Origin of the sequence: Nostoc sp., assembly GCF_036917575.1 — a bacterium.
Classification (GTDB): Bacteria; Cyanobacteriota; Cyanobacteriia; order Cyanobacteriales; family Nostocaceae; genus Nostoc.
Window position 1 is genome coordinate 1 of sequence record NZ_JBALDC010000037.1, and the last position, 57,671, is coordinate 57,671.

Annotated in this window: 49 protein-coding genes and 2 pseudogenes (1 of these 51 running past the window's edge); 25 read left to right on the forward strand and 26 right to left on the reverse strand. The window is 41.1% G+C overall.

Translation table 11 applies throughout. From position 1 onward, the window contains the following. Positions 1-172: 172 nt before the first annotated feature. From V7K79_RS08070 to V7K79_RS08090, 5 genes are all read right to left on the reverse strand, one after another. A complete protein-coding gene (locus V7K79_RS08070; protein WP_335046387.1) occupies positions 173-1,480 on the reverse strand; it encodes a CO2 hydration protein in 1,308 nt (435 codons plus the stop codon). A 102-nt stretch (positions 1,481-1,582) separates the two neighbouring features. Next, positions 1,583-3,079, reverse strand: coding sequence for an NADH-quinone oxidoreductase subunit M (locus V7K79_RS08075; protein ID WP_335046389.1), 1,497 nt, complete (start codon positions 3,077-3,079; stop codon positions 1,583-1,585). Positions 3,080-3,454: 375 nt separating this feature from the next. Next, complete coding sequence (locus V7K79_RS08080; protein WP_335046391.1) at positions 3,455-4,165, reverse strand: carbonic anhydrase; 711 nt, start codon at positions 4,163-4,165, stop codon at positions 3,455-3,457. Positions 4,166-4,216: 51 nt separating this feature from the next. Then, positions 4,217-6,094, reverse strand: coding sequence for an NAD(P)H-quinone oxidoreductase subunit F (locus tag V7K79_RS08085; RefSeq protein WP_335046393.1), 1,878 nt, complete (start codon positions 6,092-6,094; stop codon positions 4,217-4,219). A 371-nt stretch (positions 6,095-6,465) separates the two neighbouring features. After that, entirely contained in the window at positions 6,466-6,651 is a 186-nt protein-coding gene (locus tag V7K79_RS08090) for a hypothetical protein (protein ID WP_335046395.1), read from the reverse strand. Between the two features lie 451 nt (positions 6,652-7,102). Between V7K79_RS08090 and V7K79_RS08095 the strand changes: the two genes are divergently transcribed. The 3 genes from V7K79_RS08095 (at position 7,103) to V7K79_RS08105 (ending at position 10,283) form a co-directional block, all read left to right on the forward strand. After that, positions 7,103-7,285 (forward strand): hypothetical protein, encoded by a 183-nt coding sequence (locus V7K79_RS08095; protein ID WP_335046396.1) that lies wholly within the window; start codon positions 7,103-7,105, stop codon positions 7,283-7,285. 75 nt (positions 7,286-7,360) lie between these two features. Beyond that, positions 7,361-9,403: a pentapeptide repeat-containing protein gene (locus V7K79_RS08100; RefSeq protein ID WP_335046398.1), complete on the forward strand. Its 2,043-nt coding sequence runs from the start codon at positions 7,361-7,363 to the stop codon at positions 9,401-9,403. Positions 9,404-9,905: 502 nt separating this feature from the next. Then, positions 9,906-10,283 carry a hypothetical protein gene (locus V7K79_RS08105; protein WP_335046400.1) on the forward strand — a complete coding sequence of 126 codons (378 nt, stop codon included), beginning with the start codon at positions 9,906-9,908 and terminating at the stop codon, positions 10,281-10,283. 196 nt (positions 10,284-10,479) lie between these two features. Here V7K79_RS08105 and V7K79_RS08110 read toward each other — a convergent pair whose 3' ends face one another. The 4 genes and pseudogenes from V7K79_RS08110 to V7K79_RS08125 all read right to left on the reverse strand — a co-directional run bounded on the left by V7K79_RS08110 (position 10,480) and on the right by V7K79_RS08125 (position 11,728). Continuing rightward, a complete protein-coding gene (locus V7K79_RS08110) occupies positions 10,480-10,722 on the reverse strand; it encodes a hypothetical protein (RefSeq protein WP_335046403.1) in 243 nt (80 codons plus the stop codon). Beyond that, positions 10,719-11,123: pseudogene (gene vapC / locus V7K79_RS08115) on the reverse strand (type II toxin-antitoxin system tRNA(fMet)-specific endonuclease VapC). Before vapC ends, V7K79_RS08110 begins: the two are co-directional and overlap by 4 nt. Beyond that, entirely contained in the window at positions 11,120-11,353 is a 234-nt protein-coding gene (locus V7K79_RS08120) for a hypothetical protein (RefSeq protein ID WP_322691308.1), read from the reverse strand. Before V7K79_RS08120 ends, vapC begins: the two are co-directional and overlap by 4 nt. Before the next feature lie 60 nt (positions 11,354-11,413). Then, the gene (locus V7K79_RS08125) at positions 11,414-11,728 is read right to left on the reverse strand and encodes a hypothetical protein (protein ID WP_335046406.1); all 315 of its coding nucleotides are present in this window, start codon (positions 11,726-11,728) and stop codon (positions 11,414-11,416) included. A gap of 83 nt (positions 11,729-11,811) precedes the next feature. Between V7K79_RS08125 and V7K79_RS08130 the strand changes: the two genes are divergently transcribed. Beyond that, entirely contained in the window at positions 11,812-13,359 is a 1,548-nt protein-coding gene (locus V7K79_RS08130; protein WP_335046409.1) for an FAD-binding oxidoreductase, read from the forward strand. A gap of 23 nt (positions 13,360-13,382) precedes the next feature. Then, positions 13,383-14,087 (forward strand): actin-binding WH2 domain-containing protein, encoded by a 705-nt coding sequence (locus V7K79_RS08135; protein ID WP_335046412.1) that lies wholly within the window; start codon positions 13,383-13,385, stop codon positions 14,085-14,087. 553 nt (positions 14,088-14,640) lie between these two features. On the opposite strand, the gene V7K79_RS08140 is transcribed toward V7K79_RS08135, so the two are convergent. Next, positions 14,641-15,063 (reverse strand): lysozyme inhibitor LprI family protein, encoded by a 423-nt coding sequence (locus tag V7K79_RS08140; protein WP_335046415.1) that lies wholly within the window; start codon positions 15,061-15,063, stop codon positions 14,641-14,643. 861 nt (positions 15,064-15,924) lie between these two features. On the opposite strand from V7K79_RS08140, the gene crtR reads away from it, so the two are divergent. Beyond that, positions 15,925-16,986, forward strand: coding sequence for a beta-carotene hydroxylase (gene crtR, locus V7K79_RS08145; RefSeq protein WP_335046417.1), 1,062 nt, complete (start codon positions 15,925-15,927; stop codon positions 16,984-16,986). A gap of 148 nt (positions 16,987-17,134) precedes the next feature. Here the strand turns inward: crtR and V7K79_RS08150 are convergent, their stop codons facing one another. Both V7K79_RS08150 and V7K79_RS08155 read right to left on the reverse strand, forming a co-directional pair. Beyond that, positions 17,135-18,061 carry a phosphodiester glycosidase family protein gene (locus tag V7K79_RS08150; RefSeq protein WP_335046419.1) on the reverse strand — a complete coding sequence of 309 codons (927 nt, stop codon included), beginning with the start codon at positions 18,059-18,061 and terminating at the stop codon, positions 17,135-17,137. Positions 18,062-18,146: 85 nt separating this feature from the next. Continuing rightward, entirely contained in the window at positions 18,147-19,406 is a 1,260-nt protein-coding gene (locus tag V7K79_RS08155; protein ID WP_335046421.1) for a DUF4912 domain-containing protein, read from the reverse strand. A 633-nt stretch (positions 19,407-20,039) separates the two neighbouring features. Between V7K79_RS08155 and V7K79_RS08160 the strand changes: the two genes are divergently transcribed. Next, positions 20,040-20,237, forward strand: a complete 198-nt coding sequence (locus V7K79_RS08160) for a hypothetical protein (protein ID WP_335046423.1) — start codon at positions 20,040-20,042, stop codon at positions 20,235-20,237. A 282-nt stretch (positions 20,238-20,519) separates the two neighbouring features. Continuing rightward, complete coding sequence (locus tag V7K79_RS08165; RefSeq protein WP_442938895.1) at positions 20,520-26,141, forward strand: translocation/assembly module TamB domain-containing protein; 5,622 nt, start codon at positions 20,520-20,522, stop codon at positions 26,139-26,141. Between the two features lie 479 nt (positions 26,142-26,620). Here the strand turns inward: V7K79_RS08165 and V7K79_RS08170 are convergent, their stop codons facing one another. From V7K79_RS08170 to V7K79_RS08200, 7 genes are all read right to left on the reverse strand, one after another. After that, positions 26,621-27,553: a polysaccharide deacetylase family protein gene (locus V7K79_RS08170; RefSeq protein ID WP_335046427.1), complete on the reverse strand. Its 933-nt coding sequence runs from the start codon at positions 27,551-27,553 to the stop codon at positions 26,621-26,623. 585 nt (positions 27,554-28,138) lie between these two features. Further along, positions 28,139-28,477 (reverse strand): hypothetical protein, encoded by a 339-nt coding sequence (locus tag V7K79_RS08175; protein ID WP_335046429.1) that lies wholly within the window; start codon positions 28,475-28,477, stop codon positions 28,139-28,141. 171 nt (positions 28,478-28,648) lie between these two features. Then, positions 28,649-30,007, reverse strand: coding sequence for an aromatic ring-hydroxylating dioxygenase subunit alpha (locus V7K79_RS08180; RefSeq protein ID WP_335046431.1), 1,359 nt, complete (start codon positions 30,005-30,007; stop codon positions 28,649-28,651). A gap of 120 nt (positions 30,008-30,127) precedes the next feature. Further along, complete coding sequence (locus V7K79_RS08185; protein ID WP_335046501.1) at positions 30,128-30,388, reverse strand: hypothetical protein; 261 nt, start codon at positions 30,386-30,388, stop codon at positions 30,128-30,130. Between the two features lie 3 nt (positions 30,389-30,391). Next, on the reverse strand, positions 30,392-30,922 hold the full coding sequence (locus V7K79_RS08190) for a DUF3598 family protein (protein ID WP_335046433.1): 531 nt from the start codon (positions 30,920-30,922) through the stop codon (positions 30,392-30,394). Between the two features lie 33 nt (positions 30,923-30,955). Continuing rightward, on the reverse strand, positions 30,956-31,321 hold the full coding sequence (locus V7K79_RS08195) for a Lin0512 family protein (RefSeq protein WP_335046435.1): 366 nt from the start codon (positions 31,319-31,321) through the stop codon (positions 30,956-30,958). A gap of 230 nt (positions 31,322-31,551) precedes the next feature. Continuing rightward, on the reverse strand, positions 31,552-33,246 hold the full coding sequence (locus tag V7K79_RS08200) for a multicopper oxidase family protein (RefSeq protein ID WP_335046438.1): 1,695 nt from the start codon (positions 33,244-33,246) through the stop codon (positions 31,552-31,554). A 459-nt stretch (positions 33,247-33,705) separates the two neighbouring features. Here V7K79_RS08200 and V7K79_RS08205 point away from each other — a divergent pair, with 459 nt between their 5' ends. From V7K79_RS08205 to V7K79_RS08235, 7 genes are all read left to right on the forward strand, one after another. Continuing rightward, positions 33,706-34,200, forward strand: a complete 495-nt coding sequence (locus V7K79_RS08205; RefSeq protein ID WP_335046440.1) for a hypothetical protein — start codon at positions 33,706-33,708, stop codon at positions 34,198-34,200. A 348-nt stretch (positions 34,201-34,548) separates the two neighbouring features. Then, positions 34,549-34,872 (forward strand): DUF6464 family protein, encoded by a 324-nt coding sequence (locus V7K79_RS08210; protein WP_335046442.1) that lies wholly within the window; start codon positions 34,549-34,551, stop codon positions 34,870-34,872. Positions 34,873-35,163: 291 nt separating this feature from the next. After that, on the forward strand, positions 35,164-36,423 hold the full coding sequence (locus V7K79_RS08215) for an ABC transporter substrate-binding protein (protein WP_335046444.1): 1,260 nt from the start codon (positions 35,164-35,166) through the stop codon (positions 36,421-36,423). A gap of 7 nt (positions 36,424-36,430) precedes the next feature. After that, positions 36,431-37,381: a branched-chain amino acid ABC transporter permease gene (locus tag V7K79_RS08220; protein WP_335046446.1), complete on the forward strand. Its 951-nt coding sequence runs from the start codon at positions 36,431-36,433 to the stop codon at positions 37,379-37,381. A gap of 14 nt (positions 37,382-37,395) precedes the next feature. Next, on the forward strand, positions 37,396-37,998 hold the full coding sequence (locus V7K79_RS08225) for a Uma2 family endonuclease (protein WP_335046447.1): 603 nt from the start codon (positions 37,396-37,398) through the stop codon (positions 37,996-37,998). Between the two features lie 54 nt (positions 37,999-38,052). Continuing rightward, complete coding sequence (locus V7K79_RS08230) at positions 38,053-39,000, forward strand: branched-chain amino acid ABC transporter permease (protein ID WP_335046449.1); 948 nt, start codon at positions 38,053-38,055, stop codon at positions 38,998-39,000. Positions 39,001-39,051: 51 nt separating this feature from the next. Continuing rightward, complete coding sequence (locus tag V7K79_RS08235) at positions 39,052-39,843, forward strand: ABC transporter ATP-binding protein (RefSeq protein WP_335046451.1); 792 nt, start codon at positions 39,052-39,054, stop codon at positions 39,841-39,843. 66 nt (positions 39,844-39,909) lie between these two features. Here the strand turns inward: V7K79_RS08235 and V7K79_RS08240 are convergent, their stop codons facing one another. Then, positions 39,910-40,086, reverse strand: a complete 177-nt coding sequence (locus V7K79_RS08240) for a hypothetical protein (protein ID WP_335046453.1) — start codon at positions 40,084-40,086, stop codon at positions 39,910-39,912. A 43-nt stretch (positions 40,087-40,129) separates the two neighbouring features. On the opposite strand from V7K79_RS08240, the gene V7K79_RS08245 reads away from it, so the two are divergent. Then, positions 40,130-41,119, forward strand: coding sequence for an AraC family transcriptional regulator (locus V7K79_RS08245; RefSeq protein ID WP_335046455.1), 990 nt, complete (start codon positions 40,130-40,132; stop codon positions 41,117-41,119). A 116-nt stretch (positions 41,120-41,235) separates the two neighbouring features. Then, positions 41,236-43,878, forward strand: a complete 2,643-nt coding sequence (locus V7K79_RS08250) for a TonB-dependent siderophore receptor (RefSeq protein ID WP_335046458.1) — start codon at positions 41,236-41,238, stop codon at positions 43,876-43,878. A gap of 278 nt (positions 43,879-44,156) precedes the next feature. Here the strand turns inward: V7K79_RS08250 and V7K79_RS08255 are convergent, their stop codons facing one another. Then, a complete protein-coding gene (locus V7K79_RS08255; RefSeq protein ID WP_335046459.1) occupies positions 44,157-44,996 on the reverse strand; it encodes an Rpn family recombination-promoting nuclease/putative transposase in 840 nt (279 codons plus the stop codon). A gap of 176 nt (positions 44,997-45,172) precedes the next feature. Here V7K79_RS08255 and V7K79_RS08260 point away from each other — a divergent pair, with 176 nt between their 5' ends. Both V7K79_RS08260 and V7K79_RS08265 read left to right on the forward strand, forming a co-directional pair. Continuing rightward, the gene (locus V7K79_RS08260; protein WP_335046461.1) at positions 45,173-45,904 is read left to right on the forward strand and encodes an ABC transporter ATP-binding protein; all 732 of its coding nucleotides are present in this window, start codon (positions 45,173-45,175) and stop codon (positions 45,902-45,904) included. 33 nt (positions 45,905-45,937) lie between these two features. Next, positions 45,938-46,033 (forward strand): annotated as a pseudogene (locus tag V7K79_RS08265) (Uma2 family endonuclease); the annotation flags it as partial. 75 nt (positions 46,034-46,108) lie between these two features. Here V7K79_RS08265 and V7K79_RS08270 read toward each other — a convergent pair. Both V7K79_RS08270 and V7K79_RS08275 read right to left on the reverse strand, forming a co-directional pair. Further along, positions 46,109-47,320, reverse strand: a complete 1,212-nt coding sequence (locus tag V7K79_RS08270) for a DUF790 family protein (RefSeq protein WP_335046463.1) — start codon at positions 47,318-47,320, stop codon at positions 46,109-46,111. Beyond that, the gene (locus V7K79_RS08275; protein WP_335046465.1) at positions 47,250-48,827 is read right to left on the reverse strand and encodes a DEAD/DEAH box helicase; all 1,578 of its coding nucleotides are present in this window, start codon (positions 48,825-48,827) and stop codon (positions 47,250-47,252) included. The genes V7K79_RS08270 and V7K79_RS08275 overlap by 71 nt, the downstream gene beginning before the upstream one ends. 175 nt (positions 48,828-49,002) lie before the next feature. Between V7K79_RS08275 and V7K79_RS08280 the strand changes: the two genes are divergently transcribed. Next, positions 49,003-50,304, forward strand: a complete 1,302-nt coding sequence (locus tag V7K79_RS08280) for an adenylate/guanylate cyclase domain-containing protein (RefSeq protein WP_335046468.1) — start codon at positions 49,003-49,005, stop codon at positions 50,302-50,304. 344 nt (positions 50,305-50,648) lie between these two features. Here V7K79_RS08280 and V7K79_RS08285 read toward each other — a convergent pair whose 3' ends face one another. Together V7K79_RS08285 and V7K79_RS08290 are read right to left on the reverse strand one after the other, a co-directional pair. After that, positions 50,649-51,323, reverse strand: coding sequence for an O-methyltransferase (locus V7K79_RS08285; protein ID WP_335046469.1), 675 nt, complete (start codon positions 51,321-51,323; stop codon positions 50,649-50,651). Further along, positions 51,320-51,718 carry an NAD(P)-binding domain-containing protein gene (locus tag V7K79_RS08290; protein ID WP_335046471.1) on the reverse strand — a complete coding sequence of 133 codons (399 nt, stop codon included), beginning with the start codon at positions 51,716-51,718 and terminating at the stop codon, positions 51,320-51,322. Before V7K79_RS08290 ends, V7K79_RS08285 begins: the two co-directional genes overlap by 4 nt. A 376-nt stretch (positions 51,719-52,094) precedes the next feature. On the opposite strand from V7K79_RS08290, the gene cbiM reads away from it, so the two are divergent. The 4 genes from cbiM to V7K79_RS08310 are packed head-to-tail and all read left to right on the forward strand — an operon-like array spanning position 52,095 to position 54,860. Then, a complete protein-coding gene (cbiM, locus tag V7K79_RS08295) occupies positions 52,095-52,847 on the forward strand; it encodes a cobalt transporter CbiM (RefSeq protein ID WP_335046473.1) in 753 nt (250 codons plus the stop codon). 30 nt (positions 52,848-52,877) lie between these two features. After that, complete coding sequence (locus tag V7K79_RS08300; RefSeq protein WP_335046475.1) at positions 52,878-53,252, forward strand: PDGLE domain-containing protein; 375 nt, start codon at positions 52,878-52,880, stop codon at positions 53,250-53,252. A 22-nt stretch (positions 53,253-53,274) separates the two neighbouring features. Continuing rightward, positions 53,275-54,054 (forward strand): cobalt ECF transporter T component CbiQ, encoded by a 780-nt coding sequence (gene cbiQ / locus V7K79_RS08305; protein WP_335046477.1) that lies wholly within the window; start codon positions 53,275-53,277, stop codon positions 54,052-54,054. Positions 54,055-54,074: 20 nt separating this feature from the next. After that, the gene (locus tag V7K79_RS08310) at positions 54,075-54,860 is read left to right on the forward strand and encodes an energy-coupling factor ABC transporter ATP-binding protein (protein WP_335046479.1); all 786 of its coding nucleotides are present in this window, start codon (positions 54,075-54,077) and stop codon (positions 54,858-54,860) included. A gap of 190 nt (positions 54,861-55,050) precedes the next feature. Here V7K79_RS08310 and dnaG read toward each other — a convergent pair whose 3' ends face one another. Continuing rightward, positions 55,051-57,009, reverse strand: a complete 1,959-nt coding sequence (gene dnaG / locus V7K79_RS08315) for a DNA primase (RefSeq protein WP_335046503.1) — start codon at positions 57,007-57,009, stop codon at positions 55,051-55,053. A 172-nt stretch (positions 57,010-57,181) separates the two neighbouring features. Here dnaG and tftA point away from each other — a divergent pair, with 172 nt between their 5' ends. Continuing rightward, positions 57,182-57,671, forward strand: the start of a protein-coding gene (gene tftA / locus V7K79_RS08320) for a hormogonium tapered terminus morphoprotein TftA (RefSeq protein ID WP_335046480.1). Its footprint extends 863 nt past the window's final position; 490 of the gene's 1,353 nt are visible here — the first part of the coding sequence; the start codon lies at positions 57,182-57,184; the stop codon falls past the right edge of the window.

The following is a 57,671-nucleotide window of genomic DNA, read 5'->3' on the forward strand; positions in this document are numbered from 1 at the left end:
GCAGGAGGCAGGAGGCAGGAGGCAGGAGGCAGGAGGCAGGAGGCAGGAGGCAGGAGGCAGGAGGCAGGAGGCAGGAGGCAGGAGGCAGGAGGCAGAAGGCAGGAGGTAAAACTATTACTATTCCTAGCTTTCACTCTTTTAAAATGTCCTAACCTATGTGACTACGGCTATGTTATCGATAATCTTGACTTTGAATGCTTCCTAAACGAGCAGCATCACGAATATTGTAGTCAGCACGGGTAAAGCGATTTAGCTGCATTTCAAAGAAATCACGGTTGGCTTGTAAATGTTTGGGATTTTGGTCATCTAATGGATATAAAAGTGCAGCTCGCAAGGCTTGAATTACCGCAGAAGTGACACAGTACATTGAGCGTTGAAAACTAACTCCTAATTGAATCAACATATCTTCTTCACCCCGGCAATGTTGGCTGTAATAATCAACAAGATAGGGTGGTAAAAAATGCAGCATATCTTGCATTAACAATGTCGGTGGAATGCCAGCAGTACCTACTGGAAATACATCAGCGTAAAGAATCCCATAGTGAAAGTCTTTCTGGTCTTCCGGTACTTGACGCGCTTGAGCATTATAAGATTTTGTCCCTCGGAAGGGTACAGTGCGGTAGAAAACTGCTTCTACATAAGGTAATGCAGCTTCGTATAGCCACATGAAACCCTTAGATTTGGGGACAATTTCGTAGCATTCACCACGAATATAAACGTGATGGTAGATGGGACGACCTGCGATCGCAAATATACCATTAACTAAGAAGCTCATCGCCTCTGGGACACTGCTAATCGTACCTTCGTCATAGCGGTCGGACATTTCAAAGAATACTGGGGCCATAACTTCCCAGAATAAGCCCAGATTAGCGTAGTATGACATCTGGCGGCACTGTTCTAAAAACATATCAGGGAACAGCTTGTAAAGTCCCAGCATTACGGGATTGCCTTGGAAGTAAGCTTTAATTGCCCGGTCAGCGTTGGCTTTGTATTCTGCTGAATCTAGGTAAGGGTCAAATTGTCCACCCATTCCTCTGTGCCACAACATCGCCCGCATACAAGCTTCCGCGAATTCCATATTAATGCGATCGTGGAACAAATGATGCAACAACTTTGGCATTTTAAAAGTTTCACCATTTTCAATAAATGCCAAAAGTTCTGGATGTGCAGAAGCTTCGCCGCGCCAAATTCTTAAATCGGCATCATCGCCAGCGTAATGATTATGCAGTTCTAAATACTCTTTGGGTAGGAAGTATTTAAAGAAAGAAAGCGGGTTTAAAAATTCGCGTTCAGCAATATAAAGTAGGTCACGCCAGTAAAAATCCATCGGCACAGCATAAGCTTTGTACAAACCGATGATTTGCATCAAATTTTCTGGAGTATCGGGTAACATTGCACCGCCCGCTTCTAGACGGTGAATTACGTCAGCAAATTCGTGATTAGAAGGAGGTAATTTAATTGCTGTTTTAATTGCTGTCATGGTAATGATATTTACTCAATTGCGTAAACTTCTAGCGAATCGAATTCAAAAACTCTGCGCTACTTTGCGTTAAACTTTGCGTTCCTTTGCGTTTAAAAACTCTTAATTCTTTACCACTTCAGAGATAACAGTTTTTTCCAAAGAGGGAATTGCAGCCACCATTGTTGTAGTTGTGGATTCACTCCAACGTACTAACCAAGTGGGTTGTACTCCCAAAAAGATGATAAAAGCTGCCAAAATTAAAGCTGGTATTTTCTCAGACCAAAGAACTTTGGGATAATAGGCCAAGTTTTCCAGTCTGCCAAAACAAGTGCGATTGAGGAGGATAACAAAATAAACTGCGGTTAATCCACTAGCGACTACACACAAAATTGTCGGCAGGGGAAAGGTAGAGAAACTGCCTTGAAAGACGATAAATTCCGCGATGAATCCTGTTAAACCGGGAATACCTGCACTAGCCATACCGCTTAAAACTAGTAAGGCGCTAATTAGAGGTAAACCACGTATGGGACTCATTAAACCATTGAGTTTATCTAACTCACGTGTACCGACTTTGGCTTCTACAACTCCCACTAAGTGAAAAAGAATAGCTAAAATAATGCCGTGGCTGAACATTTGGGCGACTGCACCCACGAGTGCTAAGGGAGTACTAGCAGCACCAGCCAGCAAGATATAGCCCATGTGGCCAACAGAACTGTATGCTACCATGCGCTTGATATCTTTTTGAGCGATCGCAATTACTGCCCCATAGATGGCGCTGAGTGCTCCCCAAATTGCCAAAGTCGGTGCAATAATACTCCAAGCATGGGGAAACATACCCAACCCAAATCGCAGCAATCCATAAGTTCCTAGCTTTGCTAACACGCCACCGAGAAGAATGGCAATTGGTGCTGAAGCCTCAACGTAAGCATCAGGTAGCCAAGTATGGAAGGGAACTAAAGGAATTTTAATCCCAAAACCTAAGACTATTCCTGCTAGTAAAAGGATTTGCTTTGTTGTTGACAGATTTTCTGTAGAGACTGCATCAAAAGCAAAATTGGTAGAACCACTCAGCCACACCATACCCAAGAATGTCGCCAGAATTAATGCTCCCGAAACAGCAGTATAAATCAGGAATTTAATCCCAGCATAACCCCGTTTTGCCCCTCCCCAAATGGAAATTAGTAAGTAGAAGGGGATTAATTCTAGTTCGTAGAATAAGAAGAATAGCAGCAAGTTCTCTGCTAAGAAAGCACCTGCAACTCCTCCACTCACTAATAAAATCATCGAGTAAAATAGACGCGGGCGTTCAGTTTCTTGACTACTGCTGTAAATAGCAATCCAGGTGAGCAGACTATTTAACACCAACATCAAGATAGAAAGCCCATCAACACCTAGTTGATAGCTCAAACCAAGGGTTTCATTCCAAGGTAAATACTCTTGAAATTGCATTCTCGGATTGCTGATATCAAATTTTAGCAGAATAAACAGGTTCCATAAAAAAACTATCCCTGAGAAAATTAATGCTATTAAACGAATGCGATATTTAGGAATACTTACAGGTAATACTGCTATGAAAATAGCAGTTAAGATTGGCAGCCAAATCAAAACACTTAACATGGGAGTTTTGTCCTTTGTCCTTTATGACTCAATACGCTTGAGTTAAGAGTATAGTAGGTTGGATTAAGCTATAGCGGAACCCAACAAAGTCTCGATAATATTGGGTTTTATTCCTCAACCAAATTTACGTCTTCGTCCTTTGTCTTTTGTCCCTTATGACTTACTATTAGAGGATGTTTTAAAAGTCATGTATTGATGTATCAAATATTTTTACCCCTCCCTAACCCTCCCTTTTACAAGGGGAGAGAACCAGATTTTTCTTGTTTCCCCCCTTTACAAGGGGGGACTAAGGGGGGTAACAACGCAATTAAAATTACAGCCAATCGCTTTTCAAACAACCTCTTAGCCAATGACTAATGACAAAGAACAAAAAAGCTAACTGACTATACTAATTGCTCCAGTATCTAAATCGTAATAACCACCGACTATTTTCAGCTTTTCTGCTTTGATTAACTCAGATAAAACTGATGATGATTGCAATCTTTTAATTTGCGCCAAAATATTTGCTTTACAAACATTTTCTACCATATCTCCTGATTGACCTTTTGAACTTTCTACACTTGGTTTAATTGCTTCCAGCAAACTTCCAATATTTCCAGGTACTGGAGCACCTTTAATCGCCGCTTGTACTGCACCACATCTTTTATGTCCCATTACCATGATGACTTTGGTGCCTAATATTAAGCTGCCAAATTCTAAGCTACCAACTTGCTGTGTTGTGGCAATATTACCAGCTATCCGGCAAACAAATAAATCTCCAAGTCCTTGGTCAAAAACAATTTCTGAAGGGACTCGTGAATCTGCACAACCGAGAATAGAAGCGAAAGGCTTTTGACCTTTAGCAACTTCGACTAAACGTGAATAGCTTTGGTCAGGATTACGACGTTTTCTTTTGGTAAACCTTTCATTTCCATCTAATAACTCTTGCAGTGCCTTGTCAGGCGTAATATCTTCTACTGGTTTTTTTTCGGCTGCAAGTAAGTTGGAACTAAGTCCGGCTGTCAATACACCTGTACCGATCGCACCTGCACCAAACTTAAGTAAACCTCTTCTAGAAAGATTTATCTGCGGATATTGTCTGCTCATGGAATTCTCCTCACAATATTAAACTGTTAACTTTTAGTCGGATCGCTGCTGCTACCTAAGTGTCGAGATTTGAAAAACAAAATTTAAAAACTGTACTCCCCAAAATGGCCAAGTTACCCACATTCCTAAAAGACTCACTCCTAGAAGAACAGTGAATGCATAAGACTGGGTTTGTCCAGAGGTGCTGTATTTAAGACCTTCGCCACCTAATAGCGAAAATAAACCAACGAAATTAACAATGCCATCAACCACAAAGCGGTCAATCATATCGGCAAGTTTAGAAATTTTGGCAACTCCAAAAATTATCGTCATCCGATAAAGTGTGGGGGTGTAAAAATCGTATGCTATTAAGTCTTGCAAACCTTTCCAAGGCAAACGAATCGGTTTCTGAATATTGCTCAAATAAATCACACCAGTGATACTGCACCCGAAAATACTCGACCAAATTAAAAGTAGTGCGACATCTTTATTGAGGTTTGTCCAATCTGGTAAAAGTGATAAGCTTTGCAACACTAAAGAAAGATGTAGACTGACACCAAGTAAAATCATTGTTGGCAGAATCATCGGCCAGTGGGCTTCAGGCGATCGCTGACTCATTTGTGTCGGTTTACCACCAAAAATTAAAGCGAATTCTCTGGTTAAACTGACGGCTGTCAAAGCATTTACCGCTATCAATACTCCCACTAACCAAGGTTGGGTTTTCTGTAACGCATCTGCTAATTCCAGCATCGCCGAAAAGCTACCCAGGGGTGGAAAACCAATTAACCCCAGACTTCCAACGATAAAGGCAATTCCAGAAATTGGGCGGCGTTTCCACAGTCCACCAAGTTGGGTTACGTCTTGGGTGATGCTATTCCAGATAATTCCGCCAGTACTCATTACCAATAGTGCTGCGGATATGGCATGGGTAAGGACTAACAACAGTGCTACTTCGTCTTGCTGGACTCCCACAGCGATGAATACTAAACCCATATATGCGCTGACAGAATAGGATTGGCAGCGTTTAAGATCGATTTGAGCGATCGCAATTAAAGAAGCACCCACGGCTGTCACCGCACCAATCGTCACCATCGCCGAGGAAGCTATGGGTGACAGGCTTAACACAGGTTGCAATTTAATCAGCACCCATGCACCACTAGCTACTACTACCGAGTTCCGCAAAATCGTACTGGGAACAGGCCCTTCCATCGCTTCATCTAGCCAGAGATGCAGGGGAAATTGGGCACATTTACCCATCGGCCCAGCAATTAAAGCTAAACTTACCAGTGCCATAGTTGTCGGGTTAACGTTAGCAGTAGCCGCCCATTCAGCTAATTCTGTATAATTCCAAGTTCCAGCTAAAGGCCATAATGCCAACACGCCCATCAGCAAGAATAAGTCTCCCACCCGCTTGGTTAAGAAAGCGTCTCTTGCACCCGAAACTACTAACGGCTGACTAAACCATAAGCCAACTAGTAAGTAAGTTCCCAGCGTCAGGACTTCCAAAATTACATAGCTGAAAAACAAGTTATTACACAAAGCAAGGGCACATAATCCCGCTTCAAATAACCCCAATAAAGAATAGAAGCGTCCCCAACCCCAGTCCATTTCCATGTAGCCGATCGCATAAATTTGCGCCAGCAAATTCAAGCCAGTAATCACAACTAAAGCGCCGACACTCACCGAGGATATATCCAAAGCAATTGTCAGGTCTAAACCAGCCGTAGATAACCACGGAATAAATACTTCTTGGGCTGGATAATTCCAAGTAGCTTGTAAGGCGATCGCACTATGTACAAATGCCAAAAATGTCATTACCAAGTTTACATAACCCGCCGGTCTTGGCCCTGTTTTCCGAATGATCCCTGGCGACCAAGGCACGGCTAACAAGCCACCTATTAAGGCATAGCACGGAACTAGCCAAACAGTCTCAAGTAGAAACTGAGCCATCAACTTACCTCAATAATTGTCATTAAAAATTTGTGGTTTGGAGTTAACTGGCGTTGATCCCTGTTAACCTAGCGATGATCTACGACGGGTTATTTAGCGTCGCAGTTCAGCAAATTTATCTTTATTTAATTTTCTTAGAAATAGCTTACCGTTATATTTGTCAAAATGGAATTAATTTATCTAAAGAAATTTGAGATAAGAACTCTAATTATTTCTTATATAATCAACTATTTAAGCAAATAATAATAAGTATTTATTCTTATCTATACATTGATTCAGAGATTAATCAATAGTTATCATTAGTTTTATCAATCGATATAAATAACAAGAGACGCCATTGATTGCGTCTCTACAAATCGACTAAATATAATTTATATTTGGGTGATTTTGTCAACCTGCCAGTGAGAGATAGTAATGGCAGATGGCGAGACAACTTGACTCATGGGTGCGGGTTTCATGTCTCGGTAGTCGAGGAGTTGGACTACGATCAGGTAGGCGATCGCTAAAATGATCGAAATTGCACCTGTAAGAATAGCAATTAATTTTGAACGTTCCATCAGTATTTCCTGTAATGCAAGTTGTTGTGCAGTGTCTATATCCAGATTAATACTTGAGAAACACATCACACACTTGACGATGCGATCGCTAAAATAGCAGAAATCGCACCTGTAAACCGTTATAAAATTTTGAGTAGGAATTAAATTGCAAAACCGCAGATGCCTACTTCACCCATGTGGGTATGCAATACGGTTCGGATAAGATCCCCCCGCCTGCGGCGATCCCCTTAAAAAGGGGGTAAATATCAAAAAAAGCCCCCCTTTTTAAGGGGGGTTGGGGGGATCTTCGAGAGACAAACATGTTAACCGAACCGTATTGTGTAGGTATGAGCTTTCAGCTAGTTACCTAGTTTTGACTCTTGACAAACCGCAAAAATCCTGAACTTGTCACGCATCGAACAGCGGTAAATCATTTAAGTCGCTTTTAATAAAAACGTGTAAAAATGAGCCTTTGAACCTCAAAGTTGACCTTCTGAAGCTCAAAGTTGACCTTCTGAAGCTCAAAGTTGACCTTCTGAGGCTCAACGTTGACCTTTTGAGGCTCGACGATGACCTTCTGAGCCTCGAAGTTGCACCTTTTATCCTCAACATTGACCTTTTGAGGCTCGACGTTGCACCTTTGAAGCTCAACTAACAAATATATCTAACCATTCCTGAATTTACAGGGGTGAGCATGTAGTAAAATTTGCTCACCTCCGTAAAGTGGAACATGGCTTTAGACTTCTCCGGTCAAAATCTCCGAGGACGCAACTTCAAAGGTAGACAAGACCTTGCGGGTGCAAACTTTAGCTATGCCGACATCCGAGGGGCAAACTTCACTAATGCTAATCTGAGAGGGACAAATTTTAGTCATACCAAAGCAGGACTGCAACGCCGATGGGCAATTTTCTTAGTCTTTGTCTCATTATTGTTGTGGGGACTGTCAGGATGTTTATGGTCTGTCAATGGTTATTTGGTGTCACTAATCTTTGATACTTCCAGCTTAGAGAATCAGATTCGCGGCTGGACAGCCCTAGTCGTATTAATTGCCTTTTTCTTCGTCACAATTTGCCAAGGAGCCGTAGCTGGAGCCGGAGCGGTAGCTGTAGCTGGAGCCTTAGCCGTAGCCGTAGCTGTAGCTGGAGCCTTAGCTGGAGCCTTAGCATCAGGCGGAACCAGAGTTGGAACTGGAGCTTTAGCCGGAGCCGGAGCCGGAGCTTTAGCTGTTGCTGTCGCCGCAGCCTTAGCCTTGGCCGGAGCCGAATCTGGAGCCAGAACTTTAGCTGTAGCCGGAGCTTTAGTCTTAACCGTAGTCTTAGCCATAGCGTTAGCCAAAATCGGAACCGTAGCCGGAGCTTTAGCCGTAGCTGGAACGTTAATTAGCATTTATATTAGTTGGCGAGCTATAAAAGGAGATCAAAAGCACTCCTTAATTCGCAATATCGCGATCGCCTTTGCTGCAACAGGAGGTACAAGTTTTTATGGCGCTGACTTAACCAATGCTGATTTCACCCAAGCTACGCTCAAAAGTACAGATTTGCGAAACACTATCCTTATCTGTAGCTGTTGGCATCAAACCAAAATGCTTGACCGTGTTCGTCCTGGTTTGACTTATCTGCAAAACTCACAAGTACGTCAACTGCTGGTTACAGGACAGGGACAGGACAAAAACTTTGACCGTCAAAACCTCCGAGGTATCAACTTAAAAAAAGCTAACCTAGCAGATGCCAGCTTTCTTGGTGCTGATCTCAGTGAAGCCAACTTGCAAGATGCCGATTTGTCAAGAGCAAAGCTGAAGCAAACGCAACTAGACGGCACAGATTTAACAGGTGCAACACTCACCGGCGCGTACATTGAAGATTGGGGAATTACAAATACAACTAAATTGCATGGGGTGAGGTGTGAATATGTCTTCATGCGCTTACCCACTAAAGAAGACCCCGACCCCCTCCGCAAACCTGATAATAATCAAGAGGTATTTGCAGACGGTGACTTTGCCGACTTTATCAAACCAATTTTTGATACCCTCGACCTTTACCATAATCAAGGCGTTGACCCCCGCGCTGTTGCCATAGCCTTCAAAAACCTTGCCAAAAACCATCCCGAAGCCGAGTTAGAAATCGTGGCAATGGAGAAACGCGGTGATGATAAAATCTTGCTCAGAGCCAAAACCGCCCCAGGTAGCGATAAATCTAAGCTGAGTGCAGAATATTTTGATGACTATAATCAACTTAAAGCTTTATCGCAGAGTCAGCAATTATTGCTCATAGAAAAAGATAGTTATATTAGTGATTTAAAAAATATGATTACAACTGCACTTGGACAGCCTAAATCTTATACACAAGGAAATACCATTATGTCAGATATCAGCGGCATCAATATTCAAAATAGCAGTAATGTTAGCGGTATCGCTGGCAATAATTCTATTGCTAATTTAGGAACCATTAGCGGTAACGTGAGTATTGCCCTCAATCAGTTACCTGATGCGCCAGATGGCGAGAAACCAGGAATCAAAGAATTATTGTCGCAGTTGCAAGATGCAATCATACAATCCACATATTTGCCAGAAGAAGACAAAGCCGAAGCGCTAGAACAGGTGAAAGCTTTGGCAGAAGCGGGTAAAAATCCTCAAGAATCCACTAAGCAAAAAACGGCAAAAACTGCAATCACCATGTTGAAAGGGATATTTACAGGCTTACCTGCTGTTGCTTCGTTAGTTGAAGCGGGTAATAAATTATTGCCTGCGATTTCTAAACTATTCGGTTTGGGATAATTTTGCGTGAGTTAGACAAACCTCTCCCTGTCTTGAATTAAAGTTCAACTCTGTCCCTCTCCGACAAGCAAGAGGGACAGATTTTATCTAGTAAAATTTCTTAGAGGTCTTTTTCTTCAACTAATTCAGGACTTACGCAAAAACTCTTTGAATTTTATTTTTACTTTCTCGCAGTATTTACAAGTTAAGTCATTTAGTAGTAATCTTCTAGTGTCATAGGACTTATGCATTGACAGAAATACCAAATATAGATAGTTTGAAAAATCATATCTGTCGTAGAGTTTATCAATGCTAAACCTCTACAACGCGCGTTTATTTACTATCCAAGAATAATTAATCAAAGCTTGAAACAACCTATTTTGGTAAATTCATACCATGATTAGTTTGTACAGTGCATAAGTCCTATGTCAATATTTATCCAAAGTATCTTGATTTGATGAATATGATGAACTTTAAAATCCAAGGCTTTTTCACAACGTTAATAATTGGTACTGTGTCAGCATTGACCATTTCAGATGCTATCTCTCAAAAGGTGAACGCCCAAGCTACGCCTTCTTGTAATAATGCAACCATAAAAGGTAGCTATGGATTTAAAACTACTGGGACGATCATAGGAGCGCCTATAGCTAGCGTTGGTTTAGTTAAGGTTGATGGAAGGGGAAATTTTCAATCAATAGGTGGTGCTAGCGTTGACGGTACTGTACGTACAAACGAAACAGGCTCAGGAACCTATAGTGTTAAACAAGATTGTACGGTGCAGACAGTAATCTCAGATGGTAGTACTTATAGCGGTGTCATTGTTGATGGTGGCAAGGAAATCGTTTTTATCGCAACCGTTCCAGGTACAGTAGTTGTTGAGACTTGGAAAAAAGTGAACTGATTTACTCCATCTGTCCCAACGCTTGGAAATGAATAGACATCTCCAGAAATTAAATATGTGTTATCTAGAACCATTGTAGAGACGTAGCAATGCTACGTCTCTACATTCTTTTTCACTCCTATGTCTAATAAATTATTGCCTGCGATTTTTAAGTTATCGTGAGTTCGACGAACCTCTCCTTGCCTTGAACTAAAGTTCAAGTCTGTCCCTCTCCGACTGCAAACAATAAATCTCCTGCATCACAATATTTCTCATCAGGTAGAACTAAATCTGAATAAAACCAATTATTGCCTCCATTGAGGTTTTGAATTCTAGTAATGGGTGTGCCAGCAGTCAATAGTTCATGTCTTAGGTAAGCTCTATCATTGATTAGCCTTACGCAGTGGCCTAGAGTTGTTTTTATCCATGCCTTTGGTAAATTTCTTACAATGCTAGTCAACTCTTTTCCTCCCAATCTTCAATCTGCAACCCATTCACCCGACCAAATTCTTTTGTATTATGCGTAACCACTATCAAATTATTCGCCATTGCAATAGCTGCAATCTGCACATCATAAGGGCCAATCGGCGTACCACTAGCCGCTAACTCAGCCCGAATTCTCCCTGCTATCCTTGCGGCTTCTGGGTCTAAAGGTATAATAAACTGACTAAAAAAACGTTGCAATATTTCTAAATTTCTCTCCTATTGGGTACTACGATAAGCACCATAGTACAGTTCTAATTGGGTTATTGTAGAAACTAAAATATCTTCTGGTTGTTGGGATGCCAGTCGAATTGTTACCGCAGGACTACTATTATTTATTAAGCGGATACAGACATTAGAATCGAGCAGATAAATCAAAATAGCGGCTCCCTAGTTTCGTATTCTCCCTGTTCTGCCCGTTCTAGCGGTTTTCCTACCCAACCACCAATTACCTCTTCAAAAAACCCAGGCATCCAGCCCCGTTGTTGTGGTGTAACTCTTTGAATTGTTACCGTAACTTCAATTTCTGTATCTGGCATTTCTACTGGGATATCTAAATGTAAAATACCATCTTTACCCACATGCGACCGGATTTTTATACTATCCATCGTATTTTTATCCTAATAAAAGCTTAGTAGCAATAAGTTGGTATCGACAAGATAAGTCACTTAAATATCTTCCGACTCCTCATCATCGTATATTCCTGCCCGCCTTAAAGCATACTCTGATAGTAAGGGCGGATCTCGCCTATGGCTCTCTGTCCATTCCCGAAAAGCTGTTATCCACTCAAGAGCCGTTGCAGTTTTGTAAAATGGTTGCTCCTGTTTTAATTTCATCAACTGCTCAAGCAATGCATATAAATGTGGCTTAACCACTTCAGCAGGAAGCTTAGTTACATTTGCTAACACCTGCACAACGCCTTCTAACTCTTCTCTATGAACCTCTGAGGGTAATGGTAGTATTTGATTATTATTGTTGACCACGCTCGTAGCTCTCCATAAATAATATCGTATCTACTTTCTTCATTCTCAGGTAGTTTTGGAATGTAGAGTTGAATTTTTCCAAAATGTCTTTAACTGAAGAAATTCTTTCCCAATTACCCGGCGACGTTTTAGGAGGATTGCGCCAAGGCGATCGCATCTTAACATCTGTGCGCGAAAACTCCGCACCTGTGCCAACGTTAGTTAAAGAAAGTCAACAGCCTTTAGGCGTTGTAGATTTCGATGTGCTAATCTGCGGTGGCACTTTGGGCATTTTAATTGGTTGCGCCTTGGCGGTGAAGGGGTTGCGCGTGGCGTTGCTGGAACGGGGTATTTTGCGGGGAAGAGAACAAGAGTGGAATATTTCTCGCAAAGAATTAGATGTGTTTGTGGAATTAAAGTTGCTGAGTGAGGAAGAATTAGCAACTGCGATCGCCACTCAATATAACCCAGCGCGAGTTAGTTTTGCTGGCGGTACAGAAGTTTGGGTAGAGGATGTCTTAAATATCGGCGTAGATCCAGTTTATCTGCTAGCTACTTTGAAAACCCGATTTCTCGCCGCCGGGGGAAAGTTGTTAGAAAACACACCCTTTAGCGAAGCGGTGGTTCATCCCGACGGGGTGATGGTAAATAACCAATTCAAAACTCGCTTATTAATCGACGCGATGGGACATTTTTCACCGATCACCCAACAAGCACGCCAAGGCAAAAAACCAGACGCTTTATGCTTGGTTGTGGGAAGTTGCGCCCAAGGTTTTCCAGAAAATAACTCAGGCGATTTATTATTATCATTTACATCTTTGCAAAATCAATGCCAGTACTTCTGGGAAGCCTTTCCAGCCAGGGATGGCAGAACCACTTACTTATTTACCTACATGGATGCACATCCTCAACGCTTGAGTTTAGAAGCTCTATTTGAGGAATATCTGCGTCTTTTACCAGAATATCAGGGAGTGGAATTGAACAAGCTGAAATTTCAACGAGCGCTATTTGGTTTCTTTCCCACCTATCGCCAAAGTCCCCTAAAAACCCCTTGGAATCGCATTCTACCAGCCGGAGATAGCAGTGGTAGTCAATCTCCCTTGAGTTTTGGTGGTTTTGGGGCGATGGTGCGTCACTTAAAGCGTTTAACTTATGGCATTGACGAAGCGCTAGAAACAGAACAATTATCTGCAAAAGCGTTAACACTGCTGCAACCTTATCAGCCAAGTTTAACTGTTACCTGGTTGTTTCAAAGGGCGATGAGTGTTGGTGTAAACCAGAAAATTGCTCCAGAGCAAATTAACCAATTACTCTCAGCAGTATTTCAAGAAATGCAACAGTTGGGTACGCCAGTGTTAAAACCATTTTTACAAGATATAGTGCAATTTTCGGCACTAACGCAAACATTGTTAAAAACTGGTTTAGATCATCCTTTATTAGTTGTCAAGATAATTCCGCAAGTAGGTTTGGCAAGTTTGTTAGATTGGATGCTACATTACAGTAACTTAGGTGTATACACTACCTTACTTGCGTTAAGTCCAATGCTAGAAACATGGATTAAGAATCAACCGAACGAACAACAATATTACTGGCATCGTTTGATTGATGCTTGGAAGTATGGTTCTGGCGGTGATTACTCAGATGAAACTTAGAATAATATCGGTGTGAGGATAACATGATTGAACGGAAATCTTCAGGAATAAAATACTTTGCAGTGCTGATTGGATTCCTGCGCGATCGCCAAGGTTTTCTAGAGGAAGTTCGCCAAGGTACGAGATTACCAAATAAAATAATTTCTTTGCTAGTTTGCAGTTCTTTATTTATCGCTGCTTATGGTGGAATCATTGGTGCATATCATAGCTGGATGCAAGCTATATCTTCCGCCATTAAACTCCCAGCCCTTTATCTAATCACACTTTTGATTTGTATCCCAACGTTATTTTTTGCTAATATTATTTTTGGTTCCAAGCGGACTTTTGCACAGCATTTAGCATTAGTTTTAACTGCGGTTTCAGTCACGAGTGTACTTTTATTTAGCTTTGCTCCAATCACACTCTTTTTCTTAATTACTACCAATAATTACCAATTTCTAATTTTGTTAAATGTCTTTATCTTTGCCATAACTGGATTTATTGGTGTTTCGTCTTTATATCAAGCCACCAGTTTAGTTTTAGAACAAGATAATGAAGGTAGCAAAACTCGCCAGAGAATTTTACAATTTTGGCTATTTCTTTATGCTTTCGTAGGCAGTCAGTTAGGATGGACTCTTAGGCCGTTTTTTGGTACACCTGGTTCTGCCTTTGAACTATTTCGTGAAAGAGAAGGTAATTTCTATTTAAGCGTCATTAAATCTATTGGCTATCTCTTGGGAGTTCATTAATTAGTAATTAGTAATTTTAGATAAAAGATAACAGAAAAAACTATGCTGGGTATCACACAAGTTGCATTTACCTCCTCTTTATCAGATATCCGTAAGAGGTTTTTTGAAAACTGATTGGCTGTGATTTTAATTGTGTTGTTACTCCCCTTAGTCCCCCCTTTACAAGGCTACGGTGTACACACAAGTCAAATTACCCCCCTTAATCCCCCCTTATAAAGGGGGGAAACCGGAAAATCTTGTTCCCTCCCCTTTCCAAGGGGAGGGTTAGGGAGGGGTAAACTGATACTAAAACCTTATTTAGTCTGCTATTTCAGACTTATGTGTACACCATAGCAACCTTGAAAGAGGGCTTTAGATTTATGCAATTCTAATCTCTAAAAGCTTCTTCTAAACTGGCTTTCAACTTACAGCAGTTTACAAGTAAATGAGGTAAAAAATGCAGGACTCATAGATCAGATTGCGTCCTGCCTCCAAATTCGTAGCTTTGTACTTTATGTAAAAGAAAACTGCTGTAAGTTTACACCAATGACATCTGTATGCTTTTACTTCAGGCTTAAGAGTCGGGTTTGAGATATTTTTGTAATTGTTGGGTACGCAGTTTTGTAGTATTTTCCAAACAACCAAAATAAATGCTAGGGGCAATACTTCCGCCCTCATATTTGCTTCTCTCAAACTCACAATTGGTATCTCGAAATTTTATCCATACTAGCTGTGCAGCAATCAATTTCTGTTTTCTAGACCTTTCTAAGGTAGATACCAATTGTTGATAAACTTGATTCAGTTTTTTATCTGCATTCTGATAAGATAACTTCGTACATTCATTAATTGCTGCTTGAGTTTGAGGATTATTGCAGTTGAGCTTTTGAACTAAGCGCATCTCAAAGAAATCAGGCGTTGTGCCTGCTATTGTCATGGCGGAGGTATTTAAACTGCTGAGAGTTAGTATACTGGACAAAACTAGTAATAATTGACGCATAGCAAAACCTTTATTGTTAAGTATATAAATCTAATATTTTAGGTAGTGTGGAACTCACAATCAGATTAGGAAGTGGTATGCTCCTCAAATACAGCAGATTTCAACGAAAGTAAAGTACACAACGATTCATCTGTTACCCAGATATAAAAAGTATTTTACTTCTGAATGCTAAATTCTGAATTCTAATGTAAGTGTTATGGTTGGCGCTGAGTTTTCCTGATTCTGGCTACCAGTACGCTCCCGGTATGGAATTTTGGTTAAAAGAAGAAGACAGCAACTGCACGTAATCAAAAGTGGAGTAAGCGATCGCAAGTATATATACTTATTGCATCGGTTAGGAAAAAGATGATTTTTTTATTTATTTAAGCAAATAAAATATGCATTTTTGTTAAAAGTATGATATCTGTGTCTAAAATATTTTGATTATACGTCAAATTCCGACAAAACTCTTGCGTCGATCGTTCAAATAACTGTATTCTTTATATTGTTGAAAATTATTTTTTACAAAAGCAATAACAAAGCACAATTTCAGCACATTGAGGAAAACATTGCCTGGGCAAATCGATAAATGTCGATATCAAACCAAAATCTATGTATGTCGTTGTCACTGGCATTATGAGTAACAGGACTCACACTCGAAAAGAAAAATAAAATATTTTGTTTCTGTATGTAGTTTAGTAAGGAATTATAAATTTTTTATATTCCCTATCTCTTACAGTCCATACCTAATTTGAATAGAGAAGAGTATTGGCTAAATTTTCAATCTTTTCATCTCTCTAATCGACGCAAGAAATCTATTCTGTGCTGGCTGAGTTTGGGATTTCAAGCTCATTTTATTAACGAATTACGACCAGGAAAATTATGACCTCTTTAGATCCTAATTTTTTTGACATCCCGGACAAAAGCCTAATCATCATCGACCCAGCCGTTGATGACTATAAAAAGCTAAATGGCAACAACTTGGAAGTCATCTTTAAAGACGTAGTAGATACAGAAGTAAGAGCAGTAACTTCAAAAACATATAAACTGCTGAAAGTTCCACCGAAGGAATTGTTAGCGCCTCCTGGTGATTTCAATCCTACACTACTACTGTTTTTTGCATCCGTGACAGTACTGGTGTCATCTCATTGCGGTTACTGGCTTTGGCAATGGCCAGACTGGCTGTGTTTTAGTTTGAACACTATTGCCTTGCATTGTGCTGGAACGGTAATTCATGATGCTTGTCACCAATCTGCTCACCGCAATCGAGTAATTAATGCCATGCTAGGGCATGGTAGCGCCTTGATGCTAGGGTTCGTTTTTCCAGTGTTTACACGAGTACATTTACAGCATCATGCTCATGTCAACCATCCCAAAGACGATCCAGATCATTTTGTTTCTACGGGTGGCCCGTTGTGGCTGATTGCATTTCGATTTTTGTCTCACGAGGTATTTTTCTTTCGACGGCGACTGTGGCGCAAATATGAGCTATTAGAATGGTTCATTAGCCGCTTAATTGTTGTTGCAATTTTTTATATTTCAGTTCAATATCATTTTTTAATGTACGTTCTCAATTTTTGGGTTGTACCTTCTGGTATCGTGGGATTAATACTGGGTTTGTTTTTTGATTATTTGCCCCATCGTCCCTTTGTTGAACGCGATCGCTGGAAAAATGCTCGTGTATACCCTAGCCCAATTCTTAACATCCTGATTTTAGGTCAGAACTACCATTTAATTCATCATTTATGGACTTGTATTCCCTGGTACAAATATCAGTCTACATACTATCTAATGAAGCCTTTATTAGATGAAAAAGGCTGTTATCAAACTTCAGGCTTACTGCAAAAGAAAGACTTTTTAGAGTTTATTTACGACATCTTTATAGGAATTCGCTTTTCTCATCAAAAAACTAAAAATAAAGATGAATCACAAAGTCGTAAATAAGCATTAGTTCTTGGTTATTTGTCAATAATCAATAATATCAAGTCGAAGTAATTATATCAGATCCGCTTAATGATTTATTAAACCCAAATCGCCCCAACTCGCCAAAGCATCTGGGCGGGGTGCAAAAACTGTGGAAATTATAACTATTTTATTTTTTGTAGATCAAAAAAACTGAACCAATCGGCCCAAGGTTTTCTACATAAGTTTTCTGGTTGTAATACAATCCTGGAGACATACCTCCATCAAATAAAATTCCTTCTTGAATCTTACCTAAACAGTTATTGCTAGCAATACCTTCTAAGACATTATCAAACATATCTGGCAATAACTCTCGATTAAGTTGAGATAATTCAATATCTGAATTGGCTTTCAAGTCATTAACCAATAAGATTACATAACCTTGATTAGTGATAGCTGCTAGAGAGCGATTAGTTGCATTTTTACAAGCAAATTCTCCCAAATCTTCACAAATATCTTTAAATTTACCCTGACGATAGAATCTGCCATTACCGCCCACTAAATTGTAATTGAGAATATCGTTTGTTCTTCTACCAGCTTGGATAGTAGCCTGTCGCTGCTGGGGTGTACCTCCTGATATCCCAAAGGAAGAACGTTTATTTTTAAATGCTCCTGAATACTCTACGCCACGAGAAATATTTAAGCCTTGTGGTTTATCATCAGTATCTATATAGTCGGCATTAATTGCGGCAATGGGTAGCTGTCCGTTTAACTTGGCATTTTCATCAGCGATGAGTTCATGAAACTGTTTTGCTACATATTCTTTACGTAGTTTACCTCTACTATCTTTGGCATAAAGTTTATGAGATAGACCAACATTAACTTTAAAATCTAATTCTGCTGATTTGGGATTAAAAATAATCACATTATTAATACCTTTGGGATTTTTTTTACCTTGATTATTAGTTTTAAAAAAATCAATACTGAAGTTAGCATCTTTGCCAGGACAACTTTTAGATACTTTTGGGACTAAATTTGCTTGAATCTTTTGACACCCTGATAATAAGCTTGCACTAATTATCAAGAGAAATAATAAAAATAATTTTCTTGTAAACATAATAATACAAAAAAAACCGCTACAGAATTACTATAGCGGGGAATAATTTAAAATTTCAGTCTGGAGTCAATCTCAGAGCCAAAACTTAAGAGAACCATTCTAAGACAGCTTCTTCTTTGGTGTTAGTATTCCGAGATGGTGTCTCACGATTAAATTTCATTTGAACTGACCGGGTTTGCTCACCATCAGCAGCTACAGCCAAAATTGGGTAGTCAATTAAACCATCCTGGAAGGACATCTGGAAGCGGAATGTTCCATCTGGGTTTAGCTGAATCTGACGGCCACCAATGGTTACGGTAGCATCGGGTTCGGTTGCACCGTAGATTATCAACTCAGCATCGGCAATTAACCAGAACTGGCGCGGACGCACTGGTACGGCAGAAGCCGAGAAACCAACACCTGACATTCCTGCACCGGAAGCGGTTAAGCCAGACACGCTAGGAGTTGCCCACAGACCGACACCAGATGGGAAAATGTAAGAGCTAATGGCTTGTTCGGGACGTACTGCACCTTGTTGAGAGCCGAAGACAGAACCATCAACCCGTAGTGCTTCGGCAGATTCTGCTAAACCAAAGATTTCATCGTAGATGAAGTTGCTGTTGCCATTTACAGCATTACCAACATTACCATTGGTGGTAGGTGCAACTTTCTTGGCAGGAGGAACTAGTTCGTACTGTGTCTCACCACGTAAATCTTCTTCAAAATTTACAGTTATCAGGACATCCTCAATCCAGTCAGAAGGATAGACGGGAGGAATGTGTACTCTACTAGAACGAGCTAGTACTAACCAGCGACCATCAGCAGCACGATAGCCAATATCGATTACATAATCGCGATCGCTAACTGGAACTGGTATATACCATTCTCTAGCTAGTTCATCAGCAGGATATTCTTGAATGCTATGTGGGCTTTGGTATTCGATATCGATGTCGGTGACATCATAAATCCGTAGTGCCAGTTGTTGTCCGCCTTGCCGACGCAGTTCCTTTTTGTGTTCATCGGGAATATCCCAGTAAGTGTAAGCCCATTGAGGATCGCGCGGTAAAAGTACAATCCGGCTTTCACCATAGCCAGAGGGCAAATCTGCCAGTCCTTCATCAACATCAGCCAAAGATCCACCAGTACGATCTTCCTGACCTAATTCAAACTTTGCAGCTTCCACGGTTTCTTGTGCCTCCAATGAACGAGATGGACTGAGTAAGTTTTTGCTACGCTGAACCTCTTGTATTGATGACAGCAGTTGCGATTTACGCATTCTGCTATAGCGAGAGATGCTATATTCGCTAGCAACTTTGCGTAGTTGGCGTAAGGTCATCTCCTCTAGTGGCGGGCGTTCTTTTGCCATTAATTTGGCCTCCAGTAGTTTAAGCGGTAAATGATTTCCCCTGGTTAAAGAATGCTATGTAAAATGTCATCCATTCCAGATGAATTTCTTATTCCTGACTCCTGGTTTTGCCCAGTTTTTAAGTTTTTTAATCTGTTTTTAAATTGAGTCAACATCCTTTCAATTCCTGACAATGCCGAAATCAGCATTTTTTTGGGATTGGAAGATTTCTGTTTGTTAAGTCTATATTAACCACTAAGTATATCTAGGGATCAAGGGGTATGAGGTGGGTTTTTGGCTGTTTCACGAATTTATCAGCCCTTCTGGGATCTGATTGTCATGTTTTTATGACAATTATGGTGATTAACGTGTTTATCAATGGTGACAGTGTCAGTTTTTCATGACATTAGTTTTTGGATTAGCCAAAAACCCCGATTCTTGAAGAATAATTCAGAAGTTAGAATTCAGGAGCAAAGCCAAAGACACTGCGCTATCCACCTCTTTGGTTCAAAATTCATTCTCAATTCTTCAGTTTCGTTAAAGCTGACGCCTTTTTTACCCACCATTATGTGAAATTAAGTCCCAAGATAGTGTGTACCGCACCATAGAAGAACTTAAGCTTGGCATATAAGTTTAGGGTTTAGGGAAATAGTTATGAATAAGGAAACAGTTCCTAATCAAGCTGAAAAGTCTAATCCAGAAGGCGATGCACCACAATTAAGTCCAGAGGTACTGGACAAAATCAAACACCCTGCGAGAATAGACGATGTTATTCGAGAGCAATCACCACAAGAACGTAGAAGTAACCCAGCTTTAGTACCAGAAATGATTGACGATCTAACTGATGATTGATTAGGTTTGTAAAACAGTAATCGAAAAGATCAGATTCGCTACTTCTCTACAAAGTAGCGAATTTTGTTAATAATTCCGGAATTACACAAAATCATGAAATAACATAGACGCACTGCAAATGCGTCTTATTGGCGCAGCCTATCCTAGAAAATATAAGCAGCTTGCCCCAAAGTCTTGCATAAGTCGTAATATTGTGAAACCATATTTTGTAACTTGCTCATACAACTAACTAATTAGTTTCTAGCCTCACTCCAGAAAAAATTACTGGTACTAGTAACAATGATGACGCGATCGCCAAATCCAAAAAAAAATCAAGAACCATCTAATCGTCGTCTGTGGCTCCTGCTTTTAGCACGTACCAGTTTGGCTCTAGGTGGGGTTTTGCTAGTTGGAATCATAGTTGGTGCTTGGTGGGCTAGAAACTATATATACAAAGATTTAGCACCGTTAGTACAGCAAAATCTTGAGCAATTACTGGGGCGTCCAGTAAAAGTTGGTAACGTTGAACGTTTTTCGCTTTCTAGTTTGAGATTTAGCTCTCTATCGATACCAGCAACTACTAGCGACCAAGATCGAGTGGTTGCAAAAGCTTTGGAGGTGCAGTTCTCGCCCTTGCAACTTCTCCTGAGCCGAAAGTTAGCATTAAATGTCACCTTAGTTCAACCCAATGTCTACGTTCAACAGGATAAAGATGGTGGTTGGGTAACAGCCCAAGTTAAGGCTGGGGAAGGAAAAGGTTTTATTCAAACTGAGTTGCAGTCACTTCAAATTCAAGATGGCAAAGTAGAGTTGATGCCATTTGCTGCGCCAACTAAACCGAAAGGCTCAGTAATATTAGATCAAGTTGGTGGTATTGCTCGATTTTCAGATGGAAATCAAAGGATCGGTTATGACTTCAATACTCAATTCACTAAGGGAGGCGCTGCTAAAATTGTTGGCGAAACCCAACTAAAAGCTCAACAAACTAACCTGCAACTTTCAGCCCAAAATTTCCAAGCATCTGATATCACTAGATTAATTCAGTTACCGATCGCTTTACAAGCAGGGTCTTTAAATGCTGACTTAGGAGTTCAGATTCCACCCAAACTTTCAGACATCGCAATTACCGGAACAGCTACAGCTAATCAAATCACCGCGAAAATTCAAAATATTCCTCAGCCGATTTCTAATTTTAATGGGAAATTTCTATTTCAAGGTCAGACAGTTACTTTAGATAATCTGAGCACGAACTTTGGCAAAGTTCCCATTCTGGCTAATGGAACAATTAATACTAAAACAGGTTTTAATGTCTCTGCTCAGATCAAACCAGTTACTACGAAAAATATCTTAGATACCCTGAAAGTAAATTCGTCAGTTCCAGCTAGTGGCGAAATTCAAGCAAATGTTAAAATACTAGGCGCACTTGAGCAACCAGTTGTTAGCGGTACGGTAAGTAACACCAAACCTATTCAAGTTGACCGCATTCAATTTAATACCGTAAACACTGATTTTCGCTTGAATGCATCTAAAACTGCATCTCAACTTACTGTCTCCAACTTGAAAATAATCCCCGCAGCTGGTGGTCAAATTACAGGCGGCGGTCAAGCTAATCTGGGAACTAAAGATGGAGTAATATTTAATGCTCAAGCTGATGGAATATCAGGAGATATACTAGCGCGTAGCTACGGCGTTACTCTACCGATCGCAGTTGGGAATGTTTCAGCAAAAGCCCAAATTTCTGGCTCACTTCGCAAACAGCCGTTGAAGCTTGATATTTCCAATGTTCAGATAACGCCACCAGCCGGAGGGAAAATCACAGCCAATGGTCAAATTCAACTCGCTCCCCAAGGTGAGGTAGGCGTAGATATTCAAGCTCAGGGTATCCCAGGAAATGCGATCGCTCAAGGTTACGGTATTTCCACTCCCATTAATGTTGGTGGTATCTCTGCAAACGCTAAGATTACTGGTTCTCTGGGTACACCATTAAACGTGAATGTTTCTCGCGTTCAAGCCAATCCAGATGTGGGAGGGCAAATTAAAGCTAGCGGACAAATTCAGCTGGCATCTCAAGGTAGGGTGGCGTTGAATGTACAAGCACAAAATATACCAGGAGATACGATCGCCAAAGCCTATAATTCCTCACCCTCCATCACTATTGGAAATGTATTGGCAAATGCGAATATTTCCGGCACTCTGAACAACTTGCAAGCAGTAGCACGGGTACAAGCGCCTAGTGCCACCTATCCCACCAGTGGACGAGTTTTTGTTATCAAACAAGGAGAGAATATCGTCTTTCCCGATGCGGTTGTGAACGTGGCTGGCGAGACAATTAGGGCTAGAGGTCAAGTTGCACAACAACGCTGGCAGGCTTTTGTAAATGCCCAACAACTGCAATTGAGCCGTTTTGGAGAGATACCACCCCAGTTCCAGGGAGTTTTAAACAATGTCGCCTTGAATTTGTCAGGAAGCACTGCTTCTTTCCAACCCTCAAGCATTCAAGCCAAAGGACAAGCAAGGCTGAATATAGCAGGAGGTACAGTTAATCTCAAAAATGTTAGCTTTGATGCTGGTCGCTGGCAAGTGCTTGCCAACGTTTCCCAAATTCAAGTTAACCGTTTCTCACCACAATTGGGAGGACGGCTCAATAGTAATATCCAATTAGCAGGCACAGCAAAATCTTTCCAGCTTGCAGATATTCGCGCCGCCGGACAAATCCGCGTTTCCCAAGGGTTAGCGCTGCTAGCACAACCGCTCACCGCGCAATTTCAGTGGAATGGACAGCAGATTATAGTTGAAAACGCAAGTACCCCAGGATTGAGGGCTAATGGTGCGATCGCTATTCAAACTCCCCCAACTGGCGCACCCCAAATTACCGGATTTGATTTAAATGTACTGGCAGAGAATTTTAACTTACAAAATACTGGTTTTAAAGTTCCTGGGGACGTAGCAATAGCAGGACGACTGGATTTTAAGGGAAAAGTTACAGGAACTCCAGATGTACCTCAAGCTAATGGGAATATTCGGCTGCGGAATTTCAATGTGAGCAACTTGGCATTTGACCCACTTTTAACTGGAAACGTGAATTTTCAAGGGGGACAAGGGGCAAGTCTGCGACTAGCTGGGAAACAAGACCAGATTGCCCTTAATTTAGGTGCAGATTATCGTCCCACTTCATTTTTAGTTCAACGTGATGGCGCAGTTACCACAGGTAGAACTGAGGGAGATAACTTATTCATCAACGCTCAACAGTTTCCCATCGCTTTGGTTGGCGGCTTTTTACCTAACAATCAATTGAAACCTCTGGCGGGGCAATTATCGGGTAATTTAGTTGTAAATTTGAATAATTATGCCATTGCGGGGGATGTGGCGATCGCAAAGCCTCGTGTTGCCAGAGTAGCGGCCGATGAATTTCGCGGCAACATCAATTATGCTGATGGTACAGCTAGCTTGGCTAATGGTCAATTGCGGATTGGCGATAGCAACATCGCTCTCAGTGGCAATGTGCAAACGGGAAATGACCCGCAATTTCAATTCCAAGCTAATTTTGCCCAAGCCAAAATTCAGAGACTTTTACAAGCCTTTAATATCTTCGACTTTAAAGACCTTGGTACTGGGTTACAACCTCCAACCTTAGCTGGAGCAGAAGCACTTCCAACTGAGTCTATCAGCTTGCCCGATGCAGATTTGAAAACACAGTTAGCATACTTCTCAAATATTACAACAGCGATCGCCAAAGAACGGCAAGCCCAAACAAAACAAACCCCATCTTTACCCAGCCTTGCAGAATTAACAGGTGCTTTAAGCGGAGCAATTACAGCCAATGGCTCCTTAAAGTCTGGGTTGAATGTCGGCTTTAATTTTCAAGGTGCTAACTGGCAATGGGGTAATTATTCCATCAATCAAGTTGTTGCTCAAGGCACTTTTGCCGATGGTATCGTCACCCTTTCGCCCTTGAGTGTAGGGATTAATCAAGGACTAGTGGCGTTTTCAGGACAGTTAGGAACTGACCAACTATCTGGAAAATTGAATGTAGCCAGTCTGCCTTTATCACTTTTAGAACCTTTTATCGAAAAATACCCCGTAGATATCACTGGTAATGTAAATGCTGATGCCACTCTAGCAGGTAGTTTGCAAGACCCCACAGTTCAAGGGAAAGTGGCGCTAGCGAATGCGACCCTTAACAAACAACCCGTACAAACAGGACAAGTGAACTTTGATTACAACAAAGCTCGCTTGAATTTTGATAGTACCTTACTAGTAACAGGAACGCAGCCAGTTGCCGTTACAGGTAGCGTACCTGCACCGTTGCCTTTTGCCAAAGTGCAACCGGATAGCAATCAAATCAGCATCAACGCCAATGTGCAAAATGAAGGATTGGCACTTTTAAATCTGCTTACCAACAATCAAGTCGCTTGGGTAGATGGTCAAGGAAAAGTAGATTTAAATGTTCAAGGTACTTTAACCGAACCAGTTATCAACGGCAACGCCACATTTAATAATGCAACTTTTAGCGCTCAAGCCTTATCCGATCCTTTAACGAATGTCACAGGAACAGCACTATTTAATGGTAGAACGATCAGCGTTGAAAATATCCAAGGTAATTACAATCAAGGGCAAGTAAATGTATCAGGCATCTTGCCAATTTTTGATCCTCAACAAGCCGCAGCTAATCCCCTAACAGTGTCAATAGCAGATAAACTCAACTTTAAGCTTGCAGGACTGTATGAAGGTGGTGTTGGTGGCGATGTCGTGATTCGCGGCACAGCCTTAAAACCTGTAATTGGTGGAGAAATTCAACTGAGTAATGGTCAGGTAATTATTGGCAACTCGGCTGCTGCAAAGAAAAAATCAACAGCAACAGCAGAGGCTGATACTAAAGTCATAAATCTAGATAGACAACAGCTAAACCCTAACGCCACACCGACAGCAGATAATAATGCTAACCCAGTGGTTACAGCAGATGGAAGCACTAACCCAGTGGCAACAGCAGACGCAAGCAGTAGCGCCGCAACTCCACCCAATTTACCTGTAGAGTTTGCAGATTTAAAGTTGATTTTAGGCAAAGATATTCGAGTTACAACTCAGTCTTTTCTAAGCTTTGTACCAGGAGGAGCGGCATTAAGTCAGCCTCTATTGAAGTTTGACGCTAAAGGTGACTTGACCATTAATGGTACATTAGCCAAACCGCTTCCTGAAGGAGTGATTCGTTTAACAGGAGGAGGACTGAGCTTATTTTCCACTCAGTTCACCTTGGCGCGGGGCTATGAACAAACTGCGCGGTTTACTCCAAGTCAAGGACTTGACCCGACTTTGGATGTCCGACTGACGGCAATTGTACCAGAAGCATCAGCAAGGAACACTCAAACTTTGGAATCACCCTTGTCTTCTGAAGTCAGCGATGTTTCTGTAAACAACTTTGGAACTTTACGTAGCGTTACCGTTCAAGCTAGGGTGGACGGCCCAGCTAGTAAATTGGGTGAGAATCTAGAACTGACGAGCGAACCTAGCCGTGGTAAGGGAGAAATAGTTGCTTTGCTGGGTGGCTCAATTCTAGGTTCTTTCGGTCAAGCAGATGCAGGCCAAGGGCTGACTAATTTCGCTAGTTCTACCATTTTAGGTAGTTTACAAGGAACTATCACTGCGATCGGACAGGCTGTTGGTTTTAGTGAATTTCGGATATTTCCGACTCCATCTATTAATAATGAAGATTCAAAAGCATCAAGAGCTTCAATTCTTAATTTATCCGCAGAAGGTGTGTTTGATATTAGTAAAAATTTCTCTGCCTCTTTATCACGCGCTCTTTCTAGCGATGACTCTTTCCGTCTCAATGTCCTCTATCGAGTCAATGACGAAATTCTGATGCGAGGCTCAACTGATGTGGGGGATGACAATCAACTTCAAGTTGAGTATGAAACCCGATTTTAGATTGGTGCATTGGCATTGTTAATTGACACAATCGCATTGCTGGCCAATAAACTAACTATAGCGATTCTCACTTGGGTACAACACCGTGATAACCTTATCCCGTATTTGAAGACAGCAAATACTTCCCTCTCCTTGTTAAGGAAAGAGGTTGGGAGTGATACCAATTACACAATTCGCAATGACGCTCGTTCGCTCTTAGCGTCTCCCCTTGGGAGAAGACTCGCTACCGCTTCGCTAACGCAATTCGCAATGAAAAAACTTAGATACAGCAAAGCTTTCAGAGGTTACATCTGTATCAGATTTTTTGTGAAATGGTATGAGGTTTAAAAATGTACTTCATGCAAACGAGAACCACTATAATTATAGCAAAAGCGTTGGTGGTTAGGACATCAACACATGATGAAACCTAGCCACCAAAAGACTTTTCACCCAGTCCCCAGTCCCTAGTCCCCAGTCCCTTGCTATACCTGGACAGGATATCACTGATGACTAAGCTGTTGGTTTGGATGTTCTTGATTTGTTACTACAGGTGATGCTGCTGTCTCCAGACTTTTTTCTTGGGCTTGTATTTCTAGTAGTTGGGGAATTGTCACAAATCTATAGCCTTGGGCTTTTAAACCTGCGATCATTTCTGGTAAAGCCTTGACAGATTTGGAACGGTTGCCGCCCCCATCGTGCATTAGGACAATTGCACCAGGTTTTGCATATTTCAGCACATTTTTGACTAGTCCTGGAACTTGAGGCGAACGACGTTCAGCATCTCCCGATTCTTCTGACCACATCATGACAGCGTATTTCTCATTTTTGGCATATTCGGCTAGTCCATTATTCAGAAAGCCCCCAGGAGGACGAAATAGAGTAGTTTTCTCTCCAGTAGTCTTATAGATGATTTCTGCTGTACGATCAATTTCACTAGCCGCAGTAGCTAAGTTCATGTGGCGATACCAATGATGCCATGTATGATTACCAATTACGTGACCATCAGCAGCCACTTGCTTGGCAACTTGAGGAAAATATTTCACCATTTGCCCGATCATGAAGAATGTGGCTTTTATATCATTTTTCTTCAAGATTTCTAAAATCTGTGCCGTATTTTTGGGGCCAGGACCATCATCAAAAGTTAGGGCAATAACTTTCTCATTCGCTTTTAGTTTCCCTTGATAAACGATTGTTCCCTGAAATGCCTTTGGGACTTCATTCATCTGGTCTTTGACTGAACTTATATTCTGTGCATCTGCACTCATCAGTTTGTTATGACTCGCTTTAGCACTCTCGCTTTTTGGTTTGATAATTCCCAACAAATGCTCAAATCCGCTTGTGGTTAAAAGCAAGCTGATAGCCAAACTACTAGCACCAGTAACCAATATAATAATTATTAGTTTTAGTAATAAAGATAATTTCCGACTAGACACATTAAATCTCCTCAAATATTAGTTATTGGTTATTGGGGATTGGTTTCTCCCTAATGTTCTCATCTCTTATATGATTATGTCTGCTTGATTACTTATTAAATTGGAATTACCCGGACTTGATATTACTCATAGCCTGTTGTAATTAATATATCTATTGCTGAAAAAAAAAGAAAACAACATAATACCTCAAAACATTCCAGCTAAAGCTAAAGGATGTCTCAATTCATCTGTACTAATTGGCTACGATTATTAAACTGAATAAAATAATACTCAGTAGATTTAGCTGACCAGTAGAGCCAACAATGATAGCAGTATAACCGTAACCTGGAGAAATGCTAAGTAGTCCTTGACCGATAGAGTTAAGGACTTTGCAACTAGTAATGTCAATATTCGCTATTTGTTTGCGATCGCAGTTTTTGCTTATCCTTGTAGAGAGAGGCAGAAGGGAGAAGATAGGAGGAATGCTATTCTCTCGTCTCCTGCTGTGAGCAGAGGGAGGAAGAGTTTAAAGTCCTTCACTAAAATCTTCGATCTCGTATAGAAGTCTTATCTAAATTCCAACCTCTTACTCTCTTCCTGCCTTCTTCAATCTTCGTCAAGGGCTGGGAAAGCTTCTTCAAGCTGCCACAACCGATCTTTATTTTCAACGAACCAAATACGAGTTTCTGGAGTTAATTTACTCCAAATGTCTTCAACAGGGATGTGAGGAGATGCATACTGGTAGTGTTGACCAAGTGATTTGAGATTGTCCGCTACTTCACGGGGAATTCCAAATTGTTCCCAGTCAACTGTGATCGTTCTTCCCGAAACTCCGGCTGTAGGGTCGAAAACCAATTGTGCCGATCTGACTAAATCAGCAAAGTGTTTCGGTTTGAGTTTGGTGATCTCCTGAATTTGGAGTGATTCGTTATGCTCTTGAGACATGATCGCCGCAGTGGTAAAGATTAGTGGTCTATTGAACTTACTGCCAGAGATTTTTATCCCAATATTTTTACTTTAGCGCAGAGTTGATAACTTGATCATGATTAAAATTATGGATTAGGGATTAAGTGTTGCAAAAATTCCGATTCCAGTCCTCAATCCCCAGTCCTTATTTTAATGACGAGTGTAGGAATGCTCAAAGTGAGTTTTGAGTGTATGAGCCATAACAGACATGACAATTGCTGCTATGGAAACTGATATTGCTGCGATTTTGATTCTAGAATCATCTGCAAGTATTGCTACAGCAGCTAGAGCGATCGCTATCCCTATACAACCTTGTTTGACCTTATTTGTCACCTGATAAGCTCGACTACAAGAACTACAAATAGGTGTGTGTCGCGAAAATCTGTCTAGCAAAATCGCCTTTGAATTCAACTCGTCATTCTCAACATTTTTCCATGTGGAATAGCCGTGATAAAAAGGTAAAGACGATCCGAATTTATCTAGCCACTTGCGATACTCAACCACTAATGTATCAGATGTTTTCAACGGTAAATATAATTCTTTGAGACTTCTTCCCAAGCGCTCAATTTCTGCCTGTTGTCCCACAATCAGAGGTAAATCTTGCTCCAATATTTTATTAGTATTTAAGTGATCGAGCCAGCGCGGCCTCAGCTTGACTCCCCAAGTCATGAAATTACGATAACCTCTAGCTAAAAGACGGCATCGCCCTTTACCTAAAGGAATTGAATACAAAGCTAGTCCAAATGTCCAATCTTTTTTTTCAATATAAGCAGTGTTTAGCACAAGACTTGGAGCGACAAAATCAATATACTTCCAGGCTTCATTTGATTTGTTAGCTCCCCGCCACCTGCCTTTAACCCCTTGAACAGAATTCTCTAGCACTTCCATTTCTAGCGGTTGGGCATTTTTTCGATTCCCACCCCCTCTAGTACTATTATGGCTAATAGCAACATGAGCAGGATCGATGACGTTTTCGACTAAATATGTTTGGTCATAAGGTAGATCCAATATAAAGTCTGCACATACAAATCCTGACTTATCTAAATCTGGCAAAATTGGAATAATTTCATCAACAGCAGTTTCTTTTTCGCCAGCCCACACCCAAATCATGCCTTGGCGTTCCACAACTTTAAAGGATGGCACACAAGCATTGACTGGAATTTTTGCATCTGTTGCTAATTGAGGAATGTGCAGACATTCACCATCACTGCCAAACTGCCAACCGTGATATAAGCATTCAATTTTGCCGTCAATAATTTTTCCATCAGAAAGTTTAGCTGTACGGTGAGGACAACGATCTGCTAAACAGATAAGCTGTCCATTTTGGTCTTTAAATAAAACCAAAGGTTCATCGTACAAGGAAAAGCTATGAGGGCGGTTGGCAGGTAAGTCTTGCACAAAGGTGACGGGATACCAGCATTGCCTCCAGTTAAATTCTTGCTTCTCCTCAAGTTTCTCAAAAGTAGAAGTTGGTGGTGTCGCCTGTAGTGTCTCTGTTTCTAATGACATAGTTTTCTCCAGGTTTCTATTATTTTATACTTTTGGATTAGTAAATGCTTAATCCTATAGATAGAAGATTTCTCAAAAAAAATGTCAAACCTGGTAATTATCAGCCAACTGTTATAGCGGCTAATCTTGCAAGTGAAAAATCTCAGAAATCAACAATGTAAATGCACCTGAATCATTATATTTAGCTGTAAGGCGCTTATACTCATTTTCTGCAACCAGCTTCCCGGCTATTATCTCAAATTCCTCTCCTACACGCAATTTTTTCGGAATATTCACAACGACACTATCGGGTAAGTAGAAAGTGTCATTTTTCCCATTAGTCGGGTCTAAAATAATCTCGCGAATTTCTTCTGGCTCTGAAATTTTTAAATCAGAAGTGATAGATTATTTTGTGCCAATCCAACTTCCTGACAGACTGGTTATTTCCTCGCTTGTTTTGCTGTTAGGAAAACTATTTAAATGTTCGCGTAAATGGAGAATTTTATCTAAATCACCATTCTCTGTATAGATACTACCTATGCTAGTATTCCAATCTTTATGCTTTAAAAATAACTCAACTGAGAAACTACGTCCCGATTCGAGTTTTCTGGAAACCCAAGTACTGGAACCATAATCAACAAGAGCTAATGCCCTTTTAGATGGGTCTGCTGGATGCAATAATCCATCAGGCTGGTTACAAGTTTCCTTTTCCATTTGCCATTGTTTTTCTAGCGTACTCCCGTCTGGTGAAGGGAACTGATTTGTGTGAGTAACTACTGTTTTATCAGCATTGGAACGCAAATTTCTAATACCTTGAGAAGACTTAATGACTTCTTTTTCTGGAGAGTAAACAGTCCATATACCATACATAGACTGCCCTTCTATAGTCAGAAATCCAAATAATTTTTCCCAATGTTGCTCTTGGAGATGTGTCATTTTATTAAGTAAATGTTGCAAATTTGATCTCAGCTACTCATTTTCGATCAGAACAGTAACAGCAGCGATCGCAATCAACATTTCGTCATTTTTATCGTTGAGTTCGGGAATCGCCCGCCCTTGAACTACCATCCCCCCAGATTCTACGGTGAGACTTTTGCGCCCAAATGGTAGTACAGCGAGTACCTCTTCTTCCCTAACTTGTTCTGGATATGGAACTGCTACTTGAACCTCTATAATCATTTCATTGGGGTGACTTAAGCCTGCAACCTCCCAAACACCAGGTAAGGCATTATGAGCGATCGCATTACGTACTGCCCTAGATGCTGCTACTGTTGGTTCTTGTCCATGCTGATCTATTCCCATACCCATCTCGATAATCAAGCGTTTACGTACCATTGCTACCTCCAATAAATCCTGCACCTTTTACTTTATCCTTCTATTGCATACCAATAGAGGAATTCTCGGATGAATGAAATACACCATTAAAGAAGTCAAGAATTTAATCTACAGTTATCCTAAATCAATACTTCGGACAAACAAGGGGACAGACATTAAACATAGGCACAATTCATAAATTGTGCCTGTTGAGGATTTCAGGTAACGCAAAGGATTACTGAATTGGTATTCTAAGGAGTTGCCACAACTTGAAAGCGTCGCATCATATCGAAGTCTTCGTGTTCTAAAATGTGACAGTGCCAGAGATAATTCCCTGGTTTGTCGAAGGTGGCAATGATCCGAACAACTTCACCTGGGTAAACAACTACAGTGTCTTTCCAACCTTTCTCTGAAAGTGGTGGAGGCTCAGGATTCCCGATTAGACCAGCATTTTGTAGAAATAGCTTAGTTTTACCAGAGTCTTTGATAATTGGGATTGCACTGCCAGCAAAATTTTGTCGATTTAGAATCAGGAAAGAAACCAAGTGCAAGTGAATTGGGTGTGGCTCCTGTGTCGTGTTGTATAATTCCCAAACTTCAGTTGTGCCAAGTTTTGGTTTCTCAGTAGTTGGTTCGTCATAGCGCAATGAGCCATCAGCCAATGTACCTTGCTCTAGCAGCTTGCGACCATATTCATCCGTATTTTCAAAAAGAACCAGTTGCCGAGTCAGTCCGGTTTGAGCAGGAGGTATAATCTTGTTAGGTATCAACCGTGTTGTCAGTCCATTTCCTTCATTAGTATCGACTGTCGCATTTGGAATATTTGAAAGGGGTTGTTGCACCGCAATCTTGATTATCTGACCTGTAAGCTCCAAATCAGCTTTATCATCGAAGTTTCTGATGATGAATTCTTTTCCCGCATCGCCAGTGAAGTCAACAACTACATCAGCGCGTTCACCGGGAGCAAGAACTAAATTTTCTAGCGCCACTGGTTTTTCTAATAAACCTTGCTCAGTGCCGATTTCGTAGAACTTTTCCTTTGAGTCATTAAAATTCAGGTTGTAGAAGCGCGAATTTGAAGCGTTTGCCAAGCGTAAACGGTACTTTCTGGGTTCGACCGCCAACTTTGGCCAGGCCATGCCATTTACTAGGATGAAATCACCGTAAAAATTTGGCACTACACTTGGATATGGAGCATCTGGATAATTTGAACCAGGTGGGTAATAAAGCTGACCCTTGGCAGTGAAATCTCGATCCTGGATGATCAGTTCTTTCTCGTAGTCACCACTAGGCAGAATATTGCGATTAATTAGATTAATTTCATTGTTATCCCTCAGCAAATAGAAACCTGCAAGACCAGCATATACACTTAAACGATTGTTACTGAGAATGTGGTCGTGATATAAAAGTGTCGCTGCCCGCTCATTGTCATTTGCATAACTATAGTTCTTTTTAATCCAACTGGTTCCAGTTTGGGAAAAATCTTGGGTAAACCAAGCTTCGGAATATCCGTCGCTAGTCCACTCAGTATGACCGCCATGCACATGGGTCACTGTCGGTACAAGCCCTTTGGAAAGAGCATTTTCAACCGATTTTGTAATGATGCTCTTGTCTACTGGAAAAATATGTCCGGTTTTTGGTAGTTTGTTGTCCCACAGCACTTCAATCGGTACGTCTTTTCGTGTCACGAATGTAGAACCTGGGTAAGTAACAGCCTTTTGCCCTCTTAAGCCATATCCCCAAACTGTTGTATTCAAACGTGCATCATCTTTTGTACCATATATGCCATCTGCACCAGGACTGCTATATAGTCCAAGCCATTGGTTGGTTTGTCCCATCTCTACATTGAAGTGACCACCCTTTGTAGCATCTATCCTCCCTAGAGACGGTAGCGAATTGATGAACTTCGGTTGAGTTCTTGGATCTAGCCGCGAATCAGCAGCCATAGTCAAACTCAATTTGGAAAAGATGATTCCAGCCAGTAGTGTTACAAAAAAGACAAAGGTAAGATACAGTTTGAAGTTTCGCCTCCACTTACTTAGCAACAACTTGCTAGTCATAATTAATCTACTCCTTCAAAAATTATTATTGATAGTAAGCTGGTGGAAATCCGATTACAAAATGCTGTTTATGTCTAGTTTTTTACTAGGAATAATTTTGAGTGTACTTAAATGAAATTCCGTGAATTACACCTAAAACATACATAACTTATTTAGAACTCAAAAAAATGATTTATTTTTTGCAATAGTTGACTTTTTCTTAGAGAATGTTTTTTTAATTAAACGAAACCTTTGGATAGGCAGTTTTGGCTTTAGACAAAACCGGGGTGGGGTGATTTCATAGTACAAATTTACTAATTAGCTGCTAAAATGCTTTAAAAGTCAGCTAGCCTTGCTTGAGGTAGTATGAAAAAAATTCCAGACACGGACAAAAAGCCCATTTTGCTGTTCCAACCTACATTTGTAACTACTGCAATAGTGCCACTGCAACCCCAAGAAAAAAAAATCATCAGTGAACGGGAGCGTTTTATAACACAAGTCGAACGCATCAATCAGATGGCGGAAGAGTTAGAAGCAGCGATATTAGAGTTGAAAGCGATCGCTAACAAAATGAATACTCAAAAACGTTGCCCATTCTTGATAAAGGAACTATGCAAAAATATTTGTCAGTATTTCGCAGTTAGCATCCCTTGGGTGAAACAAAAGTCTGACGAATCATTTATTTTGACAACGCGAAAAGTTGATTTATTCCGAGCCGAAAGGGAAGCTACATTGCTAGCACAGCAACTTCGTCAGCAAACCAGAAAAAGATTAGCATCGCAGCGACACAGAAAAAACAAGAATGAAGCTGAAGCAGACACAAAACCCTTCTTGAAAAAGGTATTAGTCAACAAATCTTAAAATTATCAACATTCAACGGCAGATCACCCTTGAGGTTGTAACAGTTATGCTGATTGAAGTGGCAGAAGGAACTTATTTCTCAAAATTGCTAGATATAGCAGTCGAAGCATAGGTTAAGACTATGTTGGTTGCTGAAACCTATGATAATACTGAGTTTCTACTCAGCACGGGCTAAATGCCCCACTGACGCTAACAGCACTCAGCACTTTGCTATACTACACTGCCATTATTTCTTTGCAACCATAGTTGGTGACAAAGAAACAAAGCCGCCCTAATATTTGCACTTCCGTAAAACCAGAGTGTAACATCAGGGACAATCAATCAGCACTCAGAAGAGGTAAAAAGAAGGTGTTAAAGGCACTTTTAGTGATTGCCATTGGTTTTTTACCGTCCCTACTTTCCCTGTGGATGATGCGTAGAACCCGGCGATCGCGCTTGCGGATGAGGCAAGCAGCCATGAATTTTCCACTGGTACAGGGACGGCAAAACCTTAGACCTGTGGAAGGCGATCGCTATTATTTAGAAGGGGTAGGTTATCTGATTGGCGATATCAGCTGCAAATTTAATGCCCGATCTGGCTATATGCGTTGTGCTGTCAATCCTGAAGGCCCATGTAACGGTTGCCGTCACTACGAACCGAGAGAATTAACTAGTAATGAAAAAAGCACTTAAGATTCCTCACTCAATACTTAACCCACCTAATATTGTCTGGTTAACACAGACGTTCTGAGGTAAATAGTTTTCCAGCGACTTCGTAGCACTAAAACCAGGGAATGATAAAATCATTACTAATTATAATAATTTGTATTTACAAGCACTTTGAATATTTCTCTTTGCATGGTGAAATAAGAATGATTTAATAGAATTCGTGCAAAAGTGTAAATCTGCATCATTTTTTTTGCAGATTATGAACTTTGCTATTAACACTTGCCGAATATCTCATAACTAGATGATTATCCAACGATGAACAACGCGATCGCTCGGACAACAGCATTATTATCAACTTGCACTTTGCTACTAACAGGCTGTGATAGTGGCACTATCACAATGCCAAATTCTCCAATTTCTGGTACAGTTACCCCAAATAACACTGCAACCAATACCCCAGCGACAACAGGAACATTATCAAATGCTATTCCCATCGGTATTGGTGTTGCCCAAACTAGTAATGTCGCATTACTCGGTCAAGAGCAAGTAGCTGGAGCTAAACTTGCGCAGAAGTATTTTAATAGTAAAGGTGGTGTAAATGGTACACCAATTAAATTAGTTTTTCAAGATACTAGTGGTGATGAAGCAGGAGCAATTAACGCTTTTCAAACTTTAATTAATAAAGATAAAGTTATTGGAATTGTCGGGCCAACTTTGTCACAGCAAGCTTTTAGTGCCGATCCGATTGGCGAACGGGCAAAAGTACCAATTATTGGCCCATCAAATACTGCTAAAAATATTCCCGAAATTGGTGATTACATTGCTCGTGTTTCTGCACCAGTTTCCATCGTTGCGCCTAATTCGGTGAAAGCTGCACTTAAGCAAAACCCCCTACTTAAAAAAGTCGCTGTTTTCTATGCTCAAAATGATGCATTTAGCAAATCAGAAACGGAAATTTTTCAGCAAACAGTTAAGGATCAAGGGCTGGAATTAGTAACAGTACAAAAATTCCAAACCAGTGACACAGATTTTCAAAGCCAAGCTACCAATGCAATTAATCTTAAACCAGATTTGGTAATTATTTCTGGCTTGGCTGCTGATGGTGGTAATTTAGTTAGGCAATTGCGGGAACTGGGTTATAAAGGTTTAATTGTCGGTGGAAATGGTCTAAATACATCAAATTTATTGCCAGTTTGTAAAGCATTTTGTGATGGTGTATTGATTGCTCAAGCCTACAGTCCAGAACATCCAGGTGAAATTAACACGATGTTTCGTAAAGCCTATATTGAAGAATATAAAAAAGAACCACCTCAATTTAGCGCCCAAGCTTTTACAGCAGTGCAGATTTATGTCGAAGCACTGCAATCTTTAGATAAAAAGAGCAAAATCAATAAACTACAGCTACCAGAGTTACGAACGCAGTTAAACAAACAAATACTTGAAGGAGCATACAATACACCGTTAGGTGAAATTGGTTTTACTCCCACAGGTGAAGTTGTACAAAAAGATTTCTATGTTGCTCAAATAAAAATGGAAAAAGATGGAAGTCAAGGTAAATTCACATTCCTAAAATAGTTGCAAAATGAATATAAATCTCTTTTTGCAGCAATTATTAAATGGGTTATCCATTGGCAGTGTCTATGCAATTTTTGCCTTGGGATATACCTTGGTTTATTCTATTTTGGGCATCATCAATTTAGCTCATGGCGCGATTTTTACCTTGGGTGCATATTTCACTTATGCACTTATGGGTGGGAACTTTGGATTTAATGGCTTGCTGGCTAATGCAGCCTTACCGATAAAATTACCATTTGCTATATCCTTGATTTTAGGAAGCACATTAGCGGGATTGGTAGGGGTAGTGATGGAACGTGTTGCTTTTCAACCTTTGCGCCGTCAAGGCTCTGATCCCTTGCTAACTGTTGTTTCCAGCTTGGGAGTAGCAGTGGTAATTGTTAATTCAATCCAATATTTAATCGGCGCGGAAAGTTACACATACCCTGCAAATACTTACGGTAATTTGCCACCTGCGATTAACTTTGGTAGTCCAGAAAACCCAATTCCGATTCGCACTGTTCAGGTGGTAATTTTTGCTGTATCAGTGGTGATTGTGGCAATTCTTACCTATTTTATCAATCGAACTAAATATGGTAAAGCAATGCAAGCGATCGCAGAAGATCCAATTACAGCTAGTTTGTTAGGAATTAATAGCGATCGCTTTATTATCCTAACATTCTTCATCAGCAGTTTTTTAGCAGGATTAGCAGGAACTTTAGTTGCTTCTAGTGTTAGTATTGCCGGGCCATATTTCGGCATTGCTTTTGGTTTGCGGGGTTTAGCAGTAATTGTTTTAGGTGGTTTAGGTAGTATTCCCGGTGCAGTGGTAGGAGGTTTATTAATTGGATTAGTCGAGGCGTTTGTCCCTGCTGATTATTCTGGATATAAAGACGCAGTAGCTTTTGCAATTTTGTTTATCATGCTATTAGTTAGACCTCAAGGTTTGCTAGGACGGCGGTTTATTCAGAAAGTTTAAAGAGACGTAATACTATGAAAATATACACCAAACAAAAGTTAACTTTCGAGCAATTTTTAGAACAGTGTCCAGAAGAAGGTTTATATGAACTTGTAGATGGAGAAATTGTAGAGGTGCGTGCAACCAGAAATCATGATGATGTCGCTGACTTTATGGCTGACTCTTTAAAAGACGAAATTAAACGTTTAAATCTGAATTACGTAGTAAAAAATATAGCAGTCTTTAAAACTATAACTGCTAATGGAATAGAGCAAGGGCGCAAGCCTGATGTAAGTGTCATAGATAAAGATAAATGGCGCTCAAATCGTTCTGCTTATGCTGCACTTGAAGAACCCATACAATTAGCTGTAGAGGTGACATCAACTAATTGGGAAGATGACTATATTGATAAATTAGATGAATATCAACGTTTAGGTCTTACAGAATATTGGATTGTAGATTATTTGGCAATTGGACTAAGAGAGTATTTAGTAAATCCAAAAGTTCCGGCTGTATTTGTTTTTCTATTAGATGTTGAAGGACAATACCAATGCACACATTTTAGAGATTCAGAACGAATTGTGTCACGAACTTTTCCTGAACTGGTGCTGACAGCAGAGCGAATATTAACAGCTTAGTAATTGATACAAAAGATAGTTTTATTAAGTTAGGTGAAAATATTTTAAAATAAAATGGCTGATTTTTTCGCTACTTACGCTTCTTTAATTGTCTCTATGGTATTGGGGGCACTACTAGGGTTATCGCTTTACTTACCTTTAATGACAGGACAATTGTCTTTAGCTAGTCCTGGATTTTATGCTTTAGGTGGATATATTGCCGCAATTTTATCTACCAAAGTGTTTACATCTAGCAGTAGTTTCTTTCCGATTCCATTGTTGTTATTGGAGATGTTAATTGCTGGTGTGATTTCTGGTTTATTGGGTGTATTAGTGGGAATTCCAGCGTTACGGTTGCGAGGAATTTATTTAGCGATCGCAACTATTGCTTTTGTAGAAGTTCTGCGCGTCATCTCCCTGAATCTCGATATTACAGGCGGTGCTGTCGGAATTTTTGGTATTCCTCAACCTTTCCAAACACAACTTGAATATTTATGGATTGCTCTGCCTTTACTATTAATTAGTATGGTGCTACTTTATCGTTTAGAACGCATCCGCGTCGGCAGGGCTTTCATTGCTATCCGCGAAGATGAATTAGCTGCGGGTGCAATGGGAATTGCTCCCACTTATTACAAAGTTTTAGCATTTACGCTAGGGGCTATACTTGCAGGGGTTGTAGGTGCAATTAGCGCTCACTTCCTCAATACCTGGAATGCTCGTCAAGGTACTTTTGATGCCAGTATTATATATTTAACTTTTGTTTTAATTGGTGGTTCGAGAACTTTTTTAGGCCCGGTAGTCGGAGGTATGGTATTTACAGCTTTACCAGAGATTCTGCGAAGCCTCGCTGATACTGGTGGTTTACCTAATTGGTTAGCACAGTTTTTGCAAGATGGTAGATTAATTATTTTTGGCTTTCTTATAGTAATAGGTACAATCTTTTTTCCCCAAGGGTTAATTACTCCAGATATTTTTAAAAGGAAAAAACGAACCGTCAAGTACGTCAAGGGCGCAAAGGAATAAAAGTTTAAAAGAGTTATTGTGTCAGTTTTATATTCATAATAATATGCACAAATGTCACATAGTATTAGAGAAATTAACAGCAATATTGTCTTAGAAGCAAGAGCATTAACTCGCCGCTTTGGTGGTTTAGTGGCGGTAAATAATGTATCTTTTAGTGTAAAGAAACATGAGATTTTTGGACTGATTGGCCCGAATGGTGCTGGCAAAACAACATTGTTTAATTTAATTACTGCCTTTATTCCCCCTTCTAGCGGCCAATTAATTTATCAAGGTGCAGAAGTTTCTCAACTGCGTCCTCATCAAATTGCGGCTTTAGGTATCGCCCGTACATTCCAAAATATCCGCTTGTTTGGGGAATTATCGGCATTAGAAAATGTGAGAATTGCCCGACATCTACACACTAAAAGTAATATGATTACAGGAGTTTTGGGATTACCACCAGCACCTAATGAAGAATTGAAAACTAAGCAAAAAGCTTTCGATTTATTGGATTTGGTGGGATTAAGTGATCGCGCTGATGAAAAAGCCAAAAACTTTGCTTATGGCGATCAGCGTCGTCTAGAAATTGCCCGTGCTTTAGCATTAGAACCGCAAATATTACTTCTCGATGAACCGGCGGCGGGAATGAACCCCAACGAAAAGCAGCAATTGAGTGAATTTATCCGTAGTCTGCGCGATGGCTTCAATTTGACGATCATCCTTATTGAACACCATGTACCATTAGTTATGGGTTTGTGCGATCGCATTGCTGTATTAGATTTTGGTCAATTAATTGCATTGGGTGAACCCGCAGCTGTCAGAAATAATCCGGCTGTCATTGAAGCTTATTTGGGAAATGAATGATATCTAAGCTATCTGCTTAAATTACAAAACCTGTTGTAGTTCCTCAATATTATTTGCTGCATTAACTTATTCGTCCGCAATGTTGGTAACGGCTAGTGATGGGGTTGTGCGATCGCTAGCTATCAAGAATGAATTACGAAAAAAATTTGGGCAATGCCTACGTCTGGCTACGCCTACGTGTGGCTTGTGTGGTGACTGAAAACTGCCATGAGCGATACCGACCGTAAGCTCTGCTAACGCCATACTAACCTATAATTAATGATAAAATTTATCATTATTATTAATTATGACCATTACCCTAACGTTGGAACAAGAAAGAGACTTATGGGCAGAAGCTAGACAAAATAGCCAGCAAAACTCGTCAGAGCCTTATGAATCTTATTCTCAAATACCCAGGCAACTGGGTAAAGGATATACCCGAAGCATAGAAGTGTATCCCCAAGTGTGGCTGGGGATTGGTAACTACGAATACTACGATGACATACTGGAACCAGGCTGTGAATGCGTTCACCCTTTGGAATTTGCTGTTAGTCTTTCAGGAACAACTATAGATGAATTTGGAGGGCAATTAGGAGAAGGATACACACTCATTTCAGGTGGCGGCATTCAACGAAATATGACTTTTTTGGCTTCTCAAGCGCAGGTGGGTATTGGCGTCAGTATGCCTGTTGAGTTATTGGCAACCTTTTTCCCAACAGGGAACGGAGAAATTCCACCGCAACTACGTTTTTTGGCAAAAGGTAACGAGTGGCAGACATTGCTCTACCCAAAAACTACAACAGCAATACAGACAGTGGCACAACAAATAGTCAACTGTCCCTACCAGGGGATGACGAAGCGTTTGTATTTACAGGCGAAGGTGCTAGAGTTAATGTCGCTGCAACTTGCCCCTTTCTTAGCTGATCAAGGTGGATTGCAACCACAACCGCGATTTAGAGCTGGAACTGTTGAGCGTATATATCAGGCAAGAGAAATTTTACTCTCTTGCCTAGCTAATCCACCATCATTATTAGAATTAGCACAACTTGTAGGAGTAAGCGATCGCACCCTTCAACGTGGTTTTCAGAAACTCTTTGGTACTACCGTATTTGGTTACTTGACAGACAAACGCATGGAGCGAGCAGAACGTTGGCTCAGAGAAGGAAATCGCACAGTGCTAGAAGTGGCAATTATGACTGGTTACTCCAATCCCACACACTTTAGTGTTGCTTTTAAACGTAAGTTTGGTATTTCTCCGAGTCAGTGTTTGTTGGGTGAAAAGTTTGTTTGGCGATGATTAGTTCTGTATTGGGGTAGACGTGAGTCATCCAATTCCTATAATCTACATTTCGAGTTTATTTAGAAATCTTCTCAACAAAGAGAGTTTTGGTTACTGGAGTGTGGGGAATTATTGTGAGGATTCAAGAGTTGTCGTCTAATATTTTGCTGTGGTTGGGGATAAGTTTTCTGCCGTTGTTGATGGCACAATCTGCACGGGCACAAGTGAAACAGAATTCGCCAACAGTAATTACAACAATTAAGCGACTGAGCGAGATTGAACGCCCAGCCACCAATGTTAGCGGGTTGTTTTCTCAATCGTCAACCCCACAAGCAACACCGATTCGTGAAGTTGTGCAAGTGACGGCAGTGAAGGCAAATCCCACCGCTAAAGGTGTGGAGGTAATTTTACAAACTACCAAAGGGCAACAGTTACAAGTTACAAATCGCAGTACCGATAATAATTTTATTGCTGATATTCCTAATGCCCAGTTGCGCCTACCGTCGGGTGAGGCATTTACATTCCGTTCTGAAAAACCACTTGCGGGAATTACTGAAATAACAGTCAATAACTTGGATGCCAATACTATCCGTGTGACAGTTATAGGGGAGGCAAGCTCACCAACAGTCGAGTTATTTGACAGTGATGAAGGTTTGATTTTTGGGTTGACAACTGCTGCATCTACTGCACAGCAGCCACCCCAAACACAACCAACACCTCAAGTAGAGCAGCCAGTAAACCAAACCCAGCCACAGCAACCATCGGCAGAAAGTGATGAGCCAATTGAGTTGGTGGTTACAGGAGAACAAGATGGATACAGTGTACCAGATGCGACCACTGCGACCAAAACCGATACACCCTTGCGCGATATCCCGCAATCAATTCAAGTTGTACCCCAACAGGTACTCCGCGATCAACAAGCCACTCGCTTGAACGATGCTTTAAGAAATGTTCCCGGTGTGGTTTCATCATCTGGACCACCTGGCAATAGCGAATCAAGTGGATTTACCATTCGGGGCTTTAATAGTGGGATTACGCTCAGGAATGGTCTGGCAGATCCTCTGGGCGATCGCTCACTGGAACTGTCCAATATAGAGCGAGTGGAAGTTCTCAAGGGTCCAGCTTCAGCTTTGTTTGGTAATGGTAGTCCTGGTGGCACAGCCAACTTGATTACCAAGCAGCCCCTCTCAACTCCTTACTATGCCCTTGAAGCAACGGTTGGAAGTTACAGCTATTATCGGGGCGCTGTGGATCTGTCTGGGCCTTTAAACGATGACAAAACAGCGCTGTATCGACTGAATGTGTCTTATAAAGATGCAGGCAGTTTTATCGATTTTGCTCATGATAAAAATCTACTGATTGCCCCAGTTTTGAGTTTTGCAATTGGTGAGCGAACAAAACTAAGTTTGGAAGGAGAGTATATCAGTGCAGACACCAATCGATTGTGGCTACCAGCCTTCGGCACTGTACTACCTAACCCAAATGGAAAAATACTACGCAACCTGAACACGAGTGGACCTGACAGGAATGACAATTACGTTCATGAAGACATTGGTAGAATTGGATATAGTTTAGAACACAAATTCAGTGACAACTGGTCATTAAAAAACGCTTTTCGGGCAATATTTTATCATTTTGAAACCAGTGCTTTTCTACGTGATGGTACTCCTTTGGTGGATAACCGAATACTAAATCGAGAATTTAATCAAGGAGAGTTTAATGACGAAGCTTACAATCTGTTAACAGACATCGTTGGCAAATTCTCAACTGGCTCCATTCAGCATCAGTTGTTGTTTGGATTTGACCTGAGTAGATATGATTCTAAATATTTATTTAACAATAGGAGTGCAGCACCCATTGACCTGTTTAACCCAGTGTATGACCGATCTCTAGGTGAAAGTTTGGGTTCTCAGAATGGTTCTTCTCTAACAGAGGCACTTGGTATTTATGTCCAAGATCAGATCGCGCTGAGTCAGAATCTGAAGTTGCTGTTGGGTGTAAGGTTTGATGCCTTTAAACAGACGGATGGAGATTTAATCGCAAACACCGAAAGCAGCCAGTCAGGAGATGCATTTAGCCCTCGTTTCGGTATTGTTTACCAACCCATAGAACCAATTTCACTCTATGCCAGCTATAGTCGCTCGTTTTCCCCAGCGATTGGAATTAGCTTTGATGGCAGCACCTTTGAACCAGAACGTAGCACGCAGTATGAAGTCGGGGTGAAGGCAGATTTGAATCAGAGAATTTCTACAACACTTGCTTTCTATAATCTGACTCGCTCGAATGTCTTGACTGAAGACCCAATTAATCAAGATTATTCGATTCAAACAGGTGAGCAGCGCAGCCGAGGTATCGAATTCAACATTGGGGGTGAAATATTACCCGGTTTGAATGTGATTGCAGGTTATGCTTACACGGATGCCATAATCACCGAAGACAATACTTACACACCAGGTAATCACCTCAACAATGTCCCAAAAAATAGTTTCAATTTGTGGACGAAGTATGAAATTCAATCTGGTAGTCTCAAAGGACTCGGCTTTGGTTTGGGATTATTCTATGTAGGCTCACGCCAGGCAGATTTAGACAATTCCTTTGAACTGCCGAGCTATTTCCGTACTGATGCTGCCATTTTCTATAAACAAGGACAGCTTGGCGCACAGGTTAATTTCAGAAATCTGTTTGATGTGGATTATTTTGATTCTGCTCGTGACCTTTTGCTTGTTTATCCTGGCGAGCCGTTCACTGTGCAGGGCACGATTTCGTGGGAGTTTTGATCTTCTCTAGCTTCTTGAAAAGGCCACCATGTACACACAAGTTTTCTCAGGAGAGTAACAAATTTGATGTTTACTACTTTGAGAAAGTGCCGATGGTATAGACAGTGTGTATCTTGACCGACCGTTTGCAGTTTTGGGAACAGTTTCGGTGTAGTTTTAAGAAGGCTAGAGGGCAATCAGTCTTTGGGTTGAGCGATTAGTATATCCAATTCCCTTGAAGATTTGAATAATTTAGGCAGATAATAACTGTGAAAAATCTAAATGCGATCGCTGTTTGCTCAAATAGACAAAATACTCACAAATTCGTCTAAAGAACTCACAGCGATCGCGCTATCCATTAAAGTTTCTAATTGTTCCACATTCTTGCCCTCAAGCCTTATTTCTGCCTCATGGGAAATTTCACCAAAGCGTTGTTCCAATACTCGGATTAACTGCCGTCGCGCACCCTCTTGAATACCTCTTTGCTCGATCTCGTGATACCAAGGCGATTCTCGCAATACTGCCATATCCCACCTCATGATTTGTTCCACTAAAGGCGTGTCTAAAACAAAGCTAGCAAAAAATGCCAGCAATGATTCTAACTCGTTCAACTGTTCATCTGCTCGTAGCGCCTGTAATGCGCGTTGCACAACTGATACCTCTCCTCCCCCTCGCAGGATTGGCACAAAGGGTAACAACGATGGTAGTGGTTGCTCAAACACTATTTCAGCATCGATTTCCCACAAATTAATCACGCGATAATCTTGGATGGCACGTAATCCCAAAAATTCCTGCTCGTAACTATTGACAATAGTTAAGGTGGATGGAGGCGGTAAAATGTTGATCAGTACTGGGTAAGTTGGCAGTCGATAGCGTTCTTGTGCTAGCGCTGCATAGGCTCTCATCCGTTGAGGCATCTGTGTTGTGTAACGCAGTTGTAGTTCATTTACTACTAAAAAATCTCCGTGAGTGGCACTGTATGCCTTCACCAGCACATCTGTTTCGCGGCTAATCCAGTGAAACTCAGAGCCGAGAATTTCTTTGGCCACGACTTCAGGACACTGTGTCACCCACTGTACCCATGCATCGGGAGCTAAATTAATTAGTCGCTTGCTGCCAATATCTGCTGCTTTTGCCACAGGACGCTTGATATATTTATCAGTAATTAATAGTACATCATAAAGATTGCAATATTTTGGCGTTGGTTTTTAAGTTGAAGCAATGTCTACGATGGGATACGCCTACCACTGTTTTAAGAAATGTATGATTGATGTATCTTAGGTTTTGAATTAACATTTCTGGATGTAAACCGCCAATGAAATCTGATAATCAAACAAACTATACAATTCTAGAAGTTCAAGAACTTGATGTAAATTATGGCGGCATCCAAGCTCTGAAAAAGATTAATTTAATTATTCAAAAAGGTGAAGTAGTTACTCTAATTGGTGCTAATGGTGCTGGTAAAACTACTACACTCCGCGCCATATCTAAAGTAGTTAATCCTAAGAGTGGCGTAATTATCTATAATGGACATAATATTACCCGCCGCCAAACTCACGAGGTTGTACAACTTGGTATCGCCCATTGTCCTGAAGGGCGTAGGGTATTAGCGCGACAAACAGTATTTGATAATTTACTTTTGGGTGCTTATATTCGCTCTAATCAAGCAGAGATAAAAGCAGATATTCAGCGCCAATTTGAGCTATTTCCGCGCTTGTCACAAAGACGCAATCAACTAGCAGGAACTCTCAGTGGTGGTGAACAGCAAATGTTAGCGATCGCTCGCGCTGTTATGAGTAAACCACAACTGTTGCTTTTAGACGAGCCTAGCTTAGGTTTAGCACCTGCGATCGTCCGGGAAATCTTCTCTATTATTGAAAATCTGCGGGCTACAGGTGTGACTATTTTACTAGTTGAACAAAATGCGAATCTAGCGTTGCAAATTGCTGATCGCGGTTATGTTTTAGAAGCGGGTTTTATTACCTTAACAGGCGCAGCATCAGAATTAATGAGTGATGAGCGAGTCAAAAAAGCTTATTTAGGATAATTAATTAAATGAAAACTTTGGATATATAAGTAAATCGTCAAATCACCAACTAAACGCCTAACTTTAGAAGATTTTTTGAAACTACCAGAAACCAAACCTAGCTCCGAATACATCAAAGGTCAAATTATTTAAAAGCCAACGTAGTAAGTTTCAATCGTGTACTTTTTTTATTCTCAACACTGCTTAATTCTTAACCGAGAAGTATTACATTACAGCTAACACAGCTTTTGGTAATAACTTATCTTTAAACCAAACAATTTTGGCGGGGACATCATTTAATTTTACTCCCGCCTTTTCTAAATTAAGTCGCTCAGAAATTGCCAAAATTAAGTCGTCACGTCCAGCACGCCGCACTTGAGAAAACTTCTTTTGTAAATATTCAGGTCGCCAATAACCAACAATTTCTAACAAGAAGGTGCGTCCATCAGGATGCACCAAGCGAAAATCAGGAATCATTACGCTACCAGGAATTGGGATCAAATCAACTTCTCTCTCTAACGCCCAACCACTTTTTAACGCATCCCATTTATCAGCAAAAGATGCTTCTAACATACTATCGTAAGGCTTACCTGGTGGATAGTGGGATACTAAACCACATTCAGAATTGAGAGTAAAACGCCCAGTTTTCCAAGTATTTGTATAAGCGTCACGGGTTTGGAGAATCGAAGAAAGACTCCATTTAGTAACGTGAAGTAAAGCCGGAATAAGTTTAGCGATCGCTAATCCATATCGCGTACTAGGATTAAACAAACTCGTCGGTCCATCAATGGTAATTGTAAATCCGTGGTCAGCATCACCTTCAATATAAGCCATCAATTGAAACAACTTTAAATAGCGAAATAACAGCTTATATTCACCTGGAACATTGCGGTGAGCATTTAATACCAGTTGACTGGCCTTATAGAACACACCCTGTACCTGAGATAAGTTATATCTATTTAATAAATCTGGTGCTGTTGGTGCATCAAACACTATCAAAATCTTATTCTCAGATAAATCAGCATATAATCCATTACAAACCTGTTCTGTTAAAACTTCCCGCTCAAGTTCTTGAGTTAACTCATCAGCAATTTTACTCAAAGTAACTTGTGTTGATTCTCGACTAGAAATAGATTTTGCAGCCAAAGAAAATACCCGTTCTCTTAACATCTGTGGTTCTAGAGGACTAACCACTTCAAAAGTGCAAAAACTGCTTTTGAGAATATAAGCTAATCCCCGCTTCACCCGATAATCTGTAGAATCTCCTTCAAAATCAGTCAGTTGTCGCTCAAGTACACCTTGAGTCTTTCCCACTGCTGATTGAAAATAATTAATTAACTCAATCGCCAACTCCGAAGTTTTCTGATCAATCTTTAGTCTCTTCGGGATAATCTCCTCTCCGTTTTGGCGATGCATCAGTAAATCTGTTGGTAACATCTGAATTTTGGATTTTAGATTTTGAACTTCCGGTTGAATAATTAATTTCTAACTGTTCCGCAGCCTTCAAACTCCTTTCCTTACCACTCCCATACACAACCTGTAAGTTCCCTTTCCTCTCTTTTTCTCCCCCTGCTTTTCTCTCTCCTCTTCGCCGCGCCGAAGTCCCCTCCTCACTCGTATCCTCCGCCACCACCTCATATAAAATCGCCTGCTTATTCTCAATATTCCCCTTTCGTAAAACCCTCCCCAATCGCTGAGTATACTCCCTAGCCGAACCCGTTCCCGATAAAATAATTGCCACAGAAGCCGCAGGCACATCAACCCCTTCATTTAACACATGAGAAGCAACTAAGGTATTATATTTACCTTCCCGAAACTTGGTTAATATCTCATGCCGTTCTTTCACCGGAGTTTGATGAGTAATTGCCGGAATTAATAACTCTTGAGAAATACGGTAAACTGTTGCATTATCCGCAGTAAAAATCAAAATTCTCGCTGGATAATGTTCTGCCAATAAATCAATTAGAATTCGCAATTTTCCATCAGTACCCAAAGCAATATCTTTCGCTTCTCGATGCGCTAACATTGCTCTACGTCCAGATTGCGATCGCGCACTCATTTGCACGAACATTTGCCAACCTTGTAGACTTCCCAAAGAAATCTTTGATTGCTTTAAAAAGTCATTGCGAGTTTGAATGAGTTGATTGTATCTTTCCCGCTCAAGTTGCGATAACTTTACCTTAATTTGAACAATTTCATGTTCTGCTAACGCCTTCCCCGCCAAATCTTCAGCGCGTTTGCGATATACTTCTTGACCAATGAGAATATTTAAGTCAGCGTGCTTACCATCGGTGCGTTCTGGTGTTGCAGAGAGTCCCAGGCGATAAGGTGCGATCGCATATTCAGCAATTACCCGATTAAAATCTGTCGGTAAATGATGACATTCATCAAAAACAATCAAACCATATTGATTTCCTAACGTCTCAGCATGGATTGCGGCACTATCATAAGTTGCAACTAAAATTGCCGTTCTATCCCGCGAACCACCCCCCAGCAATCCCACCTCAGCATCGGGGAAAGCTGCTACTAAATGTGCATACCACTGATGCATCAAATCCAAAGTTGGCACTACAATCAGCGTCGTGCGTGGCGTTGATTGCATCGCCATTTGCGCCAAATAAGTCTTTCCCGCCGCCGTAGGAAGCACAACCACCCCTTGTCTACTTGCCAATTTCCAAGCCGCTAACGCCTCAGTCTGGTGGGGATAGGGTTCCATTTCCAAAGTGGGAACCAAATCTACAGGATAAAATTGCTTTGCCTCATCGATAAAATTCACATCTTCGGCTTGTAGTGCTTCCACTAGCGATCGGTATCTAATTGCTGGGATGCGGAATTTTTCAACTCTATCATCCCACGTAGCATAGTCCATCCAACCTTTACCGCGTGGTGGTGGATGCAAAATTAATGTGCCACGATCAAAATTTAATGTAGGGGTACGAGCCATTTTGGGGATTAGGGACTGGGGATTGGAAAGTTTTTCTTAGTCCTGAGTACTTGGTATCTAGTATCTAGTATCTAGTATCTAGTATCTAGTATCTAGTATCTAGTATCTAGTATCTAGTATCTAGTATCTAGTCCCCATTCCTCAATCTATTGATTACTAATAACGCAAAAAGTGCATGATTAATCCAAATAACTCAGATAAAACCCAGCTAGATGCGCTCATTAATCACGGAATGTCTTATCGGCAAACAAACAATAACTTTGCCGAATCCTACAAAGAACAGCGACAAAGCTTTTTGCTGAATCGACTGCAATTGCAGGCGCAGATTATATTGATAGCTGGCTTGACTTTAATTGCTTTTTTTCTTTGGGTAAATTCACAAGTAGAAGGTAAGATATACGCTTTTAAAATTGGTATTGTAGTAGAGTTATTTACTCTTATTTGTTGGGGCTTATGCAAAACTCCTATCGGTCGCCGCTATCCTGATTTAATTTTTTTGAGTTTATGCTGGTCTGTAACTTGTGCTGTTCAAATTGATATAGCTTTGCTATTCAATAATTTAGAACCTAGAAGTAATATTTGGACTTTGATGTTTCTCACTCAGGCTACAATCATTCCAGTTCAGTGGTGGATACATTTAATATCTCAAATTGGAACAATACTTTGTTATTTAACATTATATATTTTATATAGCCCAATCTTGAAAAATCCATTAGCTTTTTATGTTGAGCAAGGATTATACTTTTTTTGGACTTGCATAATTTGTGTTTTCTCTGTTTATTTATACGAACGCTTACGAAAAAAAGAGTTTTACGCTCGGAAAGCAATGGAATTAGCGCAACAAAAATCAGAAAGGCTACTACTAAATATTTTGCCAGAGATGATTGCTGAACAATTAAAACAACAACCGGCAACTATTGCCGATAACTTTCTGGAAGTAACAGTACTATTTGCTGATATTGTTGGCTTTACAGAGCTTTCATCTCACACCTCCCCCGCAGAATTAGTCGAATTATTAAACACAATATTCTGTCTATTTGACCAATTAGCAGAACGTCATGGAGTAGAGAAAATCAAGACCATTGGCGATGCGTATATGGCTGTTGCTGGATTGCCAAATCAGTCTAATAACCATGCTCCAGCAATAGCTAACATGGCTTTAGATATGCAAAATGCTGTAGCTACTTTTAACGCAGAAAATAATCAATCCTTTAGCATCCGTATTGGCATTAGTACAGGGCCGGTAGTAGCAGGAGTGATTGGGCTGAAAAAGTTTGCCTACGACCTTTGGGGAGATACAGTCAATATAGCTAGTAGAATGGAATCACATGGTATTGCAGGTAGTATCCAGGTTTGTGAAGCAAGTTATCAGCTTTTAAAAGATAAGTATTTATTGGATAAACGAGGTTTAATTCAGGTTAAAGGTAAAGGTGAAATGATGACTTATATACTTAAGGGAATTAATTTCAAAGCTTAATAAAGCTATACTTTTTGACGGAAACTCAAAAATAAAATATATACAGCACTTTTCTTTTACATAAGAGGTTGTTTGAAAAGTGGTTGGCTGTGATTAAAATCACCCTCCTTAATCCCCCAGATGTACTGGGGGAAAACCGAAAAATCCAGTTCCCTCCCCACCAATATATACGGGGAGGGTTAGGGTGGGGTAAAAAATATTTGATACATCAGTCATGACTTTTCAAACAACCTCTAAGGTCCATTACGGGTTTTGAGGCAGGGGCAGGATGATTTTGAGCTACTGAACTTCCATACTCTGCAAGAAGCTGATGCAACAGTAAGGGTTTTATATGATGTTTGGATTTATTCGTCGGCGGTAACGATCGCGATCGCAAAGCCGTCGTATCCTTTGCTGCCCACGGTCTGGATTGCTGTGGCGTTGACGCGCGGCTCAGAAGCAAGTAGTTCGTTGAAGCGACGCACCCCCTGAACGCTAGGATCGTTGCTGGCATCATCAATTACCGCTCCGTTACGCACGACATTATCGGCGATGATTAGGCTACCACGACGGGAAAGTTTGAGTGCCCACGCGAAGTATTCGGGATTGCTTGGCTTGTCGGCGTCGATGAAGATTAGGTCAAATGGGATGTGATTCTCGGTGGCAATCTGTGGTAGTGTCGAAAGTGCTTGTCCAAGCCGGAGGTCAACAATATCGGATAGACCAGCGTGGGCGATATTGGCACGAGCAACTTCGGCGTGCTTTGGATTTGCCTCCAGCGTGATTAGCCGTCCATTGCTGGGTAACGCCCGCGCTAGCCAGATTGTACTGTAGCCGCCTAGTGTGCCAATCTCCAGGATGCTTCGCGCTCCTTGGATTTGCGCTAACAGCAACAGCAGTTTGCCCTGATTCGGCGAAACATTGTGCGCTGGTAATCCGGCGGCGGCGCTAGTCTGGAGCGCCTTATCCAGCGCAGGGTCAGGCGGCACTAGCAAATCGGTAAAGTAACGATCGACCGCAGTCCATTGCTCTTGAGTCATAGATTCTTGCTTTCTACCCCATCGAAAAAATACTCAAGATTAATTGTCCGAGCTTGCTTCGTTAGAGAGGATTGTAATGATTTCATCCAAGGGGCGATCGCATTACAGTCAACGTAGATAATGGATTTACCCACATTGGCGATCGCCTCAGCTACTTGCTTCGCCGCTTGGGTAGCTGCTGCGGGAACTAGAACTGACAGCACTACATCAGATTCAATTACCAATTGTCTGAGGGAACCCACATCTTGGATGTTGGCTGCGGCTGCTAGTTGCCGAGTTCGTTCGCTGCGATCGTTTAGGGCAGCAATAGTTTTTAATCCATGTTGATTGAGAACAGCTGCGATCGCTTGTCCCATATCACCCGGACTTAAAATACCAATAGTTTGGATAGGCATGGAAAGTTTTATATCTACTTTGTGTTTAACAAGTTAATTCAGGTAATTGAGTCGTCAACAAACAGCACGGACTGCACCTTTTAGAAGTCCCGCAGCTACCAGAATGATAAAGGCTTTTGTCCATTGAAAAAATCGTCTAAGGTTGATACGAACCCTGCTTTGATAATCCCTACTCAAACTGCGATCGCTGCTAAGTATCCTAATACTGCACCCAATGGTACACCAAATCCTAAGTTTTACTGAAAACTAGCAAGCAGAAACACTATCAGTTTGTACTTTTTATGCCCCCCTACGGGATTGAAGTTTATACAAAATAAATGGTCTACTGAAAAACTAGATCCTTAAATAATCTGGCTGCAAAGGACATTTCTTAAATATGAACACAGTAGCGTTCGCGGGTATTTCGTCCTTGGGCTGGCCGTACTGGATAATACAGCCGCATTTGGCCATGCACATTCCAGATGGCTTCTTGAACCTACCCGTTATCCTTGTCACCTGGATAATTGCCATTGGTCTAATTGCTCTAGCTATTAGACAGGCACAGGCAGAATACCAAGAACGTGCTGTACCTTTAATGGGAGTTTGTGCAGCATTTATCTTTGCAGCACAAATGATTAATTTTCCGATTCCTGGAGGGACTTCTGGACACCTTTTGGGTGGAACGCTAGCAGGAGCTTTATTAGGGCCGTGGGCTGGTTCGCTAGTCATGGTCGCAGTGTTCATTGTCCAAGGTGTTCTGTTTCAAGATGGTGGACTGACGGTATTAGGGGCCAACATCTTTAATATGGGATTAATCGGTACGTTTGGTGGTTACTATCTCTATCGCACAGTTAGATTTGCTACTGGGCGCGATACCTTGCGAGGAGTGGTAATTGGCGCAGCGATCGCAGCCTGGACAAGCGTAGTGGTAGCCTCAATTATATGTGCCTTGGAACTTGCTATCTCTAGAACAGTTCCTCTGGCGGTGGCTTTGAGTGCGATGGCTTCTTGGCACGTTTTAATTGGCATTGGCGAGGCGGTGATTACCGTAGTAGCACTCAGTTTTATTTGGCGGACTCGACCTGACTTATTTTACGATCCGCCACGTCAGACAAAATCAACTGTCTCTCGTCCCTTCTCTCGGTATTGAAGGTATTTATTGAATCAGGACTGAATGCTTATGAATAGCGACCTCTCGCGATCGCGCAACCGTGCCTTTGTCATTGCTGGCTTAGGTATTGCTCTGCTAATTGCAATTTTCCTTTCACCACTGGCAAGTAAAAACCCAGATGGCCTCAATAGAGTTTCACAAGACTTCAAATTTGACAGCAAGGCACATGAAGATACGCCAGCTCGTAAGTTACCCTTTTACGGCATTTTTAATCAATATGCTCTTAGAGGTGTACCATCCGAGATCGCCACACCGTTGGCTGGTTTAGTCGGAACTTTAGCAACTTTTGGTTTAGCCTGGGGTATTGGCAAACTAGTTGTACGTGGTTCAACTTCACCTCCTAGAGAGCATGATGCCTATTCAGACTCAGATACTCCAGATTAAATATTGATAGGAACTTAACATCATGCTGCTACACGTTGGGGCATTTGTGCTGGATGTCGATAGCAAACAGGTTACTCCCTGGCACAAACTTGCTCCCCGTACTCGGATACTATGTACATTATTGTTCGTGTTTGCCATTGTTCTAACACCAGATGGGCATTGGTGGACTTGGGCTATTTATGGATTAGCTCTCTTTAGCCTGCTATTGCTAAGTCGAGTTACCCTATTAGTATTACTGAAACGCTTGGCAGTTGAGTTCACATTTATTGGTGTCGTTCTCCTGGGTACTTTATTCCGGGGTGGTGGCGAGGTGTTATGGTCTTGGGGGCCACTACAGATTACAACAGTGGGGCTAACTGTTTTGGGTAGTGTGGCGCTTAAAGCTTCGCTATCGCTATTGATACTAAATTTACTAACATTAACAACTTCAGTAACCGCACTACTTCACGCCCTGCTGGAACTGAAAACCCCACCGCTACTAGTAGCGATTTTGGCATCTATGTATCGCTATATAAGCGTATTAATTGGCGAGTTTAACGCTATGCGTCGAGCTGCCGAGTCCCGAAACCTGATGAACGGCAATCGTTCGATACGTTTAATCGTCGGTAACATGATTGGAGCGCTGTTTATCCGCACCTACGACAGAGGAAATTTAGTTTATCAGGCGATGCTTTCACGTGGTTATCAAGGAGTACCACCGATGATGGAAAAAGTTTCTTCAGGGGGACAACGAGACTTTGTAGCTTTGAGTTTGACTGTAACTTTAGCGCTGTTGGGTCAGGCTATTTACTGGCGGAAATAACTTTTGTTGGCGTTTTCTCAATGCACCATAATCCAATATCAATTCAAAATCTTAACTATACTTACCCTGACGGAACTCAAGCTTTGAGGGAAATTAATTTATCTATCAAAGCAACTGAGCGAGTGGCATTAATCGGAGCTAATGGTTCGGGAAAATCCACGTTGCTATTACATCTCAACGGAATTATTATGCCTCAGTCGGGACAGATAACGATTGGAGAATGGGCTATAACTGTTGAAAATTTGCGAAATATTCGGAATTTTGTGGGTTTGGTGTTCCAGAATCCAGATAATCAGTTATTTATGCCAACAGTTTGGGAAGATGTTGCTTTTGGCCCAATGAATCTAGGGATGCAAGATGAAAAATTACAAGAGCGAGTTCTTCATGCAATGGCAGCAGTTGATATCGATCATAAATGGTATGGACAACGCTATACGGGTAATTTATCTGGAGGTGAAAAGAAACGGATTGCGATCGCTGGTGTGTTAGCCATGAATCCACAAATATTAGTATTTGATGAACCCTCGGCTCAATTAGATCCTCGTTCTCGCCGTCAATTCATCGAACTACTGCAAAGTTTACCTCTGACACAACTAATTGCAACCCACGATTTAGATTTAGCTTTAGATTTGTGCGATCGCACAGTTGTTCTCAGTCAAGGTCAGATCGTGTACGATGGCAAAACTGAACAAGTTATGAGCAACTCAGAGTTTTTGCTTGGGCACGCTTTAGAGTCACCACTAAGCTATAGTCGCCCCTACTGTCATCTGGAACACGCACCTGTCAGCCAATCTCAAACAGTGTGAATTCGTTTGAGTCAGTCATATCGTGTCCGATTAAAGACTTATAGCCGTAGTCACATAGGTTAGGACATAAGGATGGGGTGAAAGAAGAGAGTTAGCAATAGTTTTACCTCCTGCCCTCTGCCTCCTGCCTCCTGCCTCCTGCTATATCATTAAGACGCAGTTCTTAGCAGCAGGCAGGGGGTCTATTGTGTCAACTTAACTCTGCGATGGAAAATAAACGTTGTCGATCTATTTGTTGAAGCTTGATTTTTTCAGCATAGAAAGCCTGATAATAATATTGATACCGCTCTGGTTCAGCTTCCGGGTCAGTTTGTTGCCATAGTTCCAAAAAGTGACGATAGCGTTTTTCAAGCATTACTAAATCCATACAAGCGATCGCAGCTTGAACTACTTGCGGAGTCCGAAGTATTTCTTTCTGGTTTTTTTCATCCACATGAAATAAATGAGAAATTAAGTTGATCTCGCTGTCAAATTCTAAGAATCGATCTTGGAGGCGGGAAATTAAATTTGGTAGAGACGCAAAGTTTTTCGTCTCTCCATCACCGGATGAAATTTCTAAAATCTGTTGCCATAAAAACCGGTGGTGGGAAAGGCTAAATTGCAAATCTCGCTCAAGAAGTTCGTCAACAATTATTTGACGCTGTTCGGGACAATGCAAGTAAATTCGCAACAATAACGCCTCTGCGCGTTCTAAAAGGCTGCGTTCTGTGGAGAGTGAGGAGTTGGAAATGGGGAGTGGAGAAACTTTACCACTTCCCCATGCTTTTTTAGCTGACACAGGCTTAGTGTATGTAGCCGCAGCCGGAGCAATTTGAGTTAGCAGATTTTCGACTCGTAGAGGTATGAGTCTGGTATCTCCCAAGCTGAGTATTTCAGCACAAAAAGAAACATAATAATTTCGTGTATCGCTGTTAGCTATATTTTTAAGTAATTTGACTATTTGCTGAGTTACTTGCTGAAAATCAGTAGCCTGTTTTAAGTCTCGGTCTTGAATAATTTGCTGAATCTGCCAGTCTAGCCAAAGTGGCGCATTTTTTAGCAGTTCTCCATAATCTTCGGGAGAACGCTTGTGCAAGTATTCATCAGCATCTTTACCATCAGGTAAATTGAGAATTTTTAGCTGAACTTCGCCTTTATATGCTAATTCGGCAATTTCACCGATCGCTCTTTCGGCGGCATTTGTTCCGGCTTTATCAGCATCAAAGTTGAGTACTAATTGTTTCGATTCGGTGTAGCGTAATATTAACCGCACTTGCTCCAAGCTTAAAGCTGTACCGAGTGAGGCAACGGCGTTATTAATACCAGCAGCATGGAGAGTGATCGCATCAAAATATCCTTCCACCACCACCGCTTGATCGAGTTGAGAAATCCCATCTTTGGCTTGATCGAGGGCAAATAATGTTTTACCTTTACTAAAAAGTTCCGTTTCTGGTGAATTCAGATATTTAGGCTGTTCATCCGTCAAAGTTCTCCCACCAAAGGCAATGACGCGCCCTTGGATATCACGAATGGGAATCATCAAGCGATCGCGAAATACATCATAATAACTGCCTCCTTCTCGGCGTGGCTTAATCAATCCCGCTTTTTCCAGTATCTGCACTGGGTAATGTTTATCATCCACTAAATAACGATAAAGAGTTTCCCAACCTGCGGGGGCGTAACCTAAACCAAATTGCTGTATAGTTTCTTCTTTGAGTTGGCGATCAGATTGTAAATATTGAAGTGCCTTTTGCCCTTGGGATTGTCTCAAGGCGTGTTGATAAAACTGGGCAGACGTTGCCAGAACTTCATATAACTGCTCGCGCAAAGATAGCTGACGCTGTAATTCTTGGCGTTGTTCGGGTAAAAGTGTTTGTACAGGTACTTGGTAACGCCGTGCTAAATCTAGCACCACATCAGCAAAAGAACGCTTCCCCAACTCCATGACAAACTTAATGGCATTTCCCCCAGCTTGACAGCCGAAGCAATAGTACATTTGCTTGGTTTGACTAACGGTGAAACTGGGAGATTTCTCATCATGGAAGGGACACAAACCGACGAAATCCTTTCCTCGTTTGCGTAAAACTACGTATTCCGAGACGACATCTACAATATCAGCCCGTTGTTTAACTTCCTCAATTGTGTCTGGGTGCAAGCGGGGGATTTGCATGGCTTTATCATTAGTCATTAGTCATTGGTCATTGGTCATTGGTCATGAACTTTGGAGAAATACCAAAGGACAAATGACTTTAGACTTCTGATCGCTATTATATTCTTGTTGCTAGACCAAGAATGATGTATACAATTGCTTAAACTTAATTTTATCAGAGGAAATACTGAAAATGGGGCGTATTTTTATATCAGCAGCTCATGGAGGCCAAGAAGCGGGAGGAATAGATCAAGGTGCGATCGCAGGTGGTACAACTGAAGCCAAAGAAATGATTCTGCTGCGGGATTTGATAGTCACCGAACTCAGAGCGCGGAGTTTGGAAATTTTGGCGGTTCCTGATGACTTGAGCGCCGCCCAAACTATCACCTGGATCAATTCTCGTGGCCGTCGGGGCGATGTCGCTCTAGAAATTACAGCTAATGCGGCTAACAGCCCTTCTGTGCGTGGGGCTAGCGTTTTCTACATTGTTAATAATAGCGATCGCAAGAGTAATGCTGAACAGTTACTAATAGGGTTATTGCGCCGCGTACCCCAATTACCGAATCGCGGAGTCAAACCAGATACAGACAGTGGATTGGGTAAATTAGCATTCTGTCGTCAGACAACGCTGCCAGCTTTGGTAATACAAGTGGGGTTTCTTAGCAATCCAGAGGATCGGGCTT

Coding starts and splice junctions, on each gene's coding strand:
- cbiM (WP_335046473.1), top strand. CDS start 52,095: ATGAACACAGTAGCGTTCGCGGGTATTTCGTCCTTGGGCTGGCCGTAC.
- dnaG (WP_335046503.1), bottom strand. CDS start 57,009: ATGCAAATCCCCCGCTTGCACCCAGACACAATTGAGGAAGTTAAACAA.
- V7K79_RS08150 (WP_335046419.1), bottom strand. CDS start 18,061: ATGTTTACAAGAAAATTATTTTTATTATTTCTCTTGATAATTAGTGCA.
- V7K79_RS08160 (WP_335046423.1), top strand. CDS start 20,040: ATGAATAAGGAAACAGTTCCTAATCAAGCTGAAAAGTCTAATCCAGAA.
- V7K79_RS08215 (WP_335046444.1), top strand. CDS start 35,164: ATGAACAACGCGATCGCTCGGACAACAGCATTATTATCAACTTGCACT.
- cbiQ (WP_335046477.1), top strand. CDS start 53,275: ATGCTGCTACACGTTGGGGCATTTGTGCTGGATGTCGATAGCAAACAG.
- V7K79_RS08155 (WP_335046421.1), bottom strand. CDS start 19,406: ATGGCAAAAGAACGCCCGCCACTAGAGGAGATGACCTTACGCCAACTA.
- V7K79_RS08275 (WP_335046465.1), bottom strand. CDS start 48,827: ATGGCTCGTACCCCTACATTAAATTTTGATCGTGGCACATTAATTTTG.
- V7K79_RS08245 (WP_335046455.1), top strand. CDS start 40,130: ATGACCATTACCCTAACGTTGGAACAAGAAAGAGACTTATGGGCAGAA.
- V7K79_RS08120 (WP_322691308.1), bottom strand. CDS start 11,353: ATGGATAGTATAAAAATCCGGTCGCATGTGGGTAAAGATGGTATTTTA.
- V7K79_RS08080 (WP_335046391.1), bottom strand. CDS start 4,165: ATGAGCAGACAATATCCGCAGATAAATCTTTCTAGAAGAGGTTTACTT.
- V7K79_RS08260 (WP_335046461.1), top strand. CDS start 45,173: ATGAAATCTGATAATCAAACAAACTATACAATTCTAGAAGTTCAAGAA.
- V7K79_RS08310 (WP_335046479.1), top strand. CDS start 54,075: ATGCACCATAATCCAATATCAATTCAAAATCTTAACTATACTTACCCT.
- V7K79_RS08070 (WP_335046387.1), bottom strand. CDS start 1,480: ATGACAGCAATTAAAACAGCAATTAAATTACCTCCTTCTAATCACGAA.
- V7K79_RS08230 (WP_335046449.1), top strand. CDS start 38,053: ATGGCTGATTTTTTCGCTACTTACGCTTCTTTAATTGTCTCTATGGTA.
- V7K79_RS08140 (WP_335046415.1), bottom strand. CDS start 15,063: ATGCGTCAATTATTACTAGTTTTGTCCAGTATACTAACTCTCAGCAGT.
- V7K79_RS08190 (WP_335046433.1), bottom strand. CDS start 30,922: ATGACACATCTCCAAGAGCAACATTGGGAAAAATTATTTGGATTTCTG.
- V7K79_RS08200 (WP_335046438.1), bottom strand. CDS start 33,246: ATGGCTGCTGATTCGCGGCTAGATCCAAGAACTCAACCGAAGTTCATC.
- V7K79_RS08085 (WP_335046393.1), bottom strand. CDS start 6,094: ATGGCTCAGTTTCTACTTGAGACTGTTTGGCTAGTTCCGTGCTATGCC.
- V7K79_RS08165 (WP_442938895.1), top strand. CDS start 20,520: ATGACGCGATCGCCAAATCCAAAAAAAAATCAAGAACCATCTAATCGT.
- V7K79_RS08180 (WP_335046431.1), bottom strand. CDS start 30,007: ATGTCATTAGAAACAGAGACACTACAGGCGACACCACCAACTTCTACT.
- V7K79_RS08270 (WP_335046463.1), bottom strand. CDS start 47,320: ATGTTACCAACAGATTTACTGATGCATCGCCAAAACGGAGAGGAGATT.
- V7K79_RS08235 (WP_335046451.1), top strand. CDS start 39,052: ATGTCACATAGTATTAGAGAAATTAACAGCAATATTGTCTTAGAAGCA.
- V7K79_RS08240 (WP_335046453.1), bottom strand. CDS start 40,086: ATGGCGTTAGCAGAGCTTACGGTCGGTATCGCTCATGGCAGTTTTCAG.
- V7K79_RS08175 (WP_335046429.1), bottom strand. CDS start 28,477: ATGTCTCAAGAGCATAACGAATCACTCCAAATTCAGGAGATCACCAAA.
- V7K79_RS08225 (WP_335046447.1), top strand. CDS start 37,396: ATGAAAATATACACCAAACAAAAGTTAACTTTCGAGCAATTTTTAGAA.
- V7K79_RS08135 (WP_335046412.1), top strand. CDS start 13,383: ATGATTGAACGGAAATCTTCAGGAATAAAATACTTTGCAGTGCTGATT.
- V7K79_RS08285 (WP_335046469.1), bottom strand. CDS start 51,323: ATGACTCAAGAGCAATGGACTGCGGTCGATCGTTACTTTACCGATTTG.
- V7K79_RS08130 (WP_335046409.1), top strand. CDS start 11,812: ATGTCTTTAACTGAAGAAATTCTTTCCCAATTACCCGGCGACGTTTTA.
- V7K79_RS08300 (WP_335046475.1), top strand. CDS start 52,878: ATGAATAGCGACCTCTCGCGATCGCGCAACCGTGCCTTTGTCATTGCT.
- V7K79_RS08220 (WP_335046446.1), top strand. CDS start 36,431: ATGAATATAAATCTCTTTTTGCAGCAATTATTAAATGGGTTATCCATT.
- V7K79_RS08280 (WP_335046468.1), top strand. CDS start 49,003: ATGATTAATCCAAATAACTCAGATAAAACCCAGCTAGATGCGCTCATT.
- V7K79_RS08100 (WP_335046398.1), top strand. CDS start 7,361: ATGGCTTTAGACTTCTCCGGTCAAAATCTCCGAGGACGCAACTTCAAA.
- V7K79_RS08205 (WP_335046440.1), top strand. CDS start 33,706: ATGAAAAAAATTCCAGACACGGACAAAAAGCCCATTTTGCTGTTCCAA.
- V7K79_RS08090 (WP_335046395.1), bottom strand. CDS start 6,651: ATGGAACGTTCAAAATTAATTGCTATTCTTACAGGTGCAATTTCGATC.
- crtR (WP_335046417.1), top strand. CDS start 15,925: ATGACCTCTTTAGATCCTAATTTTTTTGACATCCCGGACAAAAGCCTA.
- V7K79_RS08075 (WP_335046389.1), bottom strand. CDS start 3,079: ATGTTAAGTGTTTTGATTTGGCTGCCAATCTTAACTGCTATTTTCATA.
- V7K79_RS08195 (WP_335046435.1), bottom strand. CDS start 31,321: ATGGTACGTAAACGCTTGATTATCGAGATGGGTATGGGAATAGATCAG.
- V7K79_RS08290 (WP_335046471.1), bottom strand. CDS start 51,718: ATGCCTATCCAAACTATTGGTATTTTAAGTCCGGGTGATATGGGACAA.